Here is a 57671-nt window from a genome sequence, read left to right as displayed (position 1 = left end):
CGGACGCCGGTGAGGATCGCGTGGCGTTTCTCCTCGCCGTACTCCAGATGTCGTTTGATGTTCTCCAGCACGACGATGGAGTCGTCGACGACCCGGCCGACGGCGATGGTGAGCGCGCCGAGCGTCAGCAGGTTCAGCGAGTAGTCGCCGAGCCACAGACCGATCAGGGCGACGACCACCGACAGCGGGATCGACACCGCGGTGACGATCGTCGAGCGCAGCGACGTCAGGAAGACGAGGATCACCAGGACGGCGAAGAGCAGGCCGAGCGCGCCCTCGGTGCTGAGGCCCTTGATGGACTTCTCCACGAACGGCGCCTGGTCGAAGACCGACGTGATCGCGACGTCGCCGCCGAGCTCCTTCTTGAGGTCGGCGAGCTTGTCCTCCACCGCGTGGCTGATCTTGACCGCGTTGCCGTCGGGCGAGGCGGTGACCGCGATGCCGAGGCTGGGCTTGCCGTTGGTGCGGGTGATCGACGTCGTCTCCGCGGTCTTGAGCTCGACCTTCGCGACGTCGCCGAGCTTCGTGGCCGGCGTGACGTTGAGCGCCTTGAGGTCCTCGACGGTGGCGAGGGTACCGCCGACCTGCACCGCGAGGGAGCGGTCACCTTCGGTGAGGGTCCCGGCCGGGAACGACACGCCGTTGGACTTGAGCGCGGCGGTCACCGTCTGGGCGTTGACGCCGGCCGGGAAGGCCTTCGCCGGGTCGAGCGTGATCTCCACGTCCTGCGTCGCCGCGCCGGTGACCTCGACGGTGCGCACACCCTCGATCCCCTGCAGCGCGGGCACGACGATGGCGTCGAGCTGCTGCGCGAACGCGATCTGGTCGCCGGTCTTGCTGGCGGCGAGGACCACGGCCGGCAGGTCGTCGGTCGAGCCCGCGATGACCTGCGGCTCGACGGTCGACGGCAGCGTCGACTTGATCCGGTTGAGCGCCGTGGAGATCTTGTTGGTGATGTCGTCGATGGACGAGCCGAACTCGAACGACACCTGGACCGTCGCGACACCCTCACGCGTGGTGGAGGTGATGTCGGTGAGGCCGGGCACGCCCTGCAGGGCCTTCTCGATGGGAGCGGTGACCTGCTCCTCGACGATGTCCGGCGACACGCCCGGGTAGGGCGCCAGCACGAATGCGGCTGGGAAGTCGATCGACGGGATGAGCTGCTGTTTCAGTGACGGGATGGCAATGGCGCCGAAGCCCAGGACGACGATCGCGATGATCGCGACCAGCCCCCGGTTCGCCAAACTGAGCCGGGCGAGGAACGACATGGTCTGGAGTCTTCTTCCGATCGGCTAAGACAGACGTTAGTTCGTGTGATGCTAACCGTTCGCCTCGCGCAAAGTTTTTCCAGGGGGTAAAACATTCCTGTGACGATCCACAGGAATGCGCTGCTGCTGCGCGTGATGACAGCCGAGCAGCGTCTGCGCACCCTGTTCGCGTATGACCGGACGAACCGGATTTTCTCAGTAAACCTCACGATGCAGCAGCTCAAGGTGCTTATCCTGCTCACCCGGCACGACGGGATCCCCTCGCAGGAGCTCACCAGACACCTGGGCGTGACGTTGGCCACGCTGTCCGGCATCGTGGACCGCCTCGTCGCACACGGCTACGCGACCCGGACCGAAGACCTCCACGACCGGCGGATCCGCCGGATCCATCTGTCGCCCGCCGGCCGCGAGGTGCTGACCGAGATCATGGACAGCGGCAACCGGGCGCAGCAGCGGCTCCTCGCACGCCTCGACGACGAGACCCTGCTCATGCTGGAGACGGTGCTGACGCGCCTGCTCGACGCGGCCCGCGCCGACGCGCTGGAGCAGGGCGTCGACATCCCGGATGACCTCGAAAGTCACAGCCACTAGTCTGGAGGCGTGACGGTTCGAGTGCGTTTCGCCCCCTCCCCGACCGGGATGTTCCACGTCGGGGGTGCCCGTTCGGCCCTGCAGAACTGGATCTACGCCAAGCAGCAGGGTGGGGTGTTCGTGCTGCGGATCGAGGACACCGACGCCGCGCGCAACCGGCCGGAGTGGACCGAGGGCATCCTCAACGCCCTGGGGTGGATCGGCATCGCCCGGGACACCTATGAGGGCCCCTACTTCCAGTCCGCGTATGCCGAGCAGCACTCCGCCGCCGCGCACGAGCTCTACACCGCGGGCCAGGCGTATTACTGCGACTGCACCCGCGAGCAGGTCCAGGAGCGCGCCGGCGCCCAGTTCCGGGGCTACGACGGCTTCTGCCGGGACCGGTCGCTCGGCCCCGGCGAGGGCCGCGCGCTGCGCTTCCGCGCCCCCGACGAGGGCTCGACCGTCGTGGTCGACCTGGTCCGCGGCGAGCCGACGTTCGACAACAAGCTCATCGAGGACTTCGTCATCGCCCGCGCCGACGGCTCCGCGGTGTTCCTGCTCGCCAACGTCGTCGACGACATGACGATGGGCATCACCCACGTCATCCGCGCCGAGGAGCACCTGCCCAACACGCCGAAGCAGCAGCTGCTGTGGGCGGCGCTGGGGCGCACCCCGCCGGTGTGGGCGCACGTGCCGGTGGTGGTCAACGAGAAGCGCCAGAAGCTGTCGAAGCGCCGCGACAAGGTCGCCCTGGAGCAGTACCGCGACGAGGGCTACCTCGCCGACGCCATGCGCAACTACCTGATGCTGCTCGGCTGGGCCCCGTCCAACGACCGCGAGATCGTGCCGTGGTCGGTCATCGAGGACGAGTTCCGGCTCGAGGAGGTCAACCCGTCGCCGGCGTTCTTCGACGAGAAGAAGCTCCGCGCGTTCAACGGCGAGTACATCCGGGCGCTGTCCCCGGAGGCGTTCGCCGACGCGTGCCGGCCCTGGCTGACCGGCACCCCCGTGGCGCCCGGCGGGACCCCCGTCGCCGCTCCCCCGTGGGACCCGGCCGACTACGACCCGAAGGTGTTCGACGCCCTCGCCCCGCACGCGCAGACCCGCATCGCCCTGCTCGCCGAGATCGTGCCGAACGTCGACTTCGCGTTCCTGGCCGAGCCGGCCGTCGACGAGGCCGCGTGGGCGAAGGCGATGAAGGACGGCGCCGCGGACCTGCTCGGCGCGGCGATCGCGGCGTTCGAGACGGCGGCGTGGGACGCGGAGACGCTGAAGTCGACCCTGGAGGCCGTCGGCGCCGAGCGGGGCCTGAAGCTCGGCAAGGCCCAGGCCCCGATCCGGGTCGCGGTCACCGGCCGGTCGGTGGGGCTGCCGCTGTTCGAGTCCCTCGAGGTCCTCGGCCGCGACCGCACCCTCACCCGCCTCCGGGCGGCGGCAGCGAAGCTCTGACGCTCGTCGTCCGCACGCCATCGAGGTGATCCGCCACCCCGATGGCGTGCGGGCGAACTGGATGGAACCGCGTCAGCGCACCGGTGAACTACGTTCCGTGCAGGGGCCGTCACGACATCGGAGATCGATGAGGCGGCGGTTGTTACGGTGAGGAAGTCGGAAGCCGCCGCCGAGGTGAGGCGCGGACGTCAGACCATGGACGTGGAGGCGTCAGGCCCGCCGGAAGCTTTCGTGCAGCAGCCGGTCACGCGGCCAGCGACGTCCTGCTGGTCCAGCGGCCGGCGACGTCTTGCTGGTCCGCGTGTGTAACACGTCCCGGCGCGGGTAGCGGTTCGCCTCGTGAGAAGCCTGGTCTGCGCCCTCGGGGTCGCCACGCTAGCCGGAGCGCTGCTGGTGCCGGCGCCGGCGCACGCGGAGACGGCCGCCCCGCGCGCCGGCATCCAGGTGCGCGACGGCCGGCTGGTCGAGGCCAACGGCAGCGACCTGGTCCTGCGCGGCGTCAACCACGACGTCATGTGGTATCCGGACCGCAACGGGGCGTTCGCCGGCATCAAGGCCGCCGGGGCCAACGCCGTGCGCATCCCGCTCGGGATCGGGCATCAGTGGCGGCGCAGCAGTACCGAAGAGATCAAGAAGGTCGTCAGCCTCTGCAAGGCGAACCGGCTGATCTGCATCCTCGACGCGCACGACACCACCGGCTTCGGCCAGGACAAGAAGGCCGCGACGATGGCGCAGGCCGTCAAGTTCTGGCTCGACGTCCGCGACGCCGTGATCGGCGAGGAGGACCACGTCATCGTCAACATCGCCAACGAGCCCTTCGGCAACGGCGCCACGATGCCGTGGGTGCAGCAGACGACCGACGCGATCCGGGCGCTGCGGGCGGCCGGGTTCCGGCACGCCCTCATGGTCGACGCGCCCGGCTGGGGCCAGGACGAGTCGTTCGTGATGCGCGACAACGCCGAGAAGGTCCGCGCCGCCGACCCGACCGGCAACACGCTCTTCGACATCCACATGTACGGCGAGTTCGACACCGCGGCGAAGGTCAACTCGTACCTGAGCTCGTTTACCGACCGCCGCCTGCCCATCCTCGTCGGCGAGTTCTCCGGCGAGCACCAGTGGGGTGACCCCGACGAGGACGCGATCATGGCGTACGCGGAGGCCCGCGAGCTCGGCTACTTCGGCTGGTCGTGGAGCGGCAACGACAAGCAGTACAGCTACCTGGACCTGGTCGACAACTTCGACGCGGGGAAGCTCACCGCCTGGGGCCGCCGCTTCATCTCCGGCCCCAACGGCCTGACCACCGACACCCGCGAGGCCACGGTCTACCGCAACGGCACCGCCGCCGCCCCGCCCCGCGCGCCGCAGCAGGTCCGGATCGTAAACGTCACCAGCTCGACGATCACCATTGACTGGAAGCCCCGGCGCAACTCCGTCTTCCAGGTCGTCGCCGTCGACGGCGCGGTCGAGACCCGGGTCGCGACGACGAACCGGGCCACGGTCACGCTGTCCAAGCTGCGCGGCTCCACCGACTACACCTACGCGGTGTACTCCCGGGACCTGCTCGGCACCCGCTCGCCGCGCTCGGCCCTGGTCGCCGCCATCACCCCACCGGCCCGGCCCGCCTAGGTCACACCGCCGCGGTCCCGCCTAGGCCACACCGCGGCGGTCAGGAAACCGGCGACGGTCAGCCACAGCGCCGCCAGGATGCCCAGCTGCAGCCCGACCCACGCGGCGGCCCGGACCCTCGCTGTGATCACGCGCCGAGCGTAGGGCTCAACCGGGCGGTTCGGACGGTCGGCTTTCGGCCAGTGGCAGCAGGGTGCGGCTGCGGCCGGGGCGCGGGTACTCGACCGCGGCGGCGGCGAGGCGGGTGGCGTGCTCGCGCTGCTTCTGCCAGTGCCCGTACAGCGCGCCCTGCTGAGCGAGGCGGGACACGGCGCGGATCGTCTCCGGGTCGACGTCGCCGGGCGGTGCGTCCCGCCACGGCGTGCCCGGCAGCGGCATGAACACGTGCGAGTGGATCCGGGCGCCGAGGTCCGCGAGCTCCTGGGCGAGCCGCAGCGACGCCTCCGCGTCCGCCGGGTCCTCCCCCGGCATCCCGAAGATCATGTCGACGTTGATCCGGAACCCCTCGGCGATGCCGAGCCGCACGGCCCGCCGGACCGACTCGACGTCGTGCCCGCGTTTCGCGGCCTCGAGGACCCGCTCCGACCCGGACTGGGCGCCGACGATCAGGTTGTCGTTCGCGCAGTACCGCTTGACCAGCCGCAACGCGTCGACGGTCATGTGCTCCGGGCGGATCTCGCTCGGGAACGACCCGAAGAACACCCGCCCGTCGGGCCCGATCCCCTCCTTGCAGCTGGCCAGGAGCTCCTCGACCGCGCCGAGGTCCGGCTCCTCCCCGTCGGTGCCGTAGGACAGCGACGTCGGCGTGATGAACCGCACGTCCCGCTTGCCGAGCTCCCGCATCCGGTCGACATGCCATCGCACGTTCTCCACGCTGCGGTGCCGGAACCTCGCGGAGAACATGAACGGCGTCTGGCAGAACCTGCACGCGTAGATGCAGCCGCGGGTGATCTCGATCGGGTTCATCCGCTTGTACGTGAGGGGGAAGGCCCGATACGTGCCGAGCGGCTCCTTGTGCGCCTTGCCCGTGCGCGTGAGCTGCCCGTGCTCGTCGCGGTGGACGAGGCCGGTGATCCCGGCCGGGTCGCCGCCGCTGTCGACGAGGTCGAGGAACGTCCGCTCCCCCTCCCCCACGGCCGCGACGTCCCACCCGGCGTCCAGGGTCTGCGCCGGCTCCGCCGTGGCGTGCACCCCGCCGGCGACGTGGGTGGCGCCGGGCGCCGCGGCCTTGATCGTCGCGAGCTCCTCGGCCAGGGCGGCCGCGTCCGGCGAGTAGAACGACCACAGCACGAGCTTGCGGCCGGGGTGTGCGGCGATCGCCTCGATCGTGGCCTGCGCGGACTCGGCGAACACCACCTCGTACCGGGTGTCGGTGACGTGCTCCTCCAGCGCCGCGAGCAGCGTGTGGAAGCCGTACGTCACCGCCTTGCGGTACCGCAGGATCAGAACGAGGTCGGGGCCGCTCACCAGCCCCATCCTTGCAGCCTCCGATCAGGTGTAGGAAATGGCCGGGGGCTGGCTGCCGCGCAGCGCTTGGCCGATGTACTCGAAGAAGCGGTCAGCCTCGGAGCCGAAGGGGTTGTCGGCCACCATGTAGGTCCAGGTGGAGGAGGGACGTCGCAGGCCGAGGTCGGCGAGCGTCGTGGCGTGCTCCGATGCCGCGTCGAGGGTGTGTCGGGTGGCCGCGGCGGCCGCTCGTGCCAGGGCGCGGAAGTCGTCGGTGGCGATGAGGTTGAACTCTTCGAGGGGGTCCTGGCGGCCGAGGACCCGCAGGTGGATGCCCTCGCGGACCTCGGCGAGCACCTGCAGGTGCCGGGTCCAGGCGCGGTCGAGGTGGTAGAGCGCCACCTCGGTCGCGAGCCGGCGCCGGGCCGGTCGGGTCCACCGGTGCGGCTGGTCGGAGCCGGCGGTCCAGACGTGCGCCAGGTGGTCCTCGAGCGCGGCGGGGTCGGTGAGGAGCCGTTCGCGGGTGTCGAGCAGCAGCCGCCGGTGCTGGTCGGTGGCCGTGTGGTAACGGCGGGTGGTGCGGTGCAGCTGCAGGAGTTTGCCCTCGGCGACGCGCTGGGCGTGCTCGTAGATCCGGCGGAACCGTTTGTCGCGGACCCGCCCGTCGGCGTCCACCGTCCGCGGGTCCATGTTGATGACCAGGTGCTCGGTCACCACGTCATCGTCGAGACTGGTGTAGTAGACCGAACGACCCGGGTCGCCCTGCCGGCCCGCCCGGCCGCGGAGTTGATGGTCGAGCCTGGCGCTGTCGTACCGCCCGAGTCCGAGCACGAGCAGTCCGCCCGCCGCGACGGCCCCCGGGGCGAGCCGGATGTCGACGCCACGGCCGGCCATCTGCGTGGACACGGTGACGGCCGCGTGCTCCCCGGCGCGGGCGATGATCCCGGCTTCGGCGGCGTCGTTCTTGGCGTTGAGCACGACCGCTTCGACGCCGCGGTCGGCCAGGAGCACGGCGAATCGCTCGGAGTCGGCCACGCTCGCCGTGCCGATCAGCACGGGCTGGCCGGCCGCATGCGCGGCCCGCACCCGGTCGGCGGCGGCCGCGTCGCGCCGCTCGGCCGTCAGGTAGAGCCGGTCGGGCTCGTCGACGCGGATGCCGGGCCGGTTGGTCGGGATCGCGCCGGTGCGCAGGTCCAGGTCCTCCGCGAGACGCTCCGAGGCGTCCAACGCGGTGCCGCTCATCCCGGTGATGACCCGGTAGCCCCGGGCCACGGTCTCGACCAGCATCTGGTCGAGCACCTCGGCCGGCGCGGTCACCTCGAGGCCTTCTTTGCGCTCGATCGCGGCGTGCAGGCCGTCCGGCCACCGCTGACGGTCCGCGACCCGGCCGCGGGCGTCGTTGACCAGCCGCACCTGCCCCTCGGCCACGATGTAGTGCACGTCGCACTCCATGAGGGCGTGGGCGTGCAATGCGACGTGCGCCGCCGTCAGCAGGCCGACGTGATCCTCGGCGTACAGGTCGTCGACGCCGAGGTGCTCCTCCAGCGCCGCGATCCCCGCCTCGTTGAACGAGACGTTGCGCCGTTCGCCGTCGACCTCGTAGTCCACGCCCGCCGTCATCGCCGCGACCACCGCGGCGAGGGACGCCTCCTCCGGCCGCGGTTCGCCGTCCCCGGCGATCACCAGCGGGACCATCGCGTCGTCGAGCAGCACCGCGTCGATCTCGTCGATCACCGCCGCGTCGAGGTCCGGCACCAGCCGCTGCGCGTCCTCGAACCGTTGCCGGTCGCGGAGCAGGTCGAACCCCACCTGGTGCACGGTCGCGTAGACCACGTCGCTGCGGTACGCCGCCCGCCGGTCGGCGTGGTCCATGCCGTCGACCACCGCCGCGCACGACAGCCCGAACGCGGTGAACAGGGGCGACCCCGCCTGGGCATCCCGACCGGCCAGGTAGTCGTTGGCCGAGAGCACGTGCACCCGCCGGCCCGTCACCGCCAGCCCGGCCGCGACGAGGAATCCCACCAGGGTCTTGCCCTCGCCGGTCTCCATGTCCACCACCCGGCCGCGGAGCATGCTCACCGCCGCCAGCAGCTGCACCTCGAACGGCTCCATCCCCAGCCGGCGCCGCGCGACCTCGCTCGCGACCGCGAGCCATCCCGCCAGGTCACCGTCGTCGGCGAGATCCGGCCTGGCCGTGCGCCGGGCGCGCCCGGTCAGCGCCTCGTCGTCGAGCGCACGGAACGCGGCACGTTCGCGCAGGACGGCCTCGACCACCGGGGCGAACCGGCGCAGGTCCGCCGTTCCGGGCTCCTGCCGGAACCGCCGCACCAGCACGACAGCCCGCCGCCACGACGAAGGGTCACGAAGCTGCTCGAGTCGGCCCACGACCCCAGGCTACGGCGTGGTCGGCACCGTCGTCGGCCCCGCGACAGGCCGGGTCAGCGGGCGACCATCCGGTCGATGGCCGAGGAGTCGAGGCGCCGGCCCACCACCGAGTCCACGATCTTCGTGGTGACGGCTTCCTTCGTGGACTTGCTGGGCAGGGCGACACCCAGCACCTTGGCCAGCTCGCGGAGTTGCGGGACCGTGAGCCGCTCGTCGTTGAGGTACTGCACCGCCGCCGCCCGCGTGCCGATCTCCGCCAGCATCGTCTCGATCTCGGCGACCGGCCGGGACAGCGGCCTGGTCCGCGCCGAGGCGGCCGGTCCCGCGGCCGACGCGGCGGCCCGGCCGCCGCGCGGGACCAGGGTCAGCTTCGCCTCACCCGAGGCGAGGTCGGCGAGCTGGTCGGCCGGCAGGGACTTCACGAACGCGGCGATCTTGAGCAGCACGTCGTGCGCCAGGTCGGCGGGGTCGGTCATCGCAAGACGCTCCTCAGATCCTGGTGCGGGCCAGGAACTCGCTGGTCAGCTGCTGGAACTCGTATCGTAGGGTCTCGATCGACGCGGTGCCGGGCGGGGCGAGGACGACGGGCAGGCTGCGCTCGCCGGCGTCGGTGACGGCGGTCTTGTTGTCGCGGATCGTCTGACGGAAGACGGGGATCTCGATCCGGGACGTCTCGTTGACCGAGGTGCGTTGCGAGATGAGCGGGCCGGCGCCGGTGTACTGGACCATCGTGTAGACCACACCGATGATCTCCGGGTTGATCGGGCGAGGGGCGACCGCGTTGTACTCCTCGACCAGCCGGGACATGCGGGCCCGCAGGTAGTCGATGCCGCGGGTCGAGAGGTAGTCGGGGCGGGCCGGGACCACGACGTGGTCGCTGGCGACCATCGCGGTGCGGGTGACCAGGTTGAAGTTGGGCGCGCAGTCGATGAGGACCGCGTCGTAGCCGCCGAACGCGTGGTCGGTGAGGGCGTCGGCGATCAGGCGGTGCACCGGCAGGTAGCGGGGGTTGCCGGTCTGCAGGCGCGCGCCGCCCAGGGCCGCCGCCAGGTTGAGGTCGACCTCGATGAGCCCGAGGTCGCCGGCGAGCAGGTCGAGCTGGCCGCCGAGGGGCTGCACGACGGCGTTGACCTCGCGGGGGCTCACCACGTAGGGGTGCAGCGGCTCGGCGGCGCGGGTGGCGAGGTAGCCGTCGAACCACGGCAGGATCGTCGGCCGCGACTCGAACTCAGCCGGCCGGTAGAAGGAGAACGTGAGGCTGGCCTGCGGATCGAGATCGACCAGGAGCACCTTGCGGCCCCGGGCGGCGAGCTCGGCGCCGATGTTCGCGGTCAATGTGGTCTTGCCGACCCCGCCCTTGTAATTGATCACGGAGACCACGCTCATGCCATCGCCTCCGCTGCGGCCCACTGCATGCGCAGCAGCATGACATCGGCACGCTCCGTTGTCGTCCCTCGTCCGTGGCGGTTACGCTATATCCCTACTGAATCGATGGGTAAAGGGGGCTGTGATGGCGTTGCCGGACTTCCTGGTCGCGGGGGTGCCGAAGGCGGGCACGTCAGCGTTGCACGCGGCGCTGGTGCGGCACCCGCAGCTCTTCCTGTCCGAGGTCAAGGAGCCCAAGTTCTTCCTCTCCGACGGGCCGCCACCCACGAACGGCGGGCCCGGGGACCGGCAGACGTATCAGGAACACGTCTGGCGGCGCGAGGAGTACGAGGCGCTGTTCGACCCGGCACCACCGGGCGCGCTGCTGGGCGAGGCGACGCCGTTCTACCTGTACGACCGCGAAGCCCACAGCCGCATCCACCGGCTGGTTCCGAAGGCGAAGATCATCCTGCTGCTCCGCGACCCGGTCGACCGGGCGCACTCCAACTGGTCGCACCTGTGGGGCGCCGGGCTGGAGTCCGAGGCGGACTTCGAGAAGGCGGTCGCGCTGGAGCCGGCCCGCACCGCCGCCGGCTGGGCGGACTTCTGGCACTACACCGCGCTCGGGCAGTACGGCAGCCAGCTGCGGCACCTCCTGGAGTTCTTCCCCCGTGAGCAGATCCTGCTGCTGCAGTACAGGGACCTGCGCGACGACCCCGGCGGCACCGTCGACCGGGTCTGCGAGTTCCTCGGCGTCGCCACCGGGCACGTGGCGCGGATCCCGCCGGAGAACGTGCGCCGCTACGTCGCCGACACGCGGTTCAACGCGGGCGTGCGGTTCCTGCTGCGCAACGGTGGGAGGATCGGGCATCACTTCCCGGTGCCGGTGCGGCACGCGTTCAGCGGTCCGCTGCTGGCGCTGCTGCACCGCCAGCACGGCCGCCGCCCGAAGGTCACCCCGGAGCAGCGGGCCGCGCTGCTGCCCCGGTTCGTCGAGGAGATCGAGCTGTTGCAGGAGATCTCCGGCGAGTCCTACGCGGACTGGCTGAGCCTTGACCACGCGAGCAACTACCACTGAGAGTCGGGAGATCCGCACGTGCCAGAGCTGCCCCGTCAGACCGGTTCCGAGCTCGTCGTCGCGCCCCCTTCCGGCGGCGCCGGCAACTGGGCCGGTGGCCCCAGCGCCGTCGTGCACGAGTCGTCGGTGTTTCTGGCGTACCGGCTGCGCAGGCCGATCGGATCCGGGCGCGGCTACGCCAACGTGATCGCCCGTTCCCACGACGGCGTGACGTTCACCCCGGTCGCGGAGGTGTCGAAGGAGCGCTTCGGCGGCGCGTCCCTGGAACGCCCGGCGCTGGTGGTCACCCCCGAGGGACGTTGGCGGCTGTACGTCAGCGTCGCCACCCCCGGCACCAAACACTGGCGGGTCGACCTGCTCGAGGCCGACGAGCCGGAGAAGCTGGGCGAGGCGCCCGCGCTCACGGTGCTGCCCGGCTCCGACGAGATCGGTGTCAAGGACCCCGTCCTGCACTTCGACGGCCGGCGCTGGCACCTGTGGGCCTCCGTGCACCCCCTCGAAACCGCCGAGCACGCCGACCGCATGTCCACCTGGTACGCCACCGGCCCCGACGGCGTCGACTGGACCTGGCAGGGCGTCGCCCTCGCGCCGCGCCCGGGCCGCTGGGACGCGCGCGGCGTCCGGCTGAGCGCCGTGACCGTCCGCGACGGGCAGCTGACGGCCACGTACGACGGGCGCGCCACCGCCGAGGAGAACTGGGAGGAGCGCACCGGCACCGCCCACGGCACCCTGGGGCCCGACGGCCTGTTCGGGCCGCTGACGGCCGCGGACGCCGAGCCGTGCGGCTCCCCGCACGCCCCCCACGGCCTGCGCTACCTGACCGCGGTCCCGGGCCGCCTCTATTACGAGGTCACCCGCGAGGACGGCGCCCACGAGCTGCGCACCGAGCCGTCCCTCGACTCATGATCCGGTGGAGCCCGTGCATCCAGGGGTACACAGGCTCTACCGGATCATGAGGAGCGGCGGTGGCGGCCGGACGGCCGGGAACGGTCGGCCCGCTCGTCCAGCAGGGCGGCCGTCCGCTGCAGCACCTCGTCCCACATCGGCACCGGCGCGCCCCCGACCACCAGCGCGGCAAGGTCCTCGGCGAGCCGGTCCAGCTGGGCCATGTCCAGGGTCGGATCGGCGTCGGGCTCGACGACCATCCGCTGACGCGGGATCCGCGAGGTTACGTCGGGCCCGGACTCGATCGGCAGCGGATCCCCCGCGCACACGATGTCCAGGTATCGGATCGTGCGGGTGAGCGCGACGAACAGCAGCCGGTGCCCGCGCTCGTCCTCGGCGACGATCTCCTCCGGCTCCACGACGACGACCGCGTCGAACTCCAGGCCCTTCGCCTCCTGGGGGCTGACGAGGTTGATCGCGCGGTCCAGCTCACCCTGGTCGGCGCGGCCCCACTGCAGGTCGTTGGCGTGCAGGGCGAACTCGACCTCGGCGCGGCAGGCGGCGGGGCAGACGATGCCGACGAAACGGCCGCCGAGGGCGTGGTCCTTCGCGATGAGGGCGGCCCGGCCGGCCCGCTCGGCGGGTTCGACGACGTGGACACCGGGGTCGCCGGGGCCGTCGCGGACCGCCCTGGTCGGCTCGACGTCGGGAGCGGCGACGGGGAGGAGCTCGGCGGCCAGTTCGTACACCTGGCGCGGGACGCGGTAGCCGTACCGGAGCCCGACGACGACCTGGGGCAGCTGGGCGGGCAGGTGCTCGGCGACCTCGCCCCAGTGGTCGCGGGCCCAGGCGCCGGTGGACTGGGCCAGGTCGCCGACGACGGTGAGGGAACCGGTCGAGGAGCGGCGGGCGACGGCGCGCAGCTGCATGGGTGAGAGGTCCTGGGCCTCGTCGACGACGATGTGCCGGTAGCGGCGCGACACCCCGTTGAGCAGCTCCTCGAGCTCGTCGAGCAGCGGCAGGTCGGTGTTGCTCCAGATCTGTTCGGAGAGCTTGTCGGCGCCGCGGCGGTGCAGCAGGGCGAGCTCCTCGGGGGTGAACTCGCCGGCGGCGGCGTTGGCGAGCCTGGCCTGCGAGCCCAGCAGGGTGCGCAGGAACGCGGCGGCGCTCTGCAGTGGCCAGAGGCGTTCGAGGAGGTTCTCGACCGGGCCGAGGCGTTCCGGGTCGGTCGGGCCGCCGCGGCCGCGGCCGCGGACGAGGTCGGCGAGCTGGGCGCGGAGGCGTTGGCGGCGTTGCGCGTAGGGGCCGCCGGCCTGCCGGGCGGAGGCGACGGCGGCGGCCACCTCGACGCCGGACAGGGTGACGAACGTGCCGTCGAAGAGCATGCGTTCGGCGGGTTCGGGGGTGCCGACCCGGTTCTCGAGGGCGCGGGCGAGCAGGCGGGCCATCCGCGCCTCCCCCTTGAGCCGCCGGGTCTGCGGGTCTTCCGGCCGGCCGCGCTGCACGGGCGGGCCGAGCTGGTCGATGTCCAGCTGCGCCACGTCGGTGTCGCCGAGGCTCGGCAGGACGGTGCGGATGTAGCGGGTGAACGCCGGGTGCGGGCCGACGACGAGGACGTCCTGGGGGCGCAGCCGGTCGCGGTGGTTGAACAGCAGCCACGACACGCGGTGCAGGGCGACGGCGGTCTTGCCGGTGCCGGGGCCGCCCTCGATGACGAGCAGCTGGTCCAGGGGTGAACGGATCAGCCGGGACTGGGCGCCCTGGATGGTGGCGACGATGTCGGTCATCGCCCCGGTGCGGCCCCGGTCGAGCTCGGCGAGCAATGCGCCGTCGGGGCCTTCGAGCTCGGCGACGGCCTCGGCGAGCTGGGCGAAGACGACGTCGTCGAAGTCGCGGACCTGGTTGCCGGCGCACTGGAACGTGCGCTTGCGTTGCAGGCCGCGGGGATCCTCGTGGGTCGCCTCGTAGTACAGGGTGCCGATCGGGGTCTGCCAGTTGACGACGAGGACCTGCCGGGAGTCGTCGAAGATGGTCTCGCGCCCGATGTAGAACGTGTCCTCGATCTTGGAATCGGCCGAAGGATCGGCCGGCTCGCAGTCGATCCGGCCGAACGCGACCTGCTCCTCGGGCGCGGCGAGGGCGTCCTTGCGGTTGCGGCGGAAGAGCGCCAGGCGGCGGCCGGCACCGGCGTTGACGGCGGCGTCGGGCACCTCGCCGAGCTCGGCGCGGGCGCGCTCGCGGTGCTTGCGGGCCAGATCGAAGTGCTGCTGCTCAGCGGCCAGCTCGGCTGACTTGGACTGCACGGGCCGCCTCTCCGCGATCTTGACCACGCAACGTGATCTCCAGATTACCCGGAGGCAGGGATCGCAGTCGACCTGTTCCTTCCACCTTGGCGGTTGGCCGGCAAACCGGCGGGTAGCGGCTCGCCGTGCTGATCAGAGCGGCGTTCCTCGCCCTGCTGCTGTCGTTGCTGGGCGCGGCGTACGTCTCGGTGGAGCCTGCCTACGGGGCGACCGGGATCAAGGCCACCGGTGGGCACCTCGTCGAGGCCAACGGGGAACGCCTGGTCCTGCGCGGGGTGAACCACGGGTACTACTTCAACAAGGGTCCGGCGTCGGTGTTCGCCGACATCAAGGCGAGCGGGGCGAACTCGGTGCGGGTGGCGCTGTCCAGCGGCACCACGTTCCCGGCGACCACCCCGGCGGAGGTCGCCGGCGTCATCGGCCAGTGCCGGGCGAACCGGCTGATCTGCGTGCTCGACGTCCACGACACGATGGGGTACGGCACGGAGCCGGGCGCCGCGACGATCGCGCAGGCCGTGGACTACTGGCTGACGCTGCGCAAGGTGCTGCTGCGGCAGGAGTCGTACGTCGTGATCAACATCGCCAACGAGCCGTCCGGGCACGCGGTCAACACCGACTGGATCGGCGACACGAAGACGGCGATCCAGCGGCTGCGCTCCGCCGGGCTGCTGCACGCGATCATGGTCGACGCGCCGAACTGGGGCAACGACTCGTTCAACGTCATGCACGACCACGCGGCCGAGGTGTTCGCGTCCGACCCGGAGCACAACACCATCTTCGACGTGCACATGTACGGGCCGTTCAACACCGCGCAGAAGGTCGCCGACTACCTCGACAGCTACGTCCGGCAGCGACTGCCGATCGTCGTCGGGGAGTTCTCCTCGATCCACCAGTACGGCGACCCGGACGAGGACGCGATCATGGCGTACTGCGTGCGGTACGACCTCGGGTACCTCGGCTGGGCCTGGAGCGGCAACAGCGCGGAGTACCACTACCTGGACATGGTCGACGGCTTCAAGGCCGCGAAACGCACCGACTGGGGGCGGCGGCTGATCGACGGCCCGAACGGGCTGCGGCAGACGTCGAAGGAGGCCGGGATCTACGGCGGGTTCTGGTTGGCGGCCAGACGATGAAAAGCTGTGTGGGTGAAAAACCAGAGCCTCGAAGCGAGCGTGCGCTCGATCGAGCGGGCGGCCGGCGCCCTCGCGACCGCGAGCGTGGCGCGGATGGACGAGACCCTGCCCTGGTTCCGGGAGCTGCCGGCCGACCAGCGGGCCTGGGTGATGCTGGTCGCGCAGGCCGGCGTGCGGTCCCTGGTCGAGTGGCTGCGCAACCGGCAGGAGGGCGGGGCGCTGCCGCCGGACAACTCCGACGAGTTCTTCGACGCCGCTCCCCGGGCCCTGGCCCGCTCGATCAACCTCGGCCAGACGGTCCAGCTGATCCGGGTGACCATCGAGGTCGTCGAGGAGCAGCTGCCGCACCTGGCCGCCGCCGGCGAGGAGGCCGGGATCCGCGAGGCGGTGCTGCACTACAGCCGGGAGGTCGCCTTCGGCGCGGCCCGGGTCTACGCGCGGGCCGCGGAGACCCGCGGCGCCTGGGACGCGCGGCTGCAGGCACTGCTGGTCGACGCGCTGCTGCGCGGCGACTCCTCCGACGTCCTGGCGAGCCGGGCGGCGGCGCTGGGCTGGGCGGACGCCCCGCCGGTCGCGGTCGCGGTCGGCCGGTCACCGGGCGGGGAGGCCACGGCGGTCCTGCACACCGTCTACCGGGCGGCGCGCCGGATCGGGGTCGAGATCCTCGGCGGGGTGCACGGTGACCGCCTGGTCGTGGTCCTCGGCGGCGCGCCCGACCCGATCGCGGCGACCGAGCGGCTCCTGGTCGGCTTCGGCGACGGGCCCGTGGTGGTCGGGCCGGCGGTGCCGTCGCTGGACGAGGCGACCGAGTCCGCCAGGGCCGCCCTGGCGGGGTTCCGCGCCGCGCCCGCGTGGCCGGCCGCGCCCCGCCCGGTGGCCGCCGCCGACCTGCTGCCGGAGCGCGCCCTGGCCGGCGACGCGGAGGCCCGCCGGATCCTGCGGCAGGACATCTACGGCGCGCTGGTCCGCGCCGGCGGCGAGCTGCTGGAGACCCTGGACGCCTTCTACGCCGGCGGCGGGGTCCTGGAGAGCGCCGCACGGGGGCTGTTCGTGCACCCGAACACCGTCCGGTACCGGCTGCGCCGCATCGGCGAGGTGACCGGATTCGTCCCCTTGGTGCCACGTGACGCGTTTGCCCTGCGGATCGCGCTGACGATCGGCAGACTGGATCCGTTCGCGCCCGCACCGTCCGGTCCACCGCCGCAGTGACACATCCCACCGTCCCGGCCACGCCACGAAGGTGACGCATCTCGCAGCCGGAGTGACGCAGGTCGCCGCCAAGATGGGCAGAATGTAGCGGTGGGTGACCGCGCGGAACTGTTGGTGCAACACCACGCAATCTTTTGTAGGCTTCCTACAAACGAGGTGGTCCACTTTGGTGCGTAGCGCTACCCGCGCGATTGACGGGAATCCGGAAAAGTCATAGACGTGCTCGCTGTACTCGCCCCAGGGCAAGGCTCCCAGAAACCCGGCTTCCTGACACCGTGGCTCACGCTGCCCGGCGCGGAGGCCCGTCTGCGCGAGTGGTCGGACCTCGCGGGGGTCGACCTGGTGCACCTCGGCACCGAAGCCGACGCCGAGGAGATCAAGGACACCGCCAAGACCCAGCCGCTGCTCGTCGCCGCCGCGCTGCTCACCGCCGCACAGCTCCCGCTGGCCAACGTCAACGTCTTCGCCGGCCACAGCATCGGCGAGCTCGCCGCGTCGACCCTGGCCGGGGTGTTCAGCGCGGAGGCCGCGATCACCCTCGCCGCGGTCCGCGGCCGGGAGATGGCCGCCGCCTGCGCGCTGGAGCCGACCGGCATGAGCGCGATCCTCGGCGGCGACCCCGACGAGGTGCTCGCCGTCGTCGAGGCCGCCGGGCTGCAGCCGGCCAACCGCAACGGCGCGGGCCAGGTCGTCGCCGCCGGCTCGCTCAGCGGCCTGGAGAAGCTCGCCGCCGCCCCGCCGGCCCGGGCGCGGATCATCGCGCTGAAGGTCGCCGGTGCGTTCCACACCCCGTACATGGCGCCGGCCGAGGAGGCCCTCGCCACGATCGCGGCCGGGGTCACCGCGTCGGCACCGACGCGGCCGCTGCTGTCCAACCTGGACGGCACGGTCGTCGAGGACGGCCCGGGCATGCTGGACCGCCTGGTCAAGCAGGTGACCGCGCCGGTGCGCTGGGACCTGTGCATGGCCACCCTCGAGGACCGCGGCGTCACCGCCGTGATCGAGCTGGCGCCGGCCGGGACCCTCGCCGGGCTGGTCAAACGCACCATCAAGGGCATCGAGATCGTCAGCGTCAACACGCCGGACGACCTGGCCGCCGCCCATGATCTGATCGCGCGGCACGGCAGCGCGCCCGACCAGCCGCTCGCTCGCATTGGAGACCAGCTATGAACCAGCCGACCGGGTCGAAGATCCTCGCGTTCGGGCACTACCAGCCGTCGCAGGTGGTCACCAACGACGACCTGTCCAAGGTGATCGAGACCAACGACGCCTGGATCCGTGACCGGGTCGGCATCGCCGCACGCCGCGTCGCCGGCAGCGAGAGCGTCGCCGACATGGCGACCGCCGCCGCCGGGAAGGCCCTCGCGGCCTCCGGGCTCACCGCCGCCGACATCGACCAGGTGATCGTCGCGACGTGCAGCTCGATCGACCGCTGCCCCAACGTGGCGACGCGGGTCGCGGCGAAGCTCGGCATCATGGCGCCGGCCGCATACGACCTCAACACCGCCTGCTCCGGGTTCTGCTACGGCCTGGCCGCCGCCGACCACGCGATCCGCGCCGGCGCGAGCCGCAACACCCTGGTCATCGGCGCGGAGAAGCTCTCCGACGTGGTCGACTGGACCGACCGGACCACCGCCGTGCTCTTCGGCGACGGCGCCGGTGCCGCGGTCGTCACCGCCACCCATGAGGGCGAGGCCGCCGGCGTCGGTCCCGTCGTCTGGGGTTCCGCGCCCGAGAAGGGCGACGTGCTGAAGATCGAGGGCTGGCGCCCGTACATCAAGCAGGAGGGCCAGGCGGTCTTCCGGTGGGCCACCACGGCCATCGCACCGTTCGCGCAGGCCGCCCTGGACCGGGCCGGCGTGCAGGGCAAGGACATCGCCGCGTTCGTGGCGCACCAGGCCAACACCCGCATCATCGACGGCATCGTCAAGCGGCTCGACCTGCCCAACGCGATCATCCTCAAGGACCTCGTCGAGTCCGGCAACACGTCGGCGGCGAGCATCCCCCTGGCACTGTCCAAGGCCATCGAGCGGCGCGAGGTGCCGTCGGGCGCCCCGGTGCTGCTGTTCGGCTTCGGCGGCGGCCTCACCTACGCGGGTCAGGTCATCCGCTGCCCGTAAGGCATCCTCTTTTGTTTCAACAGCGTTCGACTGTGCGTCGAGGTTGCGTCCACCCAAGGAAGGAAAGCTCTATGTCCACCCGTGAAGAGATCGCCGGCGGTCTCGCCGAAATCCTCGAAGAGGTCGCCGGGGTCAACCCCGACGACGTCGCCGAGGAGAAGTCGTTCACCGACGACCTGGACGTCGACTCGCTGTCGATGGTCGAGGTCGTGGTGGCGGCGGAGGAGAAGTTCGGCGTGAAGATCCCGGATGACGAGGTGCCGAACCTCAAGACCGTCGGTGACGCCGTGTCGTACATCGTGAAGTCGCAGGCCTGAGAGCCGTTGTCGCGGTCTCGGGTCTGGGCGGTCACCCCGAACTGCCCGAGACCGCGCCAAAGAGGGTCAGCCAGAGAGGTGTTGTGCTGTGAGTGTTGAGGTCGTCGTCACCGGTCTCGGGGCCACCACGCCCCTGGGCGGGGATGTCGCGTCCACGTGGGATGCCATGCTCGCCGGGAAGTCGGGTGTGTCGCCGCTGACCCAGGATTGGGCCGCGCAGCTGACCGTGCGGATCGCCGCGCAGTTGGCCGTCGAGCCGAGCACAGTGATCGACCGGATCCAGGCCCGCCGCCTGGACCGCTCCGAGATGACCGCGATCGTCGCCGCCCGTGAGGCGTGGGCCGACGCCGGCTCGCCCGAGGTCGACAAGCTGCGGCTCGCCGTCAGCGTCGGCACCGGCATCGGCGGCGCCCAGACCCTGCTCAACCAGGACGACATCCTGGAGGCCAGCGGACCGCGCAAGGTGTCCCCGCACACCGTGCCGATGCTGATGCCGAACGGCCCCGCCGCCTGGGTCGGTCTCGAGCTCGGCGCGCAGGCCGGCGTGCACTGCGTCGCCAGCGCCTGCGCCACCGGCGCCGAGGCCATCGCGCACGCCCTGGACCTGATCCGGCTCGGCCGCGCCGACGTCGTCGTCGCCGGTGGCACCGAGGCCGTCATCCACCCGCTGCCGATCGCCGGGTTCGCCGCGATGCGCGCCATGTCGATCCGCAACGACGACCCCGAGCGCGCGTCGCGCCCCTGGGACAAGGGCCGCGACGGCTTCGTCCTCGGTGAGGGCGCCGGCGTCATCGTGCTCGAACGCGCCGACCACGCCCGCGCCCGCGGGGCCCGGATCTACGCCCGGCTCGCCGGCGCCGGTCTCACCTCCGACGGGTACGACATCGTCCAGCCGCACCCCGAGGGCGACGGCGCCGTGCGGGCCATCGACTTCGCGCTCCGCGACGCCGGGATCGCCAAGTCCGACGTGGTCCACGTCAACGCGCACGCCACCTCGACCCCGGTCGGTGACCTGGCCGAGATCAAGGCGCTGCACCGGGCCCTCGGCGACCACCCGCTGCTCACCTCCACCAAGTCGATGACCGGGCACCTGCTCGGCGCGGCCGGCGCGGTGGAGTCGATCGCGACGATCCTCGCGATCTACCACGGGATCGTCCCGCCGACGATCAACCTCGACGAGCCCGACGACGAGCTGGACCTGGAGGTGGTCACGCACAAGGCGCGCCACCTGGACATCCCCGCCGCCCTGAACAACTCGTTCGGGTTCGGCGGCCACAACGCCGCGCTGGTGTTCGCCCGCGCCTGAGGCCCGTGGAGCTGCGATGACGCGCATGTCCGCCCGGATCGCGGACCTGCGCGACCCGGAGGCGCGCCTGCGTGCCCTGTTCGACCAGGGCACGCTGCGCCTGCTGGCACCCCGCGACGACAGCGGTGTGGTGGCCGGGCGGGGCGCCGTCGACGGGACCCCGGTCATCGCGTTCGCGACCGACGCCACCCGGATGGGCGGCGCGATGGGCGACGCCGGCTGCCGCCGGGTCGTCGACGCCGTCGACGCCGCCATCCGGGAACGCGTCCCGGTCATCGGCGTGTGGCACTCCGGCGGTGCCCGCCTCGCCGAAGGGGTCCTCGCCCTCGACGCCGTCGGGCAGGTCTTCGCCGCCACGGTCCGGGCCTCCGGGCGCGTCCCGCAGCTCTCGGTCGTGCTCGGCCCGGCCGCCGGCGGCGCCGCGTACGCCCCGGCCCTCACCGACATCGTGATCATGAGCGATGCCGGCCGGATCTTCCTCACCGGCCCCGAGCTGGTGCGCAGCGTCACCGGCGAGCAGGTCGACATGGACCGCCTCGGCGGTCCCGAGCCGCACGGCCGGCGCTCCGGCGTCGTGCATGTCACCACCCGCGACGACGCGTCGGCGCTCGCCGCAGCCCGCGGGCTCGCCGCGCTGCTGGGCCGGCAGGGCCGCCTCCGCGTCGACGACGTCGTCGAGGCCGACCTCGGCGCGTTCCTGCCGCCGGAGCCCGACCAGGCCTACGACGTGCGGCCCCTCGTGGACAAGGTCCTCGACGCACCCGGCGTCGAGCTGCACGCGGGCTGGGCGCAGAACGTCGTCACCACGCTCGGCCGCTTCGGAGGTCGTACCGCCGGCGTCGTGGCCAACAATCCGCTGCGGCTCGGCGGCTCCCTCGACGCGACGGGCGCCGAGAAGGCGGCCAGGTTCGTGCGCATGTGCGACGCCCTCGGCGTGCCGCTCATCGTCCTCGTCGACGTCCCCGGGTACCTGCCGGGGCTCGGCCAGGAGTGGGACGGCGTGGTCCGGCGCGGCGCGAAGCTGCTGCACGCGTTCGCGGAGGCGGTCGTGCCCAGGGTCACGCTCGTCACCCGCAGGGCCTACGGCGGCGCGTACATCGCGATGAACTCCCGCTCGCTCGGCGCCACCGCCGTCTTCGCCTGGCCGGGCGCCGAGATCGCCGCCATGGGCGCCGGCGCCGCGGTCAACGTCCTGCACCGCCGGCGCCTCGCGGCCGCCGCGCCCGAGGACCGCGAGGAGCTGCGGGCCCGGCTGGTCGAGGAGCAGGCCGAGGCCGCCGGCGGCGTCGGGCGGGCCGTGGAGATCGGGGTGGTCGACGCCGTGGTCGAGCCCGGGCGGACCCGCGGCCGGATCGCCGCGGCCCTGGCCGGCGCGCCCCTCGCCCGCGGCGCGCACGGCAACATCCCGCTGTAGGCGGCTCTGTTCGCGATCCGGCTCGTTCACGGTCCGGCTTGTTTGTTCGCGGTCCGGCTTAGTTCACGGTCCGGCTTGTTTGTTCGCGGTCTGGCTTGTTTGTTCGCGGTCTGGCTTGTTCGCGGTCCGGCTTGTTTCGTGATCCGGAAGATCTTGTGCAGTCAGGGGTGCGCAAGGTCCTCCGGATCACGGATCGCGGAGGGCGGGTCAGTCGCAGGCGGTGGCCGGGAGGCCCTGGACCGGGACCGGGGAGCGGCCGGGGGCCTTGACCTTGCCGACCAGCACGTCGGCGAGGGCGGACATCGACGCCTGCGAGGACGAGTACGTCGCGACCAGGGTCCCCTTCGCGGAGCGCAGGACGTACGGCGTGTCGAGGGCAACCGTCACCGCCGCCGACGTGGACAGGTCCGAGGCGCCCTTGCCGTAGCCCACGAGCCGGACCTCCGCGCCGCCCTGCTGCACCACGGTGGCGCCGGCGGCGGTCAGGGCGGCCTCGAGCCAGCCGCGCGCCGTCTCACTGCCGGCGGCGGTGACCCGGACCGGGCCGGTGACGAGGGCACCGGAGCAGGGGCCGCGCAGCACGGTGACGGCCGCCGCGGCGCTCGCCCGCGCGGCCGCCTTCCCGGCGTCACCGTTGACGGTCGAGGCGTCCGGGCGCGGGACGGCGGCGAGCCGGAACTTCAGCGTCAGGATGCGCGTCGCGGCCTCCGTGAGGCGCTGCTTCGACAGCCGCCCGGAGCGCACCGCGTCGAGGAGGCCCTTGTACGCGTCGGTCAGCTTCGGCGGCATCAGCAGGAGGTCGTTGCCGGCGAGGACGGCGCGCACGGCGGCCTCGCCCGGGCCCCACTGCTCCGCGGGCTCCATGTTGAGCGCGTCGGTGACCACGACACCGGTGTAGCCGAGCTTCGTGCGCAGCAGGTCGATGAGGACCTTGCTGGAGAACGACGCCGGCACACCCGGGTCGATCGCCTTCACGTCGAGGTGGCCGGACATGACCAGGCCGGTCCCGGCGGAGGCGGCGGCGACGAACGGCGGCAGGTCACCACTCTCCAGGGCGTCGAGGCTCTGGTTGAGCACCGGCAGGCTGTTGTGGCTGTCGACGATGGTGTGGCCGTGACCGGGGAAGTGCTTCACGGTGGCGGCGACGCCGGCGGCCTGCAGCCCGCGCACCGCCGCGGCCACCTGGAGGGCCACGAGCTTCGGGTCGCTGCCGAAGGACCGGGAGCCGATGACCCCGCCGGGCTGGGCGCCGAGGACGTCGGCGTCCGGGGCGAAGTCGACGTTGACCCCGATGGCCGCGAGCTCGGTGCCGGCGGCCTTCCACGCGGCCTCGGTCAGCGCCGGCTCGTTGCCGGCGCCGAGGGCGAGTGCGCTGGGCAGCTGCACCATGCCGTCACGGATGCGGGTGACCTGCCCGTACTCCTGGTCGGTGCCGATGAGCAGCGGGATCCTGGCGGGCAGGCCGAGCGCGGCCGCCTGCAGGCCGCCGGTGAGCTTGGCGACCTGGGCGGGCGACTCGACGTTGGTGGTCTTGTTGGTGCCGGCGGTCGGGTCGTCGGCGCTGCTGGACACCAGGATGACGCCGCCGAGGTGGTACTTCCTGACGATCTCCGCCGGGGTGGCGGCGCCGGCATAGGCCTTGTTCGCCGACACGGAGCCGGAGGAGACCTTCTCGGCGTCGTTGCCGTAGGCATAGGGCATCAGCAGCTGCCCGAGAAGCTCCTCGTCGGACAGCCTGGCGACGAGGTCGGCGGCCTGCTTCGCCGGGTCACCGCCGGGCACGACGGCGGAGTCCTGCGCCGTCGCCGACGGTGACGGCGCCGCGGGCCGGTCGTCGGTGCACCCGCTGAGCAGCACAACGGCGGCGGCGAAGGGCACCAACAGGCGTGGCATGGGTCCTGGCACCGTGCCACTCAATCATGCAGGTGCAAGTCACCCGACCCGGGTGAGCAGCTTCATGGGGACGCCGTCGGCGGCGTGCCGGTAGGGTTCCAGCTCCGCGTCCCACGGGCCGCCGAGGGCCTTCTCCATCGCGTGGGCGAGTGTCTCGTACCCCCGCGACGTGGCGATCAGGCTGCGCAGCCGGTCCTCGGACAGCACGATGTCGCCGTTGGCGCTCGTCGAGCCGTGGAAGAGGCCGCGGCCGGGCACGTGCATGAACCGCTCGCCGTCAACACCGGGGCTGGGCTCCTCGGTGACCTCGAAACGGATCATGGGCCACTGCCGCAGGGCAGCCGCCAGCTCGCCCCCGGTCCCGGTCGCGCCGGACCATGAGCATTGCGCCCGCCGAGCCGACGGCTCGACAGGCTGCGGCGTCCACTCGAGTCTGACCGGCGCTCCGAGGACGCGCGCGATCGCCCACTCGACGTGCGATGACACGGCGAGCGGTGACGAGTGAACATATATGACGCCACGCGTGGGCACGTATGACCTCCCGGAGACCGAGGTGCGTCTTCCCCTACGACCTCGAACCCGGCAACGGTCTGCCCTGTAGCTATGTGCTTGTGGGACTCATGATGACGATGTTGTGCGCGGTGCGCCAGAGAATCGGCAACTCGGGTCCTACGAAATGTCCAACGGGTGGAGCCTCCAGCAGGTAACTCGTTTTTTTGACCGAACCTGCCGGGTGTTACAGTTTTGCTGTCTTCAGCAGTTTCAGGCTCGACAAGGAGTTCCCGCCGTGGCGAACAGCACCTCCAAGACCGCGCGGGCTTCAGTCCGCGCAGGCCAGGCCGGCGCGTCCGGCGCCCTGAGCGTGTTGGGTGAGTTCAAGTACCTCATCCCGCTCAACGGCGGCAAGCACGTCTACGTGCGCAACCTGACCAACGGCAAGACCAACCGCCTCAGCACGGTCTCCGACGCGTTCGTCGAGGAGATCCGGGTCCTGGCGGGCGCCGGCCACGCGACGAAGCTGCGGGTCGAGCTGCAGGCGCTCAACACCGCCCACCCCGGCCACGGCTGGGACGCGACGGAGCAGCGCCTCGTCGACGCGGGCGTGTTCGAAGCCGCCTGACGCGTTGCACTTCCAGCCGCCGCCCGGGACCTCCCGGGCGGCGGTTTCGTGCTGCACCGGGTTCACTCCCGGAATGCTCCCGCAGATCACCGGGGTATTTCGACGTACTTCCGGGTAACAATGGACCATGGGTACCGTCGTCTCCTCCTCCACAGTGAGGCTCGCGGACGGCGCCGGCCTGTACAGCGTGCTGTATCCGGCCGCCTCCGACGGTGCGGGTGCGGCGCGGACCCCGGTGACGGTGGTTCTCCTGCACGGCTGGACGCTCGACAACCGCCTCTGGCGACAGCAGATCGCCGACCTCCCGGCCCGCCTCGGCGCCGTCGTCGACATGCCGGTCCAGCTCCTCACCTTCGACCTGCGCGGCCACGGCCGCTCCTCCGCCACCTCGGGCACCGACGCGACCCTCGAACAGCTCGGCGACGACCTCGCCGAGGTCCTGGACGCCCTGGTGCCCACCGGGCCGGTCGTGCTGGTCGGGCACTCCCTCGGCGGCATGGCGATCATGGAGTACGCACAACGCCACGCGAAGTCGTTCGCCGCCCGCACCGTCGGTGTCGTGCTCGTGTCGACGTCGGCGGAGGGTTCGTCGCGGACCAGCTACGGGCTGAGCCCGCGGCTGGCCCGGGTGATGCGGATCCTGGAGATCCAGGGCGCGGGCCTGCTCGCCCGCTCCGGCGCGTGGCGGCCGCACCGCCGCCTGATGCCGCTGCTGGCGCCGGGGGTGCGCTGGCTGGTGTTCGGCCACCGGGTCGACACGTCGTGGGTGGCGCTGACCGCGTCCATGGTCGGCAACGCGCCGCTGTGCGCGATCGGCGGGTTCCGGCCGTCGGTCGACCTGCACCACCGCGTCGACACCCTCACCGCGATGCGGGGCCTGCCGACCGCGGTCCTCGTCGGCACGCTGGACCGGCTGACCCCGCCGGCGTGCGCGGCGACGATCACCGCCGAGCTGCCCGACGCCGAGCTGATCACGTGCGAGGACGCCGGGCACATGCTGCCGATCGAGCGGCCCGACATGGTCACCGACGCGATCGTCGGCGTGGTCCGGCGAGCGGCGAAGTCCACGGGAGCGGTCCCAGCGCCAGCGAAACGTGAGCCGACGAAGCGCGACCCGACGAAACGTCAGCCGACAGCAGGCCCGGCGCTGACGAAGCGCGAGCCGGCAACGGTCCTGGCGCCGACGAAACGTCAGCCGACAGCAGGCCCGCCACCGACGAAACCCGGGCCGGCAACGGTCCTGGCGCAGCCGAAGCGCGAGCCGACACCAGGCCCGGCGCCGACGAAGCGTGAACCAGCAGCGGTCCCGGGGCCGACGAAGCGTCAGGCGGCAGCGGTCCCGGCGCCTCCGAGAGCGGTTCTGGTGCCGCGGAAGCGCGAGTCGACCAAACGTGAACCGACGAAACGTGACGACGGCGTCCCTACGCCGACGACGACTGCGGAAGCGGTCCCGGTGTCGGCGACCGGCTTCCAAGCCACCGTACACCCGCCCAAAAAATCCACCGATATTCCGTCACCACTGACGAACGCAGCGTGACAACACCGGCGTGTCAGCGCCGGGCAGCCGGCGCGTCGGCAGCAAGCGAGCGAACAAGCGAACAAGCAAGAGCAAGCAAGCAAGCAAGCGCGTCAACGGCAGGCGGACAGGTCAACGGGCAGGCGGACAGGTCAACGGCAGGTGGGCAAGCAGGCAGTCTGCGTCAGTGCGGTTCGGTCACCGTAACGCCATCCAGCGTGCGCACGAAGTCGGCGCCGAGCGCCGTCGCCGGCGTGTGCGTGCCGGGCGCGATCCCGCCGGCGAGCACCCGCTGCACCGCCCGCAGCGACGCGTCGGCCGTCAGCGCATACGCGTTCGGCCCGGTCAGCGTCGCCGACAGGGTGTTGCCGGCACCGTCGCTCACCTCACCCCACACCTCGCAGCCGGTGGCGGCGCGGCGCGTCGTGGACGGGCCGCCCGCCGGGATCAGGGCCCTGGCCACGGCCCGCATCGGGCCGAACTTCAGCAGCCGGACCAGCGGCGACGCGGCGTTGCGGGGCAGCCGCATGTACACCGTGATGTCCCCGATCCCGGTGGAGTGGTGGGCGGTCACGAGGTCGCCCCACCGGGTCGCGCCGACGGTCCGCTCCCCCGACGGGAAGGGCACGGTCCGCGACGGTGTGCCGAACGGCGTCGCGACCAGGGTCCCGCCGACGCGGCGGCGGCCACCGGACGCCGCCTCGCCGAGGGAGGTCCGGGCGGTGCCGCGGCTGAGCCCGCCCGGCGCGTCGAACGCCAGCTCCAGGCTGACGGCGCCCGGCATGGCGGCGGCGAGCATCGCGGCGAGACAGTCGGTCGGCACGACGTCGAACCCGGCGCCGGTGAGCAGGACGACACCGACGGTCTCCGCCCGTGCCGACTGCGCGAACATCCAGTCGAAGACGTCGAGCTCGCCGGTGATGTCGAGGTAGTGCACGCCGGCGGCGAGGCAGGCCTCCACCAGGGGGCGGGCGGTGGCCGCGAACGGGCCGGCACAGTTGACGACGGCGGTGACGCCGTGGAGGTCGGGTGCCGAGAGCGGGAACGCCCGGTGCGGCAGCCCGAGCTCACCGGCGAGACCCGCCACGGCGGCCGACCGGCCGGCGAGAACCGGACGTTCACCGCGGTCGGCCGCAAGCCGGGCAAGAAGTGACCCGCTGTAACCGTTCGCGCCATACACCATCCACGTCACGGTCGTCACGGTATGAGAGGGTGGATGCGAAGACCACCACGGGGAGGCGACTGTGCATCACATTTCGGAATGGATGGGCACGCTCTCGCCGATCTGGGTGTACCTCCTGGTGGGCGGCATCATCGGGATCGAGAGCATGGGCATCCCGGTGCCCGGCGAGATCACGCTGGTCACGGCCTCGCTGCTGGCGGTGACGACCGCGGTCAGCCCGCTGTGGGTGGCCGTGGCGGCGTCGGTCGGAGCGATCGTCGGCGACTCCATCGGCTACTACATCGGCCGGCGCGGCGGGCGGCACCTGCTGGAGCGGGTCGGCCGCCGGTTCCCCAAGCACTTCGGCCCGGCGCATCTGGCGAAGGCCGAGCGGGCGTTCCAGCGGTGGGGCGTGTGGGCGGTGTTCTTCGGCCGGTTCATCGCGCTGCTGCGCATCCTCGCCGGGCCCCTCGCCGGCGCCCTGCACGTGCCCTACGGCAAGTTCCTGGTCGCCAATGCCCTGGGCGGTCTGACCTGGGCGTTCGGCACCGTGTTCGTGATCTACAAGGTGGGCGAGACGGCCGAGAAGTACCTGAAGGACTTCTCCTGGATCGCCCTGGCGGTGGCGGTCGTCGCGGGCCTGGCCACGACCCTGTGGCTGCGCCGCAAGGCGGCCGCGGAGGCCCGGGCGCTGCGCGAGGAAGCCGAAAAAACGCCGGCCACCGCACCGTGAAAGCCGAGAGAACGCCGGCCACCGCACCCTGACGCCGAGATGAAGGCGCCGGCCACCGCACCGTGAAAAGCCGAGAAGACGCCGGCCACCACACCGTGAAGAACCGAGAAGACGCCGGCCACCGCACCGTGAAGCGCGAGGAAACGCCGGCCTCCGCGCCGTGAAGTAGGCTCGTAGGGTTGTTTTTTCAACCCGGGTGCTAGGGGTGGGGCGTTGAACGACGCGGTTCGCGAGTCGGAGATCGCCGCCGAGCAGGCATACCTCGACCGGGTCTACACCCGCCTCGACCAGTTGCGGATCACCGCCGCCGAGGTCGAGCGCGAGGGATACAGCCTGGCCAGGGTCGGTAACTTCGGCGCGCTGGTCGAGCGCGACGCCATGGTCTACCACGCCGCGAAGCGGCGCCGGGCCCTGGAGAGCGAGCACGACGGTCTGGTCTTCGGGCGGTTGGATCTCGGCCCGGACGGCCGTTCCGGCGACGGTGCGGACGCCGCATCGGCGGATCCGGTCGTGCCCGGGGGTGAGGTTCGTTACATCGGCCGGCTCGGGCTGCGCGACGAGACCTACGAGTCGCTCGTCGTGGACTGGCGGGCGCCGGCGGCGGCCCCGTTCTACCGGGCCACCCCCACCGACCGGATGGGCGTGGTGCGCCGGCGGAGCATCCGCAGCAGCAACGAGAAGGTCATCAGCATCGAGGACGACCTGCTCGACCCGGACGCCGCGCCGAGCGAGATGGCGGTGATCGGCGACGGGGCGCTGCTGGCGAACCTGTCCCGCGCGACGGGCACCGGCATGAAGGACATCGTCGCGACGATCCAGCGCGAGCAGGACGACGCGATCCGCTCCCCCAGCCTGGGCGTGACGATCGTGCGCGGCGGGCCCGGCACCGGCAAGACCGCGGTCGCCCTGCACCGCGCGGCGTACCTGCTGTATGCGGACCGTAACCGTTACGAGTCGGGCGGTGTGCTCGTCGTCGGCCCGTCGGACGTGTTCGTCGGGTACGTGTCTCGGGTGCTGCCGTCTCTCGGTGAGGACACCGCGTCGCTGCGCTCCCTCGGCCAGCTCCTGGAGGGCGTGCAGGGCAGCCGGCACGAGCCGCCGGAGGTCGCCGCGATCAAGGGCTCGTTGCGCATGCAGCGGGTGCTGAGCCGGGCGGCCCGCGGTCCGGTGCCCGACTCGCCGGACCGCCTGCGCGTGTTGTACCGCGGCGAGCTGCTGGTCCTGGAGCGCCCGGCGCTGGACGACCTGCGCCGCACGGTGCTCAACCTGGGGGTGCGCCGCAACGCCGCCCGGGCCAAGGCGGCCGGTCACGTGCTGGACGCGTTGTGGCGGCAGAGCGTCGAGCTGCTGCCGTCGGGGCGGCAGCAGAAGCGTGAGGAGTTCGCGCCCGACATCGCCGAGCGACCCGAGTTCGTGACGTTCATGCGGGCCTGGTGGCCGGTGCTGCGCCCGGCGCAGGTGCTCGGCTGGCTCACTGACCGTCACCGGCTGTCACGGTGGGCGAACGGTGTGCTGAGCAACCGGGAGATCGCGGTGCTCGCCGGCGCGATCCGCCCCGACGACCCGTCGGTCGAAGACGTGGCGCTGCTGGACGAGCTGCAGGAGCTGCTCGGCGATCCGCCGGTGCGCAAGCGCGCCGCGCGGGACCCGTTCCAGGTCGCGGAGGGTGTCCGGGAGGTCACCACCTACTCGGACCGGATGGCGGCGGCCCGCGCGCAGGCCGTGGAGCGCCCGACCGACTACCGTGACTACGCGCACATCATCGTCGACGAGTCGCAGGACGTGTCGCCGATGCAGTGGCGGATGATCGGCCGCCGCGGCCCCAACGCGACGTGGACGATCGTCGGCGACCCGGCGCAGGCGGCGTGGGGCGACGCGGCCGAGGCGGACCGTGCGATGGACGGCGCGATCGGCAGCCGGCGGCGTTCGGCGTTCACGCTGACCACCAACTACCGCAACTCGGCGGAGATCTTCGAGGTGGCCGCGCGGGTCATCCGCGCGGCGCAGCCGGACATCGAGCTGCCGACCGCGGTGCGGTCCTCCCACCAGGAGCCGGTGCTGACGACCGTGGACGCGCCGGACCTGGAGGCGGCGACGCGGGCGGCCGCCCAGACGCTCCTCGACCAGGTCGAGGGCACCGTGGGGGTCATCACGCCCACGGCCCGCCGGGACGAGGTCGCGAAGTGGGTCGACGGGATCGACGAGCGGGTGCAGACCGTCGGCGCGCTGGACTCGAAGGGCATGGAATACGACGCGGTCCTGGTGGTCGAGCCGGCGCAGATCAGGGACGAGGCGAAGACCGGGTTCCGCACGCTCTACGTGGCGTTGTCCCGGGCAACCCAACGTTTGACCACGGTCGGAACCGCGCCCTTCTGAACATTGTTCCCACAGTTCGCTGTTCGAGTTTGTTGACTTCTGGTCGGCTAGGTTCGAAGCTGTAGCGCATGCGAGCGCACCCAGCCGCCCTTCAAGGGGGTGTCCACCCGGCCGTCAACTTCGGCCGGGCCACCGGGGTGCACACCGTCCCTGGCGACGTAACGTCTGCGTTGGAATCTGCGATGGGATTTGCCATCCGCGCAGCCGCGCCAGCCGCTGCGCCTGCGAAGGGAACGGCGTGATGCTCGCACAGCAACGTCAAACGGCCATTCTGGATCTGGTGCGCCGTCACGGTGGCGTTCGGGTGAGCCAGTTGGTGCGCCAGTTCGGCGTGTCCGACATGACCATCCGCCGCGACCTGGAGGCCCTCGCCGACCGCGGTCTGGTCGACAAGGTCCACGGTGGCGCCACCATCGCCGGCCCCGGATCCACCGAGGAGCCCGGCTTCGACGCCAAGTCGGTGCGCCAGCGCAACGAGAAGGCGGCCATCGTCGAGCGGGCCGCCAAACTCATCGAACCGCACACGGCGGTCGCGTTGTCCGCCGGCACGACGACGGCGGCACTCGCCGCACACCTGGTCGATGTCCCGGGACTGACCATCGTCACCAACTCGATCCCGGTCGCCGACACCCTGTACCACGCCGGAAGGCCCGACCAGACGGTCGTGCTCACCGGCGGCATCCGCACCCCGTCCGACGCCCTTGCCGGCCCGGTCGCGGAGGCAGCGATCGGCTCGCTCAACGTCGACGTGTTGTTCCTCGGCGTCCACGGCATGAGCCCCCGCACGGGTTTCACCACGCCGAACCTCATGGAGGCCGGCACCAACCGCCTGATGGTCTCCGCCGCCCGCAGGCTGGTCGTGCTCGCCGATCACACCAAGTGGGAGATGGTCGGGATCGCGACCATCACCCCGCTCGACGAGGCGGACATCCTCATCACCGACATCGGGCTCGCCGCCGAGGCACGGGTGCAGCTCGCAGAGCGCGTCGGTGAACTCATCGTGGTCGATCCGAACGGTTAGCCACCCCAACTGGAGAACGAGTGAAGCGCACGGTCACCCACCTCGCCGACGGTCGGGAACTCATCTACTACGACGAACGCGACGACGCGTCCCGGGACGCCGTCGACCAGCGGGAGCTACCGCCCCCGCCCGCAGCGTCAGAGATGCGTCACGACCCCATCCTCGATGAGTGGGTGGCCATCGCCGCGCACCGGCAGTCCAGGATCTACCATCCGCCGTCCGACCAGTGCCCGCTGTGCCCGTCCACCCCGGACTGGCAGAGCGAGATCCCGGCGGGCGAGTACGACGTGGTGGTGTTCGAGAACCGGTTTCCCTCGTTCAGCCACCGGGTGGGGCCCGAGCAGGGCGACATCCTGCCGGGCCTGGTGCCGACCCGGCCGGGCGCGGGCCGCTGCGAGGTGGTCTGCTTCACCTCCGACCACAACGCGTCGTTCGCGTCGCTGTCCACGGCCCGGGTCCGCACCGTGATGGAGGCCTGGGCCGACCGGACCGCGGACCTGTCGACCCGGGACGACATCGAGCAGATCTTCTGCTTCGAGAACCGCGGGACCGAGATCGGCGTGACGCTGTCGCACCCGCACGGGCAGATCTACGCGTACCCGTTCGTCACACCGAGGACCCGGCAGATGCTGGCGTCGGCCCGGAAGTACCAGGGCGAACATCCAGGCGGCAACCTGTTCGCCGACGTCCTCGCCGCCGAGCAGGCCGACGGGTCGCGGGTGGTGGCGCGCAACGCGCACTGGACGGCGTTCGTGCCGGCGGTGGCCCGCTGGCCGTTCGAGGTCCACCTGTACCCGCACCGGCAGGTCGCCGACATCCCGGCGCTGGGCGTGGCCGAGCGGGACGCGTTCGCGCCCATCTACCTGGAGGTGCTGCGCCGCCTCGACGGGTTGTTCGGGCTGCAGATGCCGTACATCTCCGCGTGGCACCAGGCGCCGGTCCGGGTCGACCGGGACCTGGCCTACCTGCACCTGCAGCTGTTCAGCACCCGCCGGACGGCGACCAAGCTCAAGCACCTGGCCGGATCCGAGTCCGGCATGGGTGTGTTCGTCAACGACGTGCGGCCGGAGCAGGCCGCCGAGATGCTGCGGGGGGTCCAGCTGTGACGTCAGCGGCGGAGCGCCTTCAAAACGCCGAAAGTCTGTGGGTGAGCCCGGGCCGGGTCAACCTCATCGGCGAGCACACCGACTACAACGACGGGTTCGTGCTGCCGTTCGCCCTGCCGAACGCGACGGCGGTGAGCGGCACGCGCCTGCCGGAACAGCGGTGGGAGGTGACGTCGGAGCAGACCGGCGAGACCGTCCGGTTCGACCTGGCGGGAGGCCTGAGCGAGAAGGTCGAGGGCTGGGCCGCGTATGTGGCGGCTGTCGTGTGGGTGCTGCGGGAGGCCGGCGTCGACGTGCCGGGCGCCCGCCTCACCATCGCGTCCGACGTGCCGTTCGGCGCCGGCCTGTCGTCGTCGGCGGCCCTGGAGTGCGCGACGATGGCGGTGCTGGTGGACCTCGCCGGCGCGGACCTGCCGCTGCGGGACCGGCCGCGGCTGGCGCAGCGGGCCGAGAACGAATACGTGGGCGCGCCGACCGGCATCATGGACCAGGCCGCGTCGACCCTGTGCCAGGAGGGTCACGCCCTGTTCCTGGACTGCCGTTCCCTCGCGACCGAGCAGGTGCCGTTCGACCTGGCCGCGGCCGGGCTGAAGATCCTGGTGGTGGACAGCAAGGCGCCGCACGCGCACGTCGACGGCGAGTACGCGGCCCGCCGCAGGGCCTGCGAGGAGGCCGCCGGGATCCTGGGGGTGACGGCGCTGCGCGACATCGACGTCGCCGGGCTGCCCGACGCCCTGGCGAAGCTCGACGACGAGACGATGCGCCGCCGGGTGCGGCACGTGGTGACGGAGGACCAGCGGGTCCTGGACACGGTTGCCGCGCTGCGCGCCGGTGACCTGCGCGCGGCGGGGCCGCTGATGACGGCGTCGCACGAGTCGATGCGCGACGACTACGAGATCACCGTGCCGCAGGTCGACACGGCGGTGCGGGTGGCCCTGGAGCACGGCGCGCACGGTGCCCGGATGACCGGCGGCGGGTTCGGCGGCTGCGTCCTGGCGCTGGTCGACGAGGAGGACTGCGACGCGGTGGAGGCGGCGGTGCGGGAGGCGTTCGCCGTGAACGGCTTCACGCCCCCCGACACCTTCGTGGTGACCCCCGGTCAGGGGACCAGCCAGATCAGCAGATGAGCCGCGCGTCGGCCCAGTCGGCGTGGTCGTAGTCGATGGAGCCGGCGCCGGCGGTGACGAGCCGCAGGTTGGTGCGGCCGGCCACGGCCACGTCGACGGCGGCGGGTGCCGCCGCCGTCACGGTCGGGCTGGTCCACAGCGTGACGCCGTCGGCGACGACGCTGAACACCACGCCGGTCGAGGACGTGCCGACCTCGGCGTCGACACCGACGACGGCGGTGAACCGGCTGCACGCCCCGCCGAGCGGCACGGTGACGTCGCCGGCGGCGTGGACACCGACCCCCTTGGGGTAGCTGACCCCGCCGACGGTGATGAGGCTGCCGTCGCCGGCCGCCTGTTCGCCGTTGGAGGTGTCCCGTTCGGCGGGCCCCCAGCCGTTCACGGCGGTGCCCCAGGTGCGGTCGCTGACGGCCGTACCGGCGCCGCTGCCGCCGCAGACCAGGGTCGGTGCTCCCCAGTCGGCGTGGTCGTAGCTGATGCCGTTGCGGGCGTCGGTGATGCGCAGCTCCAGGGTCAGGTAACCGCCGGTGGACACGGTCAGCCTGGTCGGTGCCTGCCCGCCGGTCTTCACGCCGGTGAAGCCGAGCAGCCGGCCGTCGCCGTACACCGCGAACCGCACCGACCCGTTGGTGCCGACCTCCCCGTCGACGCCCACCTGCGCGGTGAACGTGCGGCAGGCCCGGCCGAGGTAGACGTGGACGGCGGCGTCGGCGTGCGCGCCGATGCCCTTGCTGAACGCGGTCCCGCCGATGGTGAGGCCGGGCCCGTCGGCGGCGGCCTGCTCGCCGTTGGCACGGTCGCGTTCCGCGGGTCCCCAGCCGTTGCTGGAGGCGAGCCAGGGCAGGTCGCTCACCTGGAGCGTCCCGGCGGCCGGCGGTGCGGCCAGGGTTCCCGCCCGGGTGACCCGGAACATCGCGACACCGTGTGACGGCACGCTCGCGCTCAGCGTGCCCGACGTGGTTCCGGTGGCGCCCGTCCACAGGTTTTTGGTGGTGTACGACGATGAGCCGCCGAGCCCGAGCGCCGCGGTGGACGTGGACACGGTCGTCGCCGACCCGCCGCGGTTGAACAGCACCGTCGCGACGGACCCGTCGCTCATCGGCTTGGCCCACACCTCGGTGTCGCCGTTGTCCGCGACGCGGCGGCCCTGTGAGCCGCCCCAGTCCTGGTTGACGGCGATGACGTCGGCGTTGCGCAGGACGCCGAGCGTGGTGGCGGAGACGCTGCGCAGGTCGTTGCCGAGCAGCAGCGGCGAGGACAGCAGCGACCAGAGCGAGAAGTGCGCGACGTTCTCGTCCTGGGTCAGGCCGCCGTTGCCGACCTCGAGCATGTCGGGGTCGTTGTAGTAGCCCTTGCGGGCGAAGGTCTCCAGGCCCGCCTGCTGGTCCAGCAGCGAGGTGACGCTGCCCCAGCTGTCGTTGATGTCGCCGGTGGTGCGCCAGAGGCTGCCGCCCACGTTCGGCGCGAACTCCCACGGCGCGTCGTCGCCCCAGTTGCAGATGCTGTAGACGATGTGCCGTCCGGTGGCCTTCAGCGCGTCGCCCATCGCCTTGTACCGCTGGGCGGCGGGCCGGCCCTGGTTGTTGCAGTTGTCGTACTTGAGCAGGTCGATGCCCCACGACGCCCAGGTCTGCGCGTCGACGGTCTCGTGGTCGAGGCTGGCCGGCAACCCCTGGCAGGTGGCGGTGCCCGCCGAGGAGTAGATGCCGAGCTTGAGGCCGCGGGCGTGGACGTAGTCGGCGATGGCGGCGATCCCGCCGGGGAAGCGGACCGGGTCGGGGCGCAGCCGGCCCTGCGCGTCGCGGGTCGAGGCCATCCAGCAGTCGTCGATGTTGACGTACGTGTAGCCGGACGCCTTCAGCCCGGTGCTCACCATGGCGTCGGCGGTCGCCTTGATGAGGTTCTCGTCGATGTTGCAGCCGAACCGGTTCCAGCTGTTCCAACCCATCACGGGGGCGGTGACCGGGCCGGGCTGCGGGGTGGCGGTGGCGTCCGCCGGTTTTGTCGCGACCATAGTGACGACCGTTGATGCGAGCAGGGCCGTGGCGGCGGCCGTCAGGGCGCGTTTCAGCGCCCGGGGACTTCGGGTCATCCCAGCTCCCAGGTTCAGTAGGATCGAAAGTGTTGGATATTGTGGCATACACGAGGGCGAATGGACACGATCGATCGCCTCGGTGTCGGGACAACTTCGGCAAGGTCTCGAACATGTGACAGTTGGTGTTTGGTTTTGGTCGGGTGGGTGGAAAGTCTTGACAGAAAAAGTTGGAGGATGAGTGAATGCGGTACACCCCGAACGCGGCGTAGCTCGCGCCGCGGTCCCCCTCGCTCAAGGGAGTGACCCGAAATGATCGATCTGCGTGGCCGCTGGCGGCCCGCCCTGGCCGTTCTCAGCGCCTCCGCCCTGCTGCTGACCGGCTGCGCGAAGTCCGAGGACGACCCGGCCGCGAAGTCGACCGCCGACAGCTCAGCCGCGGCACAGGCGACGAAGTCCGCCAGCGCCGGCGGCTCGACCTGTGACCTGACGAAGTTCGGCGGCCAGAAGGTCGACCTGAAGACGGCCACCATCGGCTTCTCCCAGTCGGAGAAGGAAGCCAACCCGTTCCGCATCGCCGAGACCCAGTCCATCAAGGACGAGGCCGCGAAGCTGGGCATCCCGGCCGCGAACCTGAAGGTCACCAACGCGGACTCGAAGTTCGACAAGCAGATCACCGACGTCAGCACCCTGATCGACCAGGGCGTCCAGCTGCTCGTCATCGCGCCGCTCAACTCCGACGGCTGGGACTCGGTGTTCCAGAAGGCGTCGTCGAAGAAGATCCCGATCGTCACCATCGACCGGAAGATCAACGCGAAGCACTGCACCGACTACCTGACGTTCATCGGCTCGGACTTCGCCGAGCAGGGCAAGCGCGCCGCCGACAAGATGGCCAAGGCCCTGAACAACACCGGCACCGTCGCGATCCTCCTGGGCGCCCCCGGCAACAACGTGACCACGCTGCGAACCCAGGGCTTCAAGGAGCAGATCGCCAAGGTCGCCCCGAACATCAAGATCGAGTTCGAGCAGACCGGGCAGTTCTCCCGCGAGGAGGGCCAGAAGGTCTCCGAGCAGCTGCTGCAGTCCAAGCCCAACATCAACGGCATCTACGCCGAGAACGACGAGATGGCCCTCGGCGCCATCACCGCCCTGAAGGGCGCCAGCAAGAAGGCCGGCGACGTCAAGATCGTGACGATCGACGGCACCAAGGGCGCCGTCCAGGGCATCGTCGACGGCTGGATCTCCTCGGTCATCGAGTCCAACCCGCGCTTCGGCCCGCTCGCCTTCGGCACCGCCACCAAGTTCTTCAGCGGTGAGGCGATCCCGGAGAACATCATCATCTCCGACCGCGAGTACGACTCGACCAACGCCGCGGCCGACCTGGGCCTCGCGTACTGACCCTCTGACCGTTTGCAGCTGACTGTTGCATCAAGGCCCAGGTCGGGGATGATCCCGGCCTGGGCTTTTCTCTAGATGGGACCCCTCGCATGTCCGCATCGGACGCGCCGCTGCTCGAAGTGGTAGGCGTCAGCAAACAGTTCCCGGGGGTGCGCGCCCTCGACGACGTCTCGTTCACCCTGCGCGCCGGTGAGGTGCACGCCCTCGTCGGCGAGAACGGCGCCGGGAAGTCGACCCTCATCAAGGTGCTCACCGGCGTCTACCAGCCCGACGGCGGCGACCTGCGGCACCTGGGCAAGCCGGTCACGTTCAACGGCCCGCTCGACGCGCAGGCGGCCGGGATCTCCACCATCTACCAGGAGGTCAACCTCGTCCCGCTGATGAGCGTGGCGCGCAACCTCTTCCTCGGCCGGGAGCCCCGCAACCGGTTCGGCCTCGTCGACGTCGCCCGGATGAACCGGGAGGCCGCCGAGATCCTCGCCGGCTACGGCATCACCTCCGACGTGCGCCGCCCGCTGGGCCTCATGGCGCTCGGCGCGCAGCAGATGGTCGCGCTCGCCCGCGCCGTCATGGTCGACGCCCGCGTCGTCGTCATGGACGAACCGACGTCCTCGCTCGAACCCCGCGAGGTCGAGACGCTCTTCGGCGTCATCCAGCGGCTGCACGAGCGCGGCGTCGGCATCATCTACGTCAGCCACCGGCTCGATGAGCTGTACCGCATCTGCGACGCCGTCACCATCCTGCGCGACGGCAAGCTGGTGCACACCGGCCTCATCAAGGATCTCGACCGGCTGCAACTGGTCTCGCACATGCTCGGCCGGCCCATGTCCGACGTGCGCAAGGCCGGCTTCACCAGCTTCGGCGGCGAGCACTCGGCCGCCGGCGGCAAACCCGTCCTGCGGTGTGCCGACCTCAACAGCCGGCACAAGCTCACCGGGATCAGCTTCGAGGTGCTCCCCGGCGAGGTCGTCGGCCTCGGCGGGCTGCTCGGCGCCGGTCGCAGCGAGACCATCAAGGCCGTCGCCGGGGCACTGCCCCTGGACAGCGGCACCGTCGAGGTCGACGGCACCACCCTGCGCCGGCCCAACCCGGTCGCCGCGCTCAAGGCCGGCATCGCCGTGCAGCCCGAGGACCGCAAGGCCGAGGGCCTCGCCCTGGGCCTGTCGATCCGGGAGAACATCGCCCTCGCCGTCCTGCCCCGCCTGTCCACCGCCGGTGTCGTCTCCGAACGCAAGATCGACAAGATCGTCGAGACCTTCATCTCCCGGCTGCGGATCAAGGCGTCCGGCCCGCACCAGCGCGTCGGCGACCTGTCCGGCGGCAACCAGCAGAAGGTCCTCCTCGCCCGGCTCCTCGCGACCGGGCCCAAGGTGCTGCTGCTGGACGAGCCCACCCGCGGCATCGACGTCGGCGCGAAGGCCGAGGTCCAGGCGCTCATCGACGAGCTCGCCGCCGAAGGCCTCGGCGTGGTCCTCGTCTCCTCCGACGCCGAGGAGCTCGTCGAGGGTTCCGACCGTGTGGTCGTGCTGCGCGACGGCGCCGTCGCCGGCGAGCTGCGCGGCGACGAAGTGACTACGGAGCATCTGATGAACGTGATCGCGACGGCGGCGTCATGACGGCGCCGTCCCTTGCCAAGAGCCGCGGCTTCGACGCGGCGACCGTGCGCCGGCTGCTGCCCGTGTACGGGGTGTACGTGGCGCTCGCCGTCCTTGTGCTGTTCAACATCGCCTGGACCGACAACTTCCTCGCCTGGAACAACCTGCGCATCCAGCTCGTCCAGGTCACCCCGGTCGTCATCGTCGCGCTCGGGATGGCCCTGGTCATCGGCACCGAGGGCATCGACCTGTCCGTCGGGTCGGTGATGGCGCTCGGCGCCGCGCTCATCCCCCTCTACCTCGGGTACGGGATGATCCCGGCGATCGCGCTCGCCGTCGTCGGCGGCGTGTTCGTGGGGCTCGTCAACGGCGGCCTCGTCGCGTTCGTCGGGCTCCAGCCGATCGTGGCGACCCTCGCCATGCTCGTCGCCGGCCGCGGCATCGCCCTGGTCGTGTCCAACGGCAAGTACAAGGACATCCGCGACAAGGACTTCCTCGCCATCGGCACCGACGCGTTCCTCGGCGTGCCCTACACGGTGTGGATCGCCGCCGTCCTCGCCGTCGTCGTCGGGTTCGTCGTGCGCCGGACCGTGTTCGGCCGGCGGCTGCTCGCCGTCGGCGACAACCGGGCCGCCGCCCAGCTCGCCGGCGTCCCCGTCAAGCGGGTCCTGATCACCGTGTACGTCATCGCCGCGGTCCTCGCCGCGATCGCCGGCGTGATCCAGGTGTCCCGGATCGGCTCCGCCGACGCGTCCCGGATCGGCCTGCTCATCGAGCTGTCCGCGATCACCGCCGTGGTCGTCGGCGGCACCCCGCTGACCGGCGGCAAGGTCCGCGTCCTCGGCACCGTCGCCGGCGCCTTCCTCATGCAGCTGCTGACCGCGACGATGATCGCCAACAACCTGAAGGACTCGACCGCCCAGATGGTCCAGGCGGTCATCATCCTGGTCGCGGTCTACACGGCCCGCGAACGGAGGACCCGATGACGCTCGTCGCCGAACCCAAGCTCGAGAAGGCCGAGGCGGCCTCGCTGCGCACCGAGCGCATCGTCGAGCTCGTCCAGCGCCAGGGCGCCCTCGCCGTCCTCGCCATCGTGCTCGTCGTCGGCCTCGTCGCGTACGACGACTTCCGCAGCTTCGACAACGCCGGCACCATTCTCGTCTCGGCCGCGCCGGCGGCCCTGATCGCGCTCGGCATGACCTTCGTGATCATCACCGGCGGGATCGACCTGTCCGTCGGCTCGCTCTACGTCCTCGGCGGGGTCCTCGCCGCGTGGGCGTCGCAGTACGGGATCGCGGCCGCGTTCGCGGTGCCCCTCGCGGTCTGCGGGCTGTTCGGGCTCGTGCAGGGCCTCGTCATCGCGTACGCGCGGCTGGCGCCGTTCATCGTGACGCTCGCCGGGCTCCTCGGCGCGCGGGGGCTCATGCTCGCCCTGTCCGACGAGGGCGGCACCACCTACCTCGTGGACCCCGGCGCCTTCAAGGACTTCGGCAAGGGCGAGCTGCTCGGGGTCAAGTACGCCGTCTACCTGGTCGCGGTGCTCTTCGTGGTCGGCATGGTGACGCTGTACCGCACCCGCTTCGGGCAGTCCGTCTACGCCATCGGCGGCAGTGAGGACGCGGCCCGGCTGATGGGCGTGCGGATCCGCGGCACCCAGATCAGGGTCTACGTCCTGTCCGGGCTCCTCGCCGGGCTCGCCGGGTCGATCAACGCGGCCCGCCTCGGCTCCGGCGTCACCGTGCTCGGCACCGGCATGGAGCTCGACGCGATCGCCGCGGTCGTCGTCGGCGGGACCCTGCTCACCGGCGGCGCCGGCACCCTCGGCGGCACGATCGCCGGGGTCCTGCTACTCCAGGTGATCCAGAACCTGATCAACCAGGACGGCGGCGTCTCGTCGGCCTGGCAGACAGTGATCAGCGGGACGTTCATCGCGTTGGTCGTCGTCGCCCAGACCTACCTCGCCAAGCTGCGGCGGGTCGCGTCGGGCTAGCACTCCCCCGCTCTCCAGGGGCACTCCGGTCGTACTTTCGGCCAGAGTGCCCCTGCCGTTTTGCATCTTGCATCGCTGACTCACCGACACAGAGCGCACACGTTGTGCGACTCTGGCGGCTGTGAGACACCCAACATGAACTCCTTGCCGCGTCGGAACTACCCCTGGGAACCCGTCGGCGTTGGGAGGTCAGTGTGAGCGTGCCTGGATACCGCGACATGCCAGGTCAGCAGTGGGATCCGCACCTGTCCGTGGATCCTCGGGAGGCGGAGGACTTTCTCGAGCAGTACTACCGGGAGAACCCGCAACGCGGCGACCTGAGGGAACGCCTCGCCCGGATCACCGAAGAGATCGCCGAAACGGGCACGTACGCCCACACGTACGCCGAACTGGTCTTCGGCTGCCGCGTCGCGTGGCGCAACGCGAGCCGCTGCATCGGCCGGCTCTACTGGCGCAGCCTCGTCGTGCGCGACCTGCGCAAGGTCGTCGCCCCGGACGAGATCTTCGAGGAGGTCGTGCGGCACCTGCGCCTGGCGGGCCAGCGCGAACGCAACGTGATCCGCCCCGTCATCTCCGTCTTCGCCCAGCACGTCCCCGGCCGCGACAACTCCCGACTGTGGAACGAGCAGCTGATCCGCTACGCCGGCCACCGCCACACGGACGGCCCCCACGCCGGCACGATCGTCGGCGACCCCCGCTACACCCAGTTCACCGAGACGCTGCAGCAGTACGGCTGGCGCGGCAAACCCGACAACCCCTTCGACGTGCTCCCCATCGCGATCGAAGGCCCCGGCGGCGACGTCAACCTCTACGACCTGCCCGAGAGCGCGGTCTGGGAGGTGCCGATCGAACACCCGACCCTGCGCTGGTTCGCCGAGCTCGGCCTGCGCTGGCACGCCGTCCCCGCGATCTCCAACATGCGGCTCACCATCGGCGGGGTCGACTATCCCCTCGCCCCGTTCAACGGCTGGTACATGGGCACCGAGATCGGCGCCCGCAACCTCGCCGACGCCGACCGCTACAACCTGCTGCCGGTCATCGCGGAACGCATGGGCCTGGACACCAGCACCGAACGGTCCCTGTGGCGCGACGGTGCCCTGCTCGAGCTCAACCGGGCCGTGCTGTGGTCCTTCGACCAGGCCGGAGCCCGGATCAGCGACCACCACAGCGAGTCGGAGCGGTTCCTGGCCCACATCGCCAGCGAGGAACGCGCCGGCCGGGAGACCCCGGCGGACTGGAGCTGGATCGTCCCGCCGATGAGCGGCGCGGCGACCGGGGTGTTCCACCGGTACTACCACGAGGCGGATCAGCGGCCCGCCTTCTACCTGGACACCGACGCCCGTGAGCTCGGCCGGCGGGGCCGCTCACCGATCGTGCCGCAGGTCCCGGACGAGCCGACGGCGTGCCCGTTCCACGAGCCCGAGCCGGTCGCCGCGGGCGAGCACCGCGGCTGGTTCGGCCGCCTGTTCCACCGCTAGCGGCATGCGGCTCAGGAGGAGACGCCTCCTGAGCCGCACGTCCAGTCTCTTCAGCCCTTCAGCACCACGGTCAGCGCGTTGACGGCCACGTCCACTTCCTGCTTGCTCACCAGCAGCGGCGGGGCGAACCGCAGCGTCGAGCCGTGGGTGTCCTTCGCCAGGACACCGTGGGCCATCAGCGCCTCGCACGCCTGCCGGCCCGTCATCAGCGCGGGGTCGATGTCGATGCCCGCCCACAGGCCGCGCCCGCGGACGGCGGTCAGGCCGTGGCCGACGAGGGCGTTGAGGCGATCGTGCAGGTGGGTGCCGACGGTCCTGGCGTTCGCCTGGGGTTCGCCGGTGTTCAGCAGGGCGATGACGGCGCGGGCGACGGCGCACGCGAGGGGGTTGCCGCCGAACGTGGAGCCGTGCTCGCCGGGGCGCAGGACGCCGAGGATGTCGTGTGAGGCCGCGATCGCCGACACGGGCACGATGCCGCCGCCGAGTGCCTTGCCCAGCACGTACATGTCGGGGACGACCGGGGTGGAGGCGAAGGTCTCGCCGGTGCGGCCGAGGCCGGACTGGACCTCGTCGGCGATGAAGAGCACGTTGCGCGACGTGCACAGCTGCCGGACGCCGGGCAGGTAGTCGCCGGGCGGGACGAGCACGCCGGCCTCGCCCTGGATGGGTTCGATGAGCACGGCGACGGTGGTGTCGTCGACGGCGTCGGCGAGGGCGGCCAGGTCGCCGTACGGCACGATCCGGAAGCCGGGCGTGTACGGGCCGAAGTCGGCGCGCGCGTCCGGGTCCGTGGAGAAGCTGATGATCGTGGTGGTGCGGCCATGGAAGTTGTCGGCGGCCACAACGATGGTGGCCTGGCCGTCGGGGACGCCCTTGACCTTGTAGCCCCACTTGCGGGCCACCTTGATCGCGGTCTCGACGGCCTCGGCACCGGTGTTCATCGGCAGGACCAGGTCCTTGCCGCACAGCTCCGCGAGCTCCTGGCAGAACGGGCCGAACTGGTCGTGCAGGAACGCGCGGCTGGTCAGCGTGATCCGGTCCAGCTGCTCGTGCGCGGCAGCGATCAACGCCGGGTGGCGGTGGCCGAAGTTGAGCGCGGAGTAGCCGGCGAGGCAGTCCAGGTAGCGGCGGCCGTCGACGTCGGTGACCCAGGCGCCCTCACCGGAGGCGAGGACGACGGGCAGCGGGTGGTAGTTGTGCGCGGTCCAGCGCTCGGCCTGATCGACGAGATGACCGGTGTGTCCGGTAAGAGCGGTGGTCATGCGCGCACCTCCAGCGTGCAGCACTTCGGTCCGCCACCGGCCTTGTGCAGTTCCGACACGTCGACCGGCACCGGCTGGAACCCTTTCGACGCTAGCGCTCCGGCGAGGCGGGTGGCGGCGGACGGCAGGACGACGCGGTGGCCGTCGCTGACGGCGTTGAGGCCGAGGACGGCGGCGTCGGCGGCGGTGGCGATGACGGCGTCCGGGTACAGCCGGCGCAGCACCGCCTGGCTGCCGGGCGAGAACGCGCCCGGGTAGTAGGCGACGTTGGTCGGCGACAGGACCGTGAGCGCGGTGTCGAGGTGGTAGTAGCGCGGGTCGACGAGCTGCAGGGTGATCACGGGCCGGCCGAACAGTTCCTGGGCCTCGGCGTGCGCGGCGAGCTCGGTGCGCAGGCCGGTGCCGGCGAGGAGGTGCTCCCCGGCGAGGAGGATGTCGCCTTCGCCCTCGTTGACGCTCTTCGCCGCGTGCACGTCGAAGCCGTGCTGGTCGAACCACGCCAGGTAGGCGGGGCCCTCGTCGGCGCGCTCCGGGTGGCGGAACTGGGCGCCGTAGACGGTGCCGTCCACGACGGTGGCGCCGTTGGCGGCGAACACCATGTCGGGCAGCCCGGGCAGCGGGTCGATGAGGTCGACGGTGTGGCCGAGCGACAGGTAGAGCTCGTGCAGCCTGGTCCACTGTGCGACGGCGAGGCCGGCGTCGACGGGCGCGGTCGGGTCCATCCAGGGGTTGATCGCGTAGTCAACGGCGAAGTACGTGGGTCGACACATCAGGTAGCGACGGCTCATGCGATCAAACCTAGGCGGGCCGAGCTCAGCGTTCCATTGCGGAAAATTGCTTGTTGTCGCGTTTTCCTTGTCTGGTACGACCAGCGAACAGCGATTCGTTGCGTCAACCGGGTGCAGCACGGTTGCCGCCACCCGGCTCACGGTCGACGCCGCCCGCCACGGGCACGCTCAGCGCAGCTCCCGCCAGTCCCCCGGCTGGGCGAGCAGCCCCGAGACGCAGTCCATCGCGGGCTCCTCGGCGTCGAACTCGTAGGTGCGCACGCGCCCCTCGGCGCCGCCCTCACGGGACTCGACCCACCAGTGACCGGCGTCCTCGAACAGATAGATGTCGCGGCGGGCGAACCGCCCCCAGGTGCCGTTCCACCAGTGTTTCCTACGCTCCATGAGGAGACATTCGAACACACGTGCCAACCCCGGCGGAAGCCCGACACGCCCATATCGATCAAGTCTGCTGCATGACGGTTAGCCGGGTGGCGCGCCGGGTACGCCAACGCATGCCTGAGCCACGGAATCTGGGGAGCTGACCATGGTGCAGGACCTCGTCGGCCTGCTCGTCGCCGAACACCGCCGGCTCGAGTCACTGTTCGCCGACATCGAGACGGCGCGGTCGCCGGCCGCGCGGCGGACCGCCCTCGACGCCGCGGTCACCACGCTGGCCGCACACACCGCGACCGAGGAGCGGCTGCTGCACGGCCACCTGCCGGCGGAGCTCGCCGAATACGAGGCCGCCGAGCACCACCGCATCCACGACCTCGTGGCGCGGCTGACCGAGCTCAACGACGTGGACCCCGAGTTCCGGCCGCTGCTGGCCGCGCTGCTGGAGGCGGTCCGGGAACACGTCCAGGAGGAGGAGACCGAACTCTTCCCGCGGCTGCCGCAATCGGTGCGTGTGACGGAATGACCAGACGGGTAAGCCGCTATTTATGGCAGTTCCGGAAGACAGGCAGCCGCTGATCGCCACGCTGAAGCGCGCCGCGTATCACTTGAAGGACTCGGGGATCCCGTTCTGCCTGGCCGGCAGCTTCGCCGTCTACGCGCGCGGCGGCGAGTCCGTCGACCACGACATCGACTTCCTCATCAAGGCCGAGGACGCCGAACGGGTCCTGACCGCCCTCGCGGAGGTCGGGTTCCGCGGGGAGGTGCCGCCCGAGGGCTGGCTGGTGAAGGCGTTCGACCCGGTCGGGGATCAAGAGAACCTGATCGACTTCATCTTCTGCCCGGTGCAGCGGCCGGTGACGGACGCGACCCTCGCCGACACCGACGTGATCGCCGTCAACGCGTGCCACATGCCGGTGCTGTCCGCGACCGAACTGATGATCCACAAGGTGCTGACGTGGTCGGCGCACTACTGCGACTACGCCCGTGGGCTGCCGGTCGCGCGGTCGCTGCGCGAGCAGATCGACTGGCCCCGCGTCTACCGGGAAACGGCCCACTCCCCGTACGCGCATGCTTTCCTGTTCTTGATCGACCGCCTCGGCGTGATGTCGCTGGACGAGACCAGCGCCCTCGCCGCTTCCCTGTGAGGAGGCACTCGTGATCATTGACCAGCACGTCGAGAGCGAGCTGCACCAGCTGCTGATCGAGGACGCCCGGATCTCCGAACAGGGCATCCGGATCGTGCGGGCCGGCGACGGTGTCAGCCTCGTCGGCGAGGTGGAGAGCGCCGAACGCCGCGACCTGATCTGCCGGGTGGTCGCCGAGGCGTTCCCGGACCTGCCGGTGCGCTGCAACATCGGGCTCACCAGGGTCCAGGAGCCGCAAGACGTGGAGGAACTATGACGTCCGAAGCCGAAGGTTGCGTCAGAGTCGCCGCGGTCGGCGACGTCCACCTCGACGCCGACGTGCTCGGCCGGTACCGGCCGGCCCTCGAACATGTCGGCGACAAGGCCGACATGCTGCTGCTCGCCGGCGACCTGACCCGGCACGGCACGGCCGAGGAGGCGCGGTGCGTGGCCCAGGAGTTCGGCGGGCTGGCCGTACCGGTGATCGCGATCCTCGGCAACCACGACTACCACTGCGACCAGCAGGCCGAGGTGACGAAGGCCCTCGAGGACGGCGGGATCACCGTCCTGGAGCACTCAGGCACCGTCCTGCGGGTCGGTGACGTGCGCGTCGGTGTCGCCGGGGCGAAGGGGTTCGGCGGCGGGTTCGCGGGGGCGTGCGCCAGCGAGTTCGGCGAACCGGAGATGAAGGCGTTCACCCGGCACGGCCGCGAGGCGGCCGAACGGTTCGGGACCGCCCTGGCCGAGCTCGACTGCGACGTGCGGATCGCGTTGACGCATTATTCGCCGGTGCCGGACACGCTGCTGGGCGAGCCGCTGGAGATCTACCCGTTCCTCGGTTCGTACCACCTGGCGCAGGCCATCGACGCGACGCCCGGGGTGGGTCTCGCGGTCCACGGGCACGCGCACGCCGGATCGGAGCGGGGGACGACGCCCGGCGGTGTTCCCGTCCGCAACGTCGCCCACCCGGTGATCAAGCAGGCCTACAACGTGTACCAGTTGTCCTCGGTGCTGACCCCCGCCTAGGTCTCTTCCCCCGCCTACAGCGGCGTCACAGCGGCGTCACAGCGGCGTCACAGCGGCGTCACAGCGGCGTCACAGCGGCGTCACCAGGGCGCCGCGCAGGTGGGTCAGGGCGTGCGCGAGCAGCCGGGAGACGTGCATCTGGGAGATGCCGAGCCGGTCGGCGATCTGGGTCTGGGTCAGGTTGCCGAAGAACCGCATCGCGATGATCTTCTGTTCGCGCTCCGGCAGCTGGACGATCAGCGGCCGCAGCGACTCCCGGTCGTCGACTGCCTCCAGGTCACGGTCGACGCCGCCGAGGAGATCGGCGAGCTCGGCGCCCGCCTCGTCGCCGTTGGCCGGCGCGTTGATCGACAGGGCCCGGTAGGCGTGCCCGGACTCGATGCCCTCGATGACGTCCTCCTCGCTCACGCCGAGCTTCGCCGCCAGGTCGGCAACGGTCGGGGAGCGGCCGAGGTCCTGCGCGAGGTCGCCGGAGATCTTGGAGATCTCCAGGCGCAGCTCCTGCAGGCGGCGGGGCACGCGCACGTCCCAGCCCTTGTCACGGAAGTGCCGCTTGAGCTCGCCGACGATCATCGGGATGGCGTAGCTGGTGAACGCGGCGCCGCGGGTCGGGTCGAACCCGTCGACGGACTTGATGAGGCCGACGTTGGCGACCTGGTTCAGGTCGTCGAGGGGTTCGCCGCGGTTGCGGAACCGGCGGGAGAGGTACTCGGCGAGCGGCAGGTGCAGCTCGATGATCCGGGCGCGGGTGCGCTCCCGGGCGGGACTGCCGGCGGGCAGGTCGGCCAGGAGCAGCAGCAGCGTGTGCGCCTCGACCTCGCCGTCGCGGTGCTGGCCGCGGTTGCGCCCACGGCCGGGCGGGGCGGCGACGACCGGTTGCGTGACCGGCTGCGGCGCCTGCTGCACGGCGGGTTTCGCGGCGGGTTTCGCGGCGGGGTTCGCGGCGGGTTTCGGAGCGGGTTTCGCGGTCCGGCGGCGGGTGGTGGCGGGCTTGGTCACGGGACGGTGGGCGGTGGCGGTCATGGGGGATCCCCCTGCCTGCGCTGCCATGGCCGTGCGCCACTGTGCGGGCTACGGCCACGGGAGGAGTTTCGCCAGATGAACGCCCTGGTCTCGAGCGTCCGGCGCGCACCCGACGCCGGCGATCGCGGCTGTTTGACGATCGCGGCCTATCAGCCGTTCAGCTGATGCTGCGGGTCATACAAACGTACGCCTATCGCCCTGTGATGACAAGGTTACGAAGTGACGTCGGTGAGCGCCTCGTCCTCGGCGTCCGCGTCGGCGTCGGTCTCGGCGTCGCCGGTCGTGGCGCCCTCGCCGGTCACCGCCCGGTAGACCCGTTCGACGTCGATGGCGGTGCGTTCCCAGGTGTACCGGGAGCGGACCCGGTCGATCGCGGCGCTGGCGTAGCTCATCCGGCGCACCTCGTCGCCGAGCAGCCCGCGCAGCGCGGCCGCCATCGCCGGCACGTCCCGCGGCGGCACCAGCAGGCCGGTCACGTTGTCGATGACGCTCTCCCCGATGCCGCCGACCTCGTACGCGACGACCGGCACCCCGCACGACATCGCCTCCAGGGGCGTGAGGCCGAACGGTTCGTACCAGGGCGCGCACGCGAGGACGTCGGCCGAGCGGTACCAGCCGGGCAGGTCCTGCTGCGGCACCGCGCCGACCAGCCGGACCCGGTCACCGACGCCGCACCGGTCGGCGAGCTCCATCAGCCGCCGCGCCTCCGGGTCACGGTCGATCCGGTCCGGTGCCGGTCCCCCGACGACGACGAGCTCGGCACCGGGGACCCGGCGCAGCGCCTCGACGAGGTCGGCGAAGCCCTTGCGGGGCAGGAGCGGCCCGACGCTGAGGATGCGGCGCATCCCGGCCCGCAGATGGTCGGCGCGGGGACCGCTGGGCGCGAACCGCTCACCGTCGACGCCGGACGGCACGATCACCGTGTCGGCGCGGCGGATGCCCATCCGGCCGAGCTCGGTGACCTCGTCCTCGCACTGCGCGACGACCCGGTCGACCATCGTGCCGAGGGTGCGTTCCAGGCCGACCCGGGCCTCGGGGCTGCTGTCGTGGTCCTTGAGCAGGCGCCGCTTGACCGTGCCGAGCCCGTGGTAGGTCTGCACGACCGGGATCCGGTGCTCGGCGGTGGCGGTGAGGGCGGCGAGCCCGCTGAGCCAGAAGTGGCCGTGGATGACGTCGGGGCGGGCCGCGTCGTCGCGCCAGTGCGCGGCGAGCCACCGGCCGAAGTCACCGACGTGCGGCAGCAGCGCGTCGACGGGCAGCTCCTCCGCGGGGCCGGCCGGCACGTGCTCGACGGTGTACCCGTCCACGGTCCTGACCACGTCGTCGGGGGCGGCGCCGTCCCGGCGGGTGTAGACCCGCACGTCGTGCCCGCGGCGTCCGAGCGCCTCGGCGAGCGCGGTGACGTGGGTGTGCTGGCCGCCGGTGCCCGAACCCCCGAGTGCGAGAGGGCTCGCGTGCACCGACACGATCGCGATCCTCAACCCGCACCCGCCCGCGACGAAGATGCCTGTTGCACTGTGCGCACCTCCACCTGGCCGACCGCCCTGACCTGCCAACGCCCCTACCCGGGCAGGATGGTGGTAAACATCAACGGTCGAGTCGCAACCGGCTCGGTGGACGCAGGTGCGAACGCGGGTCGTGCGGCAGCACGGAGCGAGGATGTGGGGGGCATGGTGGCCAAGCCGTCGGGCACTGGTCGGTCGGGTGCCGAGCCGGCTGGGCAGGCGCCTGGGCAAGCCGACGGCGGCAGCGCCGAGCCGGCCGAGGCGCTCGCCGCGCTGGTCGCCAAGCTGCGCGCCGAGCTCACCGGCGTCCGCACCGCGATGCGCAACCGCGCCGTGATCGAGCAGGCCAAGGGTGTGCTCGTGGAGCGGCTCGGGGTCAGCCCGGACCAGGGGTTCGATCAGCTGGTCCGGTTGTCGCAGCGCACCAACATCAAGCTGATCGAGGTCGCCGCGGCGATCGTCGGCACCACGTCACCGGACCCGGACGCACCCGATGTGGTGAATCTCATCGATGACGAGCTGCGTCAGCACGTGGCGCGCAGCCGGACCCGGACAGCGCCGGCTTCCGACGTACCGGCGCCGCAGGTGGAGAAGCCACGCCGCCGGGCGAGCCGCACGCCCGAGGTCGAGGCCCTGCAGTCACAGCACCAGCTGCTCAGCGCGCGGATCGCCTCGACGCGCGGCTACGACGAGATCGCCGAGGTGCTCGGCACCGCCCCGACCGCATGGCCCCCGCCGACCGCGATCATGATCACACTGCTCGACCCGGACGGGGCACAGCGCGGCGTCGGCGCGTTCGGCATCCCCGGCGAGGTCCGCAGCCGCTGGTCGCGCATCCCCCCGGACCCGGCGCTGCCGCTGGTCGTCGCCGTCCAGGAGGTCGAGACGATCTGGCTCGTCGGCGGCGAGGAGGTCTCCCGCCGGTTCCCGGTGATGGACCAGCTGCCGTTCAGCGGCGACACCCTGCTCGCGTCGCCGCTGATCTCCGGCGAGCGGGTCCTCGGCGCGATCATCATGAGCTGGGCCGACGGCCTGCCCGACGGCGACGAGCTGCGACGATACGTGGCGGCGCTGCTCGAACCGGTCGCCCGGCAGATCGACACGCTCATCGGCGACGAGATCGCCAGCGCCTGGTTCCACGTCGAGGGCGAGGAGAGCGCGCAGGCCGCCCCGGCGCAGGTGTGGCTGCCGACCGTCGTGGACGTCCTGCACAACCCCGCGGCGCTGCTGTCCCCCGTCACCGTCGACGGCCAGCTCGTCGACTTCCGCGTCGAATACGCCAACGTCATGGCCAGGCAGGTCCTCACCGCCGCCCGCGTCGACCCGGACGAGGCCACGCTCCTCGCGGCGTATCCGACCCTGGGCAGCACGACCCTCCTGCCGGAGTTCGCCCGGATGCTGCAGGACGGCCAGCCCCGCCGCCTCGAAGGGCTGCGCGCCGACCCACGCACCGACGGGGTGCCGGCGACGCAGACCATCTCCGTGCACGCCGTGCGGCTGTGGGACCGGGTGTTCGCGGTGTGGCGCATCGCCACCGAGGCCGACCTGCTCTACGACCAGCTGCTGCAGGCGGAGCGGATCGCCGGGGTCGGCTCGTTCTGCTGGGAGCTGCGCGACCCGGAGCCCCGCTGCTCACCGGAGCTGATCCGGCTCTTCCACGGCGGCCGCGACGCCGCCCGGGTCCCGGTCGACGAGCTCACCGCCAGCGTCCACGCCGACGACCTCCTCGCCGTGCAGGACGCCGTGCGGCGCACGGTCGTGGAGGGCAAGCACCTGCTGGCCGAGGTCCGCGGCGCGGGCCGGGTCAACGGCCGGCGGCTGCGCCTCACCGCGGAGCCCCTGTTCGACGACACCGGCAACGTCACCGCCGTGCGCGGCACCGTCCAGGACGTCACCGAGGAACGCGCGATCGAGGCCCGGCTCCGCCGCGCCGAGGAGGCCCTGGCCGCACAACGGCACCGCCTCGCCGACGAACGCCGCGCCGCGCAGGCCCTGCAGAAGGCCCTCCTGCCGACCGACCCCGAACTCGGCCACATGGAGGGCGTCGAGATCTGCGGCCACTGCCGCTCCGCGGACCGCGTCGGCACCGTCGACGGCGACTGGTTCGACGCCACCTCCCTGCCCGACGGCGGCACGATCCTGGTCCTCGGCGACGTCGACGACCGCGGCCTGTCCTCGATGACGACCGCGGCGCGGCTGCGCTACGCGGTGCGCGCCTACGCGGCCCTGGACATGACACCCGGCGCCATCCTCAGCGCCGTCAACGGCATGCTGTGCGCGATGGAGGTCGAACACACCGCCTGCATCGTCGTGGCCCGCTACTCCCCCACGACCCGCGAGCTGCGCTGGGCCGCGGCGGGGCAGGTCGCCCCGGTCCGCTACACCGCCGCCGGCCAGGGCACCGTCCTGTCCGGCCCGCTGGGTCTGCCGCTCGGCGAGGTGACGGAGATGCAGTACTCCGACACGACCGTGACCCTGGCACCCGGCGACCGGGTGCTGCTCTACACCGGCGGCCAGGCCCGCGTCGACCGCCGCCGTGGCGGCGGCCTGGACCTCGTCCGCCGCGCCGGCGAACACATCGACCTCAGCAACTTCGACGCCATGATCACCCACCTCGTCACCAGCCTCAACATCCCGGAGGACGAGGACGTGTGCGCAATGCTGGTACACGTACCGTGAGCACGCGTTGCCACGGAGGGTGATGGAACCGTTCAGGACATTCCGGGCCGATTTGGAGCGCTGGGCTACGGTGTAGCTAAGCGGTCAGCCGTCACCGGCACCCACCCGTCACACGGTTGGCGCCCCAGCCGTCATACGGTCCTGGCCGTCGTACTGGTCGTCGTCCTGGCCTCGTCCTGGCCTCCCCGCCCGTCACACGGGTCCGGGCGCCCCGGTCCCACCCCCGTCGCACGAGTCCCGGCGTCCCGGGTCTCGCACGGCCCTGGTGTCCCGGTCCTGGTGTCCCGGTCCTGGTGTCCCGGTCTCACACGGTCCTGGTGTCCCAGTCCCACGGCAGGCCGAGGCCGTCGAAGCGGCCGAGGGCGTCGCGGTGCCGGGCGGCCAGGACGATCCGGTCGGGGCCGAGGTGGCCGAGCAGATCGTCGTCGCCGTAGTAGCGGGTCGCCGGGTCGGGCCAGCGCCACAGCGGGTCGTCCAGCTCGCGCAGTCGAAGCCGGACCTGGCGCAGCTCCGCAGGGGCCGGCGACATGTAGACGAGGCCGTGCAGCGGTGTGTACGTCGCCTCGTACACCGCCGCGTACACCAGGAACCGGGACAACGGCACGCCCGTGCTGACCGTGTCGTTCTCGATCACGAGCGGATCGAAGGCGCCACAGGCATGGGCGAAGTCTCCGTGGGCGAAACCTTCCGGGCCGGAGTCTCCCGAGGCGTGCCCGGAATCGCCGGAGGCCGAATGGCCGGGGACGGAATCGCTGGGGGCGGAATCGCTGGGGGCGTAGGAGTACCAGTCGTCGACGCCGGCCCAGAAACGGACCAGGCCGCCTGACTCGACGAGGTCGGCGGGGTCGATCATCACGTGGTCACGGCTCAGCGGCAGCGAGTACCGGGCCGCGACGCGGTGCCACTCGGCGAGGGGCTCCGGCAGGAGGTCCGGCGTGCCGGGCAGGTCCCGGCGGGGGCGGTCGGGCAGCCCGTACCACCTGGCGACGAAGCGCCCGAGGCTGTCGGCGGCGATCACGTCGAGCTCGTACACGCCACAAATCATGCCTGGTGACCCACCGTTGCCGATTCGCGACCAAAAGCTGAACCATCACGGTTACGAATATTCATGAAATCTTGTACTCTCCGCCCGTGCCGGAACCTGACAACGCCAGGCCGGGCGTGGTGGAGCCCACCCCAGACCCCGGGCAGAACCCTGCCCGGAACCCCGATCCGGACACCACCGACACCGACCTCGCCCCGGCGGCCGTCGACGACGAGACGCCCAAGAACGAGACCCACAACACCGAGACCCACAACACCGAGACGCTCAAGAACGAGACCGCCGACGACGGGACCCTCAAGGTCGCGGCCGTCGAGGACGTGGACTCGACCCTCAAGGACGAGAGCGTCCGCGAGCTCGCCGCCCAGTTCGAGGACGAGAAACCGGGCCGGCGCCTCCGCGGCCCGGTCGAGGCCGGCGTCACCGCCGTCGCCGCGGCGTCCGCGGTGCTGGTGCTGTGGCAGGTGTTCCGGCCGCTCGCCCAGGGCGGCCAGTACTACCTCGCCGTCTTCCTCAGCGGTGTCCTGCCGCTCGTGTTCGTGGTGTACCCGTCCGGCGTGCGGATCCGGCGGAAGCGGACCGGTACCCCGGCGGACAGCGTCGGCGGACCGACCGTCGTGGACTGGGTGCTCGCCGTGGCGACCCTCGTGGCGTGCGCCTACCCGCTGCTCCCGTTCGCCAGCGGCGGCTACAACGCGTTCCTGGACCGGCAGGGTCAGCTGGACCCGGTCGACGTCGCCATGGGAACGGTGCTGCTGGTGCTCGTCCTCGAAGCCTGCCGGCGGACCACGGGCTGGGTCCTGCCGGTGGTGTGCGGGGCGTTCCTCGCCTACGACTACTACGGCGGGTACCTGCCGCAGCACTGGTCGCTCGCCCACCTCGGGCTGGACTTCGATCAGATCGTCGACGCGCTGTACAACTCGCAGAGCGGCTTCTACGGCACGCCGCTGGACGTCGCCGCGTCGTACATCGTGCTGTTCACCATCTACGGCGCGGTGCTGGACGCGTCGGGCGCCGGGGCGTTCTTCGTCGAGTTGTCGGTGGCGGCGTTCCGGCGGTCGCGGTCCGCCGCGGGCCGCACGGCCGTCGCGTCGGGGTTCCTGCTCGGCACCGTCTCCGGGTCGGGCGCGGCGACGACGGTGAGCATCGGCGCGGTCACCTGGCCGATCCTGCGCCGGGCCGGCTACCCAGCGGACCGGGCCGGCGGGATGCTGGCGGCGGCCGGGGTCGGCGCGATCCTGTCGCCGCCGACGCTGGGCGCGGCCGCGTTCATCATCGCCGAGTACCTCAACGTGTCGTACCTGTCGGTCCTCGGCTGGGCGACGATCCCGACGCTGCTGTACTACCTCGGCATCCTGCTCGCCGTCGAGATCGACGCCCGGCGGTTCGGGGCGCGGCCGGTGGCGTTGCGGGTCCGGTCGCCGTGGGCGTTGCTGGGCCGGTTCGGGTACCACTTCGCGTCGCTGCTGGTGATCATCGTGCTGCTGGCGCTGGAGCAGCCGGCCACCCGCGCGGTCATCTACGCCACGGTCCTCGCCGCGTTGCTGTCGTTCCTGGACCGCCGGCACCGACTGACACCGCGCCGTCTTGTCGCGTCATTGGCGGCAGGTGTACGCAGTGTGCTCCCCGTCGTCGCAGTCTGCGTCGCCGCCGGCATCATCACCGCCAGCACGACGAAGACGGGTCTCGGCCCGCAGATGTCGGGCCTGATGGTCGACTGGGCGCAGTCCCTGGCGAGCGGGCACACCGCGGTGATCGCGTTGACGGCCGTGTTCGCCGCGGTCGCGCTGACCCTGCTCGGGCTCGCCGTGCCGGTGACCGCGTCGTTCATCATCGGCTGGGTCATCATCGGGCAGGCGCTGCTCGATCTCGGCATCGACGAGCCCGCGACCGCGATGTTCATCTTCTACTTCGCGGTGCTGTCCGAGGCGACCCCGCCGACCGCGCTCGCGTCCGTGGCCGCCGCGGCCGTCACCGGCGGCAGGGTCTTCCCGACGATGTGGCAGACGCTGCGGTACGCCCTGCCCGCGTACCTGGTGCCGATCGCGTTCGTGGTCACCCCGGCCGGCCGGGGCCTGCTGGGTTTCGGCGGCTGGGACGACATCGGGTTCGCGCTGGCCGCGTCCGCGCTCGGCGTCCTCGCGCTGTCCGTCGCCGCCGGTGGCTGGCTCCTCGGCGTCGGCCGGGCCGGTGTCGTGGCCCGGGTCGTCGCCGGGCTCGCCGCCCTGGCCCTGTTGTGGCTGTCCCTGTGGACGGTCGTCACCGGCGTCGCGCTGCTGCTGGTCGCCGCGCTGCTGGTGATCTTCCAGGCGTCTCGTGCAACCCCACCCCACAAGGAGGAACCCGCGTGAAATCCCGGATCCTGGTCGCCGCATTGACCCTCGTCGCGTTGGCCGGCTGCGGGGGCCGGCAGGACGCGAACACGAAGGACACGAACACCGCCGCCGCGATCACCTGCGAGGTGACCGCCGACACCCGCATCTCGATCGCGACCGGCAACACCACCGGCGTCTACTACGTCGTCGGCAACGCCCTCGCGACCCAGATCACCAAGGCCACCAACGACAAGGTGAAGGCGACCGCGGCGGAGACCAGCGCGTCCGTCGCCAACATCCAGGGCCTCGACAAGGATCAGTACCAGGTCGCGTTCTCCCTGTTCGACAGCGCCACCGACGCCGTGCAGGGCAAGGCCGCCTTCGACGGCAAGCCGGTGAAGATCGCCGCGCTGGGCCGCATCTACGACAACGCCACCCAGGTCGTCGTCCGCAAGGACGCCGGCATCACGTCCGTCGCCGGCATGAAGGGCAAGCGGATCTCGACCGGCTCACCCAACTCCGGCACCGAGGTCATCGCCAAGCGCATCCTCACCGCCGCCGGCCTGAACCCCGACACCGACATCCAGCCGCAGCGCCTCGACCTGGGCAAGACGACCGAGGCGATGAAGGCCGGCACGATCGACGCCTTCTTCTTCTCCGGCGGCCTGCCCACCGGCGGCCTCACGGACCTGTTCACCACCACCGGCGACAAGGTCCAGCTGCTGGACCTCGGCAGCCTCCTGCCGGAGATGCAGAAGCTCGGCCCCGCCTACCAGGAGGGCACGATCCCCGCGGCCATCTACAAGACCCCGGCGGACGTGAAGACGATCGTGGTGCCCAACGTCCTGCTCGTCCGCGAGGACATGGACGCCAACCTCGCCTGCGTGCTGACGAAGACCCTCATCGAGAAGCGTGCGGAGCTCGCCCAGGCCAACGCCGCCGCCAAGGGCATCACCCTGGAGACGGTCCGCAAGACCGACCCGGTGCCCCTGCACCGCGGCGCCGTCGCAGCCCTGGACAAGGCCGGCGCGAAGTAGCCACCACCGGGCCGCCCCGTCGCGTCACGGCGGGGCGGCCCGGTAACCCCTGATCTCTCGACCGCTCCCGGCCTCTTCACTGCCAGACGGCCGCTCTCGCCCTCTTCGCCACCAGACGGCCGCTCCCGGCCTCCTCACCGCCGGATGACCCCTCTCGACCTCCTCGCCGCCGGGCGACCACTCCCGGTCTTGTCACTACCGGCCGGAACCGCGCTCACCGCGCTCACCGCGCTCACCGCGCTCACCGCGCTCACCGCGCTCACCCCGCCGCCGCTCGGTGCGACGCCACGATGGTGTGCAGGGCCGCCTGGATCTCCCGCGCCGCCAGTTCGGCCCGGCGCAGCGACGCGAGGTCGTCGGCGTCAGCCGGGTAGAACGTCAACCGCCCGTCGTCGTCCAACGTCATCGGCACGTCCACCCGGTCCAGGATCACGGCGAGCAGCTCCTGCCCGTGCCGCAACGCCGCCGCCGACCTGCGCAGCGCGTCAGCGGTGGCCCGGCGCTCGTCCCGCAACCGCAGCGCCGCCTCCCGCATCGCCCGCCAATCCCCGCGGACCCGCCACACATCGTCGACCGTGACCGTCGCAGCCATACCTCCGACGGTAAGCGCCGGCCCGCCATGGCCGGAAGCAAGATCTTTTTCCTGTGGATAACGTTGCGGTTCGCGGGTGGTGGTCGTCATGCCCTTCAAATATTCAGCTTCAGGGCGCGGGGACTGTATGGCTCCGCCCGGACGCTGGCGCGTCCGTGCGACAGGGTGGCGTGGTCACCGTGACTGCCAAGCCAGGCCCGAACCCCACATGATCCAGGCCCGTTTGAGGTCATCATTCGGTGCTACAACACCACCTTCAGCCAAAATCGAAACCATCGATTACTGGACTGGTCGGTACCAACGCTCCCGAACAGAAATCTTGAACTACCTGGTGGATTTGTGGCCGCGGGCGACCACCGATCGACCAGGTAGTTCAAGACTTCGGTTCCGGCGTGGGCAGGGTGGGAGGTTTCGGCTTTGTGACCGACGGCGGTGTGGGACCACCGAATGATGACCTCGACGGCGCTGGACCATGC

At 71.6% G+C, this 57671-nt stretch carries 49 protein-coding genes (1 of these 49 running past the window's edge); 31 read left to right on the top strand and 18 right to left on the bottom strand.

What is annotated here, in order from left to right; translation table 11 throughout:
* Window positions 1-1268, bottom strand: the beginning of a protein-coding gene (locus tag Dsi01nite_RS20555) for an efflux RND transporter permease subunit (protein ID WP_203847825.1). Its footprint begins 1915 nt before the window's first position; 1268 of the gene's 3183 nt are visible here — the first part of the coding sequence; its start codon is at window positions 1266-1268; the stop codon falls past the left edge of the window.
* A 99-nt stretch (window positions 1269-1367) separates the two neighbouring features.
* Here Dsi01nite_RS20555 and Dsi01nite_RS20550 point away from each other — a divergent pair, with 99 nt between their 5' ends.
* From Dsi01nite_RS20550 to Dsi01nite_RS20540, 3 genes are all read left to right on the top strand, one after another.
* The gene (locus tag Dsi01nite_RS20550) at window positions 1368-1859 is read left to right on the top strand and encodes a MarR family winged helix-turn-helix transcriptional regulator (RefSeq protein WP_239136037.1); all 492 of its coding nucleotides are present in this window, start codon (window positions 1368-1370) and stop codon (window positions 1857-1859) included.
* Between the two features lie 9 nt (window positions 1860-1868).
* The gene (gene gltX / locus Dsi01nite_RS20545; RefSeq protein ID WP_275423401.1) at window positions 1869-3290 is read left to right on the top strand and encodes a glutamate--tRNA ligase; all 1422 of its coding nucleotides are present in this window, start codon (window positions 1869-1871) and stop codon (window positions 3288-3290) included.
* Window positions 3291-3629: 339 nt separating this feature from the next.
* Window positions 3630-4916 (top strand): cellulase family glycosylhydrolase, encoded by a 1287-nt coding sequence (locus tag Dsi01nite_RS20540; RefSeq protein ID WP_203847824.1) that lies wholly within the window; start codon window positions 3630-3632, stop codon window positions 4914-4916.
* Here the strand turns inward: Dsi01nite_RS20540 and Dsi01nite_RS58380 are convergent.
* Genes Dsi01nite_RS58380 through Dsi01nite_RS20520 form a run of 5 tightly spaced genes read right to left on the bottom strand, consistent with a single transcriptional unit; the run spans window position 4913 to window position 10133 of the window.
* Window positions 4913-5047: a hypothetical protein gene (locus Dsi01nite_RS58380; protein WP_275423400.1), complete on the bottom strand. Its 135-nt coding sequence runs from the start codon at window positions 5045-5047 to the stop codon at window positions 4913-4915. The genes Dsi01nite_RS20540 and Dsi01nite_RS58380 overlap by 4 nt on opposite strands.
* Window positions 5048-5063: 16 nt before the next feature.
* On the bottom strand, window positions 5064-6383 hold the full coding sequence (locus Dsi01nite_RS20535; protein WP_239136036.1) for a TIGR04013 family B12-binding domain/radical SAM domain-containing protein: 1320 nt from the start codon (window positions 6381-6383) through the stop codon (window positions 5064-5066).
* A gap of 24 nt (window positions 6384-6407) precedes the next feature.
* Window positions 6408-8747 (bottom strand): accessory Sec system translocase SecA2, encoded by a 2340-nt coding sequence (gene secA2 / locus Dsi01nite_RS20530; RefSeq protein WP_203847822.1) that lies wholly within the window; start codon window positions 8745-8747, stop codon window positions 6408-6410.
* 53 nt (window positions 8748-8800) lie between these two features.
* Window positions 8801-9223 (bottom strand): hypothetical protein, encoded by a 423-nt coding sequence (locus Dsi01nite_RS20525; protein WP_203847821.1) that lies wholly within the window; start codon window positions 9221-9223, stop codon window positions 8801-8803.
* 13 nt (window positions 9224-9236) lie between these two features.
* The gene (locus Dsi01nite_RS20520) at window positions 9237-10133 is read right to left on the bottom strand and encodes a ParA family protein (protein ID WP_203847820.1); all 897 of its coding nucleotides are present in this window, start codon (window positions 10131-10133) and stop codon (window positions 9237-9239) included.
* A 124-nt stretch (window positions 10134-10257) separates the two neighbouring features.
* Between Dsi01nite_RS20520 and Dsi01nite_RS20515 the strand changes: the two genes are divergently transcribed.
* Window positions 10258-11190, top strand: coding sequence for a sulfotransferase family protein (locus tag Dsi01nite_RS20515; RefSeq protein WP_203847819.1), 933 nt, complete (start codon window positions 10258-10260; stop codon window positions 11188-11190).
* 18 nt (window positions 11191-11208) lie between these two features.
* Window positions 11209-12096: a hypothetical protein gene (locus Dsi01nite_RS20510; protein WP_203847818.1), complete on the top strand. Its 888-nt coding sequence runs from the start codon at window positions 11209-11211 to the stop codon at window positions 12094-12096.
* 44 nt (window positions 12097-12140) lie between these two features.
* On the opposite strand, the gene Dsi01nite_RS20505 is transcribed toward Dsi01nite_RS20510, so the two are convergent.
* Window positions 12141-14378 (bottom strand): HelD family protein, encoded by a 2238-nt coding sequence (locus tag Dsi01nite_RS20505; protein WP_203847817.1) that lies wholly within the window; start codon window positions 14376-14378, stop codon window positions 12141-12143.
* Window positions 14379-14503: 125 nt separating this feature from the next.
* Here Dsi01nite_RS20505 and Dsi01nite_RS20500 point away from each other — a divergent pair, with 125 nt between their 5' ends.
* From Dsi01nite_RS20500 to Dsi01nite_RS20470, 7 genes are all read left to right on the top strand, one after another.
* Entirely contained in the window at window positions 14504-15511 is a 1008-nt protein-coding gene (locus tag Dsi01nite_RS20500; protein ID WP_203847816.1) for a cellulase family glycosylhydrolase, read from the top strand.
* Window positions 15512-15523: 12 nt separating this feature from the next.
* A complete protein-coding gene (locus tag Dsi01nite_RS20495; protein ID WP_239136035.1) occupies window positions 15524-16720 on the top strand; it encodes a PucR family transcriptional regulator in 1197 nt (398 codons plus the stop codon).
* A 219-nt stretch (window positions 16721-16939) separates the two neighbouring features.
* Complete coding sequence (locus Dsi01nite_RS20490; protein ID WP_203847815.1) at window positions 16940-17890, top strand: ACP S-malonyltransferase; 951 nt, start codon at window positions 16940-16942, stop codon at window positions 17888-17890.
* The gene (locus Dsi01nite_RS20485) at window positions 17887-18840 is read left to right on the top strand and encodes a beta-ketoacyl-ACP synthase III (RefSeq protein WP_203847814.1); all 954 of its coding nucleotides are present in this window, start codon (window positions 17887-17889) and stop codon (window positions 18838-18840) included. Before Dsi01nite_RS20490 ends, Dsi01nite_RS20485 begins: the two co-directional genes overlap by 4 nt.
* Before the next feature lie 71 nt (window positions 18841-18911).
* On the top strand, window positions 18912-19157 hold the full coding sequence (locus Dsi01nite_RS20480; protein WP_203847813.1) for an acyl carrier protein: 246 nt from the start codon (window positions 18912-18914) through the stop codon (window positions 19155-19157).
* A gap of 88 nt (window positions 19158-19245) precedes the next feature.
* On the top strand, window positions 19246-20463 hold the full coding sequence (gene fabF, locus Dsi01nite_RS20475) for a beta-ketoacyl-ACP synthase II (RefSeq protein ID WP_203847812.1): 1218 nt from the start codon (window positions 19246-19248) through the stop codon (window positions 20461-20463).
* A gap of 16 nt (window positions 20464-20479) precedes the next feature.
* Entirely contained in the window at window positions 20480-21877 is a 1398-nt protein-coding gene (locus tag Dsi01nite_RS20470; protein WP_203847811.1) for an acyl-CoA carboxylase subunit beta, read from the top strand.
* A gap of 207 nt (window positions 21878-22084) precedes the next feature.
* Here the strand turns inward: Dsi01nite_RS20470 and Dsi01nite_RS20465 are convergent, their stop codons facing one another.
* Both Dsi01nite_RS20465 and Dsi01nite_RS20460 read right to left on the bottom strand, forming a co-directional pair.
* Window positions 22085-23770 carry a glycoside hydrolase family 3 protein gene (locus Dsi01nite_RS20465; protein WP_203847810.1) on the bottom strand — a complete coding sequence of 562 codons (1686 nt, stop codon included), beginning with the start codon at window positions 23768-23770 and terminating at the stop codon, window positions 22085-22087.
* A 39-nt stretch (window positions 23771-23809) separates the two neighbouring features.
* Window positions 23810-24301 (bottom strand): DUF3145 domain-containing protein, encoded by a 492-nt coding sequence (locus Dsi01nite_RS20460; protein ID WP_203847809.1) that lies wholly within the window; start codon window positions 24299-24301, stop codon window positions 23810-23812.
* Window positions 24302-24557: 256 nt separating this feature from the next.
* On the opposite strand from Dsi01nite_RS20460, the gene Dsi01nite_RS20455 reads away from it, so the two are divergent.
* Both Dsi01nite_RS20455 and Dsi01nite_RS20450 read left to right on the top strand, forming a co-directional pair.
* On the top strand, window positions 24558-24890 hold the full coding sequence (locus Dsi01nite_RS20455; RefSeq protein ID WP_203847808.1) for a hypothetical protein: 333 nt from the start codon (window positions 24558-24560) through the stop codon (window positions 24888-24890).
* Between the two features lie 127 nt (window positions 24891-25017).
* Window positions 25018-26427 carry an alpha/beta fold hydrolase gene (locus Dsi01nite_RS20450; RefSeq protein WP_203847807.1) on the top strand — a complete coding sequence of 470 codons (1410 nt, stop codon included), beginning with the start codon at window positions 25018-25020 and terminating at the stop codon, window positions 26425-26427.
* Between the two features lie 163 nt (window positions 26428-26590).
* Here the strand turns inward: Dsi01nite_RS20450 and Dsi01nite_RS20445 are convergent, their stop codons facing one another.
* Window positions 26591-27589: a saccharopine dehydrogenase family protein gene (locus Dsi01nite_RS20445; RefSeq protein WP_239136042.1), complete on the bottom strand. Its 999-nt coding sequence runs from the start codon at window positions 27587-27589 to the stop codon at window positions 26591-26593.
* 61 nt (window positions 27590-27650) lie between these two features.
* Between Dsi01nite_RS20445 and Dsi01nite_RS20440 the strand changes: the two genes are divergently transcribed.
* From Dsi01nite_RS20440 to galK, 5 genes are all read left to right on the top strand, one after another.
* Window positions 27651-28301, top strand: a complete 651-nt coding sequence (locus Dsi01nite_RS20440) for a DedA family protein (protein WP_239136034.1) — start codon at window positions 27651-27653, stop codon at window positions 28299-28301.
* Window positions 28302-28514: 213 nt separating this feature from the next.
* Complete coding sequence (locus tag Dsi01nite_RS20435; RefSeq protein ID WP_203847805.1) at window positions 28515-30677, top strand: HelD family protein; 2163 nt, start codon at window positions 28515-28517, stop codon at window positions 30675-30677.
* 241 nt (window positions 30678-30918) lie between these two features.
* On the top strand, window positions 30919-31698 hold the full coding sequence (locus tag Dsi01nite_RS20430) for a DeoR/GlpR family DNA-binding transcription regulator (protein WP_203847804.1): 780 nt from the start codon (window positions 30919-30921) through the stop codon (window positions 31696-31698).
* 20 nt (window positions 31699-31718) lie between these two features.
* Window positions 31719-32804: a galactose-1-phosphate uridylyltransferase gene (galT, locus tag Dsi01nite_RS20425; protein ID WP_203847803.1), complete on the top strand. Its 1086-nt coding sequence runs from the start codon at window positions 31719-31721 to the stop codon at window positions 32802-32804.
* Entirely contained in the window at window positions 32801-33931 is a 1131-nt protein-coding gene (galK, locus tag Dsi01nite_RS20420) for a galactokinase (protein ID WP_203847802.1), read from the top strand. Before galT ends, galK begins: the two co-directional genes overlap by 4 nt.
* Here the strand turns inward: galK and Dsi01nite_RS20415 are convergent.
* Window positions 33921-36023 (bottom strand): NPCBM/NEW2 domain-containing protein, encoded by a 2103-nt coding sequence (locus Dsi01nite_RS20415; RefSeq protein ID WP_203847801.1) that lies wholly within the window; start codon window positions 36021-36023, stop codon window positions 33921-33923. The genes galK and Dsi01nite_RS20415 overlap by 11 nt on opposite strands.
* Before the next feature lie 252 nt (window positions 36024-36275).
* Between Dsi01nite_RS20415 and Dsi01nite_RS20410 the strand changes: the two genes are divergently transcribed.
* The 5 genes from Dsi01nite_RS20410 to Dsi01nite_RS20390 all read left to right on the top strand — a co-directional run bounded on the left by Dsi01nite_RS20410 (window position 36276) and on the right by Dsi01nite_RS20390 (window position 42424).
* Window positions 36276-37361, top strand: coding sequence for an ABC transporter substrate-binding protein (locus Dsi01nite_RS20410; RefSeq protein WP_203847800.1), 1086 nt, complete (start codon window positions 36276-36278; stop codon window positions 37359-37361).
* 89 nt (window positions 37362-37450) lie between these two features.
* The gene (locus tag Dsi01nite_RS20405) at window positions 37451-38977 is read left to right on the top strand and encodes a sugar ABC transporter ATP-binding protein (RefSeq protein WP_203847799.1); all 1527 of its coding nucleotides are present in this window, start codon (window positions 37451-37453) and stop codon (window positions 38975-38977) included.
* A complete protein-coding gene (locus tag Dsi01nite_RS20400; RefSeq protein WP_203847798.1) occupies window positions 38974-39942 on the top strand; it encodes an ABC transporter permease in 969 nt (322 codons plus the stop codon). Before Dsi01nite_RS20405 ends, Dsi01nite_RS20400 begins: the two co-directional genes overlap by 4 nt.
* Window positions 39939-40946, top strand: coding sequence for an ABC transporter permease (locus tag Dsi01nite_RS20395; RefSeq protein ID WP_203847797.1), 1008 nt, complete (start codon window positions 39939-39941; stop codon window positions 40944-40946). The genes Dsi01nite_RS20400 and Dsi01nite_RS20395 overlap by 4 nt, the downstream gene beginning before the upstream one ends.
* Window positions 40947-41140: 194 nt before the next feature.
* Complete coding sequence (locus Dsi01nite_RS20390) at window positions 41141-42424, top strand: nitric oxide synthase oxygenase (RefSeq protein WP_203847796.1); 1284 nt, start codon at window positions 41141-41143, stop codon at window positions 42422-42424.
* A 50-nt stretch (window positions 42425-42474) separates the two neighbouring features.
* Here Dsi01nite_RS20390 and rocD read toward each other — a convergent pair whose 3' ends face one another.
* The 3 genes from rocD to Dsi01nite_RS20375 all read right to left on the bottom strand — a co-directional run bounded on the left by rocD (window position 42475) and on the right by Dsi01nite_RS20375 (window position 44858).
* On the bottom strand, window positions 42475-43686 hold the full coding sequence (rocD, locus tag Dsi01nite_RS20385) for an ornithine--oxo-acid transaminase (protein ID WP_203847795.1): 1212 nt from the start codon (window positions 43684-43686) through the stop codon (window positions 42475-42477).
* Entirely contained in the window at window positions 43683-44474 is a 792-nt protein-coding gene (ddaH, locus tag Dsi01nite_RS20380; RefSeq protein WP_203847794.1) for a dimethylargininase, read from the bottom strand. Before ddaH ends, rocD begins: the two co-directional genes overlap by 4 nt.
* A gap of 168 nt (window positions 44475-44642) precedes the next feature.
* A complete protein-coding gene (locus tag Dsi01nite_RS20375) occupies window positions 44643-44858 on the bottom strand; it encodes a hypothetical protein (RefSeq protein WP_203847793.1) in 216 nt (71 codons plus the stop codon).
* A 142-nt stretch (window positions 44859-45000) separates the two neighbouring features.
* Here Dsi01nite_RS20375 and Dsi01nite_RS20370 point away from each other — a divergent pair, with 142 nt between their 5' ends.
* Genes Dsi01nite_RS20370 through Dsi01nite_RS20355 form a run of 4 tightly spaced genes read left to right on the top strand, consistent with a single transcriptional unit; the run spans window position 45001 to window position 47002 of the window.
* Entirely contained in the window at window positions 45001-45375 is a 375-nt protein-coding gene (locus Dsi01nite_RS20370) for a hemerythrin domain-containing protein (protein ID WP_203847792.1), read from the top strand.
* 22 nt (window positions 45376-45397) lie between these two features.
* Window positions 45398-45997, top strand: coding sequence for a nucleotidyltransferase domain-containing protein (locus Dsi01nite_RS20365; protein WP_203847791.1), 600 nt, complete (start codon window positions 45398-45400; stop codon window positions 45995-45997).
* A gap of 10 nt (window positions 45998-46007) precedes the next feature.
* Window positions 46008-46253: a hypothetical protein gene (locus Dsi01nite_RS20360; RefSeq protein ID WP_203847790.1), complete on the top strand. Its 246-nt coding sequence runs from the start codon at window positions 46008-46010 to the stop codon at window positions 46251-46253.
* The gene (locus Dsi01nite_RS20355) at window positions 46250-47002 is read left to right on the top strand and encodes a metallophosphoesterase family protein (RefSeq protein WP_203847789.1); all 753 of its coding nucleotides are present in this window, start codon (window positions 46250-46252) and stop codon (window positions 47000-47002) included. The genes Dsi01nite_RS20360 and Dsi01nite_RS20355 overlap by 4 nt, the downstream gene beginning before the upstream one ends.
* Before the next feature lie 69 nt (window positions 47003-47071).
* On the opposite strand, the gene Dsi01nite_RS20350 is transcribed toward Dsi01nite_RS20355, so the two are convergent.
* Complete coding sequence (locus Dsi01nite_RS20350; protein WP_203847788.1) at window positions 47072-48025, bottom strand: RNA polymerase sigma factor SigF; 954 nt, start codon at window positions 48023-48025, stop codon at window positions 47072-47074.
* A gap of 212 nt (window positions 48026-48237) precedes the next feature.
* Window positions 48238-49506, bottom strand: a complete 1269-nt coding sequence (locus Dsi01nite_RS20345) for a glycosyltransferase (RefSeq protein ID WP_203847787.1) — start codon at window positions 49504-49506, stop codon at window positions 48238-48240.
* A 189-nt stretch (window positions 49507-49695) separates the two neighbouring features.
* Between Dsi01nite_RS20345 and Dsi01nite_RS20340 the strand changes: the two genes are divergently transcribed.
* A complete protein-coding gene (locus Dsi01nite_RS20340) occupies window positions 49696-52209 on the top strand; it encodes a SpoIIE family protein phosphatase (RefSeq protein ID WP_203847786.1) in 2514 nt (837 codons plus the stop codon).
* 304 nt (window positions 52210-52513) lie between these two features.
* Here the strand turns inward: Dsi01nite_RS20340 and Dsi01nite_RS20335 are convergent, their stop codons facing one another.
* A complete protein-coding gene (locus Dsi01nite_RS20335) occupies window positions 52514-53242 on the bottom strand; it encodes a hypothetical protein (RefSeq protein WP_203847785.1) in 729 nt (242 codons plus the stop codon).
* A 98-nt stretch (window positions 53243-53340) separates the two neighbouring features.
* Here Dsi01nite_RS20335 and Dsi01nite_RS20330 point away from each other — a divergent pair, with 98 nt between their 5' ends.
* Both Dsi01nite_RS20330 and Dsi01nite_RS20325 read left to right on the top strand, forming a co-directional pair.
* Window positions 53341-55602 (top strand): TRAP transporter permease, encoded by a 2262-nt coding sequence (locus Dsi01nite_RS20330; RefSeq protein ID WP_308442072.1) that lies wholly within the window; start codon window positions 53341-53343, stop codon window positions 55600-55602.
* A complete protein-coding gene (locus Dsi01nite_RS20325; RefSeq protein WP_203847784.1) occupies window positions 55599-56603 on the top strand; it encodes a TAXI family TRAP transporter solute-binding subunit in 1005 nt (334 codons plus the stop codon). The genes Dsi01nite_RS20330 and Dsi01nite_RS20325 overlap by 4 nt, the downstream gene beginning before the upstream one ends.
* Window positions 56604-56862: 259 nt before the next feature.
* Here the strand turns inward: Dsi01nite_RS20325 and Dsi01nite_RS20320 are convergent, their stop codons facing one another.
* Window positions 56863-57195, bottom strand: a complete 333-nt coding sequence (locus Dsi01nite_RS20320; protein ID WP_203847783.1) for a hypothetical protein — start codon at window positions 57193-57195, stop codon at window positions 56863-56865.
* Window positions 57196-57671 lie beyond the last annotated feature (476 nt).

Origin of the sequence: Dactylosporangium siamense, assembly GCF_016862795.1 — a bacterium.
GTDB classification, from domain to species: Bacteria; Actinomycetota; Actinomycetes; order Mycobacteriales; family Micromonosporaceae; genus Dactylosporangium; species Dactylosporangium siamense.
This window is presented reverse-complemented; position numbering and strand designations above follow the sequence as displayed.

Bases quoted from the DNA above. Each gene is read 5' to 3' on its own strand.
- Dsi01nite_RS20525 (WP_203847821.1), bottom strand. From the start codon at position 9,223: ATGACCGACCCCGCCGACCTGGCGCACGACGTGCTGCTCAAGATCGCC.
- Dsi01nite_RS20520 (WP_203847820.1), bottom strand. From the start codon at position 10,133: ATGAGCGTGGTCTCCGTGATCAATTACAAGGGCGGGGTCGGCAAGACC.
- Dsi01nite_RS20515 (WP_203847819.1), top strand. From the start codon at position 10,258: ATGGCGTTGCCGGACTTCCTGGTCGCGGGGGTGCCGAAGGCGGGCACG.
- Dsi01nite_RS20485 (WP_203847814.1), top strand. From the start codon at position 17,887: ATGAACCAGCCGACCGGGTCGAAGATCCTCGCGTTCGGGCACTACCAG.
- Dsi01nite_RS20480 (WP_203847813.1), top strand. From the start codon at position 18,912: ATGTCCACCCGTGAAGAGATCGCCGGCGGTCTCGCCGAAATCCTCGAA.
- Dsi01nite_RS20470 (WP_203847811.1), top strand. From the start codon at position 20,480: ATGACGCGCATGTCCGCCCGGATCGCGGACCTGCGCGACCCGGAGGCG.
- Dsi01nite_RS20465 (WP_203847810.1), bottom strand. From the start codon at position 23,770: ATGCCACGCCTGTTGGTGCCCTTCGCCGCCGCCGTTGTGCTGCTCAGC.
- Dsi01nite_RS20450 (WP_203847807.1), top strand. From the start codon at position 25,018: ATGGGTACCGTCGTCTCCTCCTCCACAGTGAGGCTCGCGGACGGCGCC.
- Dsi01nite_RS20445 (WP_239136042.1), bottom strand. From the start codon at position 27,589: ATGGTGTATGGCGCGAACGGTTACAGCGGGTCACTTCTTGCCCGGCTT.
- Dsi01nite_RS20430 (WP_203847804.1), top strand. From the start codon at position 30,919: ATGCTCGCACAGCAACGTCAAACGGCCATTCTGGATCTGGTGCGCCGT.
- Dsi01nite_RS20415 (WP_203847801.1), bottom strand. From the start codon at position 36,023: ATGACCCGAAGTCCCCGGGCGCTGAAACGCGCCCTGACGGCCGCCGCC.
- Dsi01nite_RS20410 (WP_203847800.1), top strand. From the start codon at position 36,276: ATGATCGATCTGCGTGGCCGCTGGCGGCCCGCCCTGGCCGTTCTCAGC.
- Dsi01nite_RS20405 (WP_203847799.1), top strand. From the start codon at position 37,451: ATGTCCGCATCGGACGCGCCGCTGCTCGAAGTGGTAGGCGTCAGCAAA.
- Dsi01nite_RS20400 (WP_203847798.1), top strand. From the start codon at position 38,974: ATGACGGCGCCGTCCCTTGCCAAGAGCCGCGGCTTCGACGCGGCGACC.
- Dsi01nite_RS20395 (WP_203847797.1), top strand. From the start codon at position 39,939: ATGACGCTCGTCGCCGAACCCAAGCTCGAGAAGGCCGAGGCGGCCTCG.
- rocD (WP_203847795.1), bottom strand. From the start codon at position 43,686: ATGACCACCGCTCTTACCGGACACACCGGTCATCTCGTCGATCAGGCC.
- ddaH (WP_203847794.1), bottom strand. From the start codon at position 44,474: ATGAGCCGTCGCTACCTGATGTGTCGACCCACGTACTTCGCCGTTGAC.
- Dsi01nite_RS20375 (WP_203847793.1), bottom strand. From the start codon at position 44,858: ATGGAGCGTAGGAAACACTGGTGGAACGGCACCTGGGGGCGGTTCGCC.
- Dsi01nite_RS20370 (WP_203847792.1), top strand. From the start codon at position 45,001: ATGGTGCAGGACCTCGTCGGCCTGCTCGTCGCCGAACACCGCCGGCTC.
- Dsi01nite_RS20365 (WP_203847791.1), top strand. From the start codon at position 45,398: ATGGCAGTTCCGGAAGACAGGCAGCCGCTGATCGCCACGCTGAAGCGC.
- Dsi01nite_RS20355 (WP_203847789.1), top strand. From the start codon at position 46,250: ATGACGTCCGAAGCCGAAGGTTGCGTCAGAGTCGCCGCGGTCGGCGAC.
- Dsi01nite_RS20350 (WP_203847788.1), bottom strand. From the start codon at position 48,025: ATGACCGCCACCGCCCACCGTCCCGTGACCAAGCCCGCCACCACCCGC.
- Dsi01nite_RS20340 (WP_203847786.1), top strand. From the start codon at position 49,696: ATGGTGGCCAAGCCGTCGGGCACTGGTCGGTCGGGTGCCGAGCCGGCT.
- Dsi01nite_RS20320 (WP_203847783.1), bottom strand. From the start codon at position 57,195: ATGGCTGCGACGGTCACGGTCGACGATGTGTGGCGGGTCCGCGGGGAT.